At 67.6% G+C, this 54,100-nt stretch carries 56 protein-coding genes (2 of these 56 running past the window's edge); 24 read left to right on the forward strand and 32 right to left on the reverse strand.

The genetic code is table 11. From position 1 onward, the window contains the following. The 3 genes in view from slmA to argB are tightly spaced (at most 42 nt apart) and all read right to left on the reverse strand, a layout consistent with a single transcriptional unit that may run on beyond the window. On the reverse strand, positions 1 to 3 hold the beginning of the coding sequence (slmA, locus tag AOZ53_RS11160; RefSeq protein ID WP_054429279.1) for a nucleoid occlusion factor SlmA. The gene continues 573 nt to the left of window position 1, outside the view; 3 of the gene's 576 nt are visible here — the first part of the coding sequence; it begins with the start codon at positions 1 to 3; its stop codon lies off the left edge, out of view. A 42-nt stretch (positions 4 to 45) separates the two neighbouring features. After that, positions 46 to 792 (reverse strand): pyrimidine 5'-nucleotidase, encoded by a 747-nt coding sequence (locus tag AOZ53_RS11165; protein WP_054429280.1) that lies wholly within the window; start codon positions 790 to 792, stop codon positions 46 to 48. After that, on the reverse strand, positions 792 to 1,694 hold the full coding sequence (argB, locus tag AOZ53_RS11170) for an acetylglutamate kinase (protein WP_006391819.1): 903 nt from the start codon (positions 1,692 to 1,694) through the stop codon (positions 792 to 794). The genes AOZ53_RS11165 and argB overlap by 1 nt, the downstream gene beginning before the upstream one ends. A 334-nt stretch (positions 1,695 to 2,028) precedes the next feature. Between argB and AOZ53_RS11175 the strand changes: the two genes are divergently transcribed. Next, entirely contained in the window at positions 2,029 to 2,817 is a 789-nt protein-coding gene (locus tag AOZ53_RS11175; protein ID WP_006391818.1) for a MetQ/NlpA family ABC transporter substrate-binding protein, read from the forward strand. A 192-nt stretch (positions 2,818 to 3,009) separates the two neighbouring features. On the opposite strand, the gene AOZ53_RS11180 is transcribed toward AOZ53_RS11175, so the two are convergent. Genes AOZ53_RS11180 through AOZ53_RS11195 form a run of 4 tightly spaced genes read right to left on the reverse strand, consistent with a single transcriptional unit; the run spans position 3,010 to position 5,347 of the window. After that, positions 3,010 to 3,504 carry a peroxiredoxin family protein gene (locus AOZ53_RS11180; protein WP_006391817.1) on the reverse strand — a complete coding sequence of 165 codons (495 nt, stop codon included), beginning with the start codon at positions 3,502 to 3,504 and terminating at the stop codon, positions 3,010 to 3,012. Then, entirely contained in the window at positions 3,501 to 4,247 is a 747-nt protein-coding gene (locus AOZ53_RS11185) for a BON domain-containing protein (protein WP_054487827.1), read from the reverse strand. The genes AOZ53_RS11180 and AOZ53_RS11185 overlap by 4 nt, the downstream gene beginning before the upstream one ends. After that, complete coding sequence (locus AOZ53_RS11190) at positions 4,244 to 4,837, reverse strand: phosphoheptose isomerase (protein ID WP_006389868.1); 594 nt, start codon at positions 4,835 to 4,837, stop codon at positions 4,244 to 4,246. Before AOZ53_RS11190 ends, AOZ53_RS11185 begins: the two co-directional genes overlap by 4 nt. 30 nt (positions 4,838 to 4,867) lie before the next feature. After that, a complete protein-coding gene (locus AOZ53_RS11195) occupies positions 4,868 to 5,347 on the reverse strand; it encodes a YraN family protein (RefSeq protein ID WP_054429282.1) in 480 nt (159 codons plus the stop codon). A gap of 65 nt (positions 5,348 to 5,412) precedes the next feature. On the opposite strand from AOZ53_RS11195, the gene rsmI reads away from it, so the two are divergent. Beyond that, positions 5,413 to 6,342, forward strand: a complete 930-nt coding sequence (gene rsmI, locus AOZ53_RS11200) for a 16S rRNA (cytidine(1402)-2'-O)-methyltransferase (protein WP_054429283.1) — start codon at positions 5,413 to 5,415, stop codon at positions 6,340 to 6,342. Between the two features lie 4 nt (positions 6,343 to 6,346). Continuing rightward, complete coding sequence (locus tag AOZ53_RS11205) at positions 6,347 to 6,964, forward strand: methylated-DNA--[protein]-cysteine S-methyltransferase (protein WP_054429284.1); 618 nt, start codon at positions 6,347 to 6,349, stop codon at positions 6,962 to 6,964. Positions 6,965 to 6,977: 13 nt separating this feature from the next. Here the strand turns inward: AOZ53_RS11205 and AOZ53_RS11210 are convergent, their stop codons facing one another. Further along, the gene (locus AOZ53_RS11210; RefSeq protein WP_054429285.1) at positions 6,978 to 7,937 is read right to left on the reverse strand and encodes a septal ring lytic transglycosylase RlpA family protein; all 960 of its coding nucleotides are present in this window, start codon (positions 7,935 to 7,937) and stop codon (positions 6,978 to 6,980) included. Beyond that, complete coding sequence (gene rapZ / locus AOZ53_RS11215; protein ID WP_035361057.1) at positions 7,934 to 8,806, reverse strand: RNase adapter RapZ; 873 nt, start codon at positions 8,804 to 8,806, stop codon at positions 7,934 to 7,936. The genes AOZ53_RS11210 and rapZ overlap by 4 nt, the downstream gene beginning before the upstream one ends. Before the next feature lie 201 nt (positions 8,807 to 9,007). Between rapZ and AOZ53_RS11220 the strand changes: the two genes are divergently transcribed. Both AOZ53_RS11220 and AOZ53_RS11225 read left to right on the forward strand, forming a co-directional pair. Next, positions 9,008 to 9,763 carry a c-type cytochrome gene (locus AOZ53_RS11220; protein ID WP_156333355.1) on the forward strand — a complete coding sequence of 252 codons (756 nt, stop codon included), beginning with the start codon at positions 9,008 to 9,010 and terminating at the stop codon, positions 9,761 to 9,763. Positions 9,764 to 9,774: 11 nt separating this feature from the next. Beyond that, entirely contained in the window at positions 9,775 to 11,055 is a 1,281-nt protein-coding gene (locus AOZ53_RS11225) for a c-type cytochrome (RefSeq protein WP_054487828.1), read from the forward strand. On the opposite strand, the gene AOZ53_RS11230 is transcribed toward AOZ53_RS11225, so the two are convergent. From AOZ53_RS11230 to AOZ53_RS11270, 9 genes are all read right to left on the reverse strand, one after another. Beyond that, positions 11,056 to 12,477, reverse strand: coding sequence for an aminotransferase-like domain-containing protein (locus AOZ53_RS11230; protein ID WP_054429287.1), 1,422 nt, complete (start codon positions 12,475 to 12,477; stop codon positions 11,056 to 11,058). A gap of 22 nt (positions 12,478 to 12,499) precedes the next feature. After that, entirely contained in the window at positions 12,500 to 13,426 is a 927-nt protein-coding gene (hprK, locus tag AOZ53_RS11235) for an HPr(Ser) kinase/phosphatase (RefSeq protein ID WP_006216298.1), read from the reverse strand. Between the two features lie 20 nt (positions 13,427 to 13,446). Beyond that, entirely contained in the window at positions 13,447 to 13,902 is a 456-nt protein-coding gene (locus tag AOZ53_RS11240; RefSeq protein ID WP_006391807.1) for a PTS sugar transporter subunit IIA, read from the reverse strand. Between the two features lie 386 nt (positions 13,903 to 14,288). Continuing rightward, positions 14,289 to 14,624 (reverse strand): ribosome hibernation-promoting factor, HPF/YfiA family, encoded by a 336-nt coding sequence (gene hpf, locus AOZ53_RS11245; RefSeq protein ID WP_006391806.1) that lies wholly within the window; start codon positions 14,622 to 14,624, stop codon positions 14,289 to 14,291. 222 nt (positions 14,625 to 14,846) lie between these two features. After that, positions 14,847 to 15,641 (reverse strand): LPS export ABC transporter ATP-binding protein, encoded by a 795-nt coding sequence (gene lptB, locus AOZ53_RS11250; RefSeq protein ID WP_049076872.1) that lies wholly within the window; start codon positions 15,639 to 15,641, stop codon positions 14,847 to 14,849. A 33-nt stretch (positions 15,642 to 15,674) separates the two neighbouring features. Beyond that, positions 15,675 to 16,319, reverse strand: coding sequence for a lipopolysaccharide transport periplasmic protein LptA (gene lptA, locus AOZ53_RS11255; RefSeq protein ID WP_054429288.1), 645 nt, complete (start codon positions 16,317 to 16,319; stop codon positions 15,675 to 15,677). Next, a complete protein-coding gene (gene lptC / locus AOZ53_RS11260) occupies positions 16,316 to 16,948 on the reverse strand; it encodes an LPS export ABC transporter periplasmic protein LptC (RefSeq protein WP_054429289.1) in 633 nt (210 codons plus the stop codon). The genes lptA and lptC overlap by 4 nt, the downstream gene beginning before the upstream one ends. 30 nt (positions 16,949 to 16,978) lie before the next feature. Beyond that, positions 16,979 to 17,581, reverse strand: coding sequence for a KdsC family phosphatase (locus tag AOZ53_RS11265; RefSeq protein WP_054429290.1), 603 nt, complete (start codon positions 17,579 to 17,581; stop codon positions 16,979 to 16,981). Positions 17,582 to 17,583: 2 nt separating this feature from the next. Beyond that, positions 17,584 to 18,573: a KpsF/GutQ family sugar-phosphate isomerase gene (locus tag AOZ53_RS11270; RefSeq protein ID WP_054429291.1), complete on the reverse strand. Its 990-nt coding sequence runs from the start codon at positions 18,571 to 18,573 to the stop codon at positions 17,584 to 17,586. 104 nt (positions 18,574 to 18,677) lie between these two features. On the opposite strand from AOZ53_RS11270, the gene purT reads away from it, so the two are divergent. The 8 genes from purT (at position 18,678) to AOZ53_RS11305 (ending at position 27,775) form a co-directional block, all read left to right on the forward strand. Beyond that, on the forward strand, positions 18,678 to 19,895 hold the full coding sequence (gene purT, locus AOZ53_RS11275; protein WP_054429292.1) for a formate-dependent phosphoribosylglycinamide formyltransferase: 1,218 nt from the start codon (positions 18,678 to 18,680) through the stop codon (positions 19,893 to 19,895). 281 nt (positions 19,896 to 20,176) lie between these two features. Beyond that, positions 20,177 to 20,722: a GbsR/MarR family transcriptional regulator gene (locus AOZ53_RS11280; protein ID WP_049076860.1), complete on the forward strand. Its 546-nt coding sequence runs from the start codon at positions 20,177 to 20,179 to the stop codon at positions 20,720 to 20,722. Between the two features lie 129 nt (positions 20,723 to 20,851). Then, the gene (locus AOZ53_RS11285; RefSeq protein ID WP_054429293.1) at positions 20,852 to 22,426 is read left to right on the forward strand and encodes a cytochrome ubiquinol oxidase subunit I; all 1,575 of its coding nucleotides are present in this window, start codon (positions 20,852 to 20,854) and stop codon (positions 22,424 to 22,426) included. 12 nt (positions 22,427 to 22,438) lie between these two features. Beyond that, the gene (gene cydB, locus AOZ53_RS11290) at positions 22,439 to 23,590 is read left to right on the forward strand and encodes a cytochrome d ubiquinol oxidase subunit II (RefSeq protein ID WP_054429294.1); all 1,152 of its coding nucleotides are present in this window, start codon (positions 22,439 to 22,441) and stop codon (positions 23,588 to 23,590) included. 17 nt (positions 23,591 to 23,607) lie between these two features. Next, positions 23,608 to 23,733 carry a cytochrome bd-I oxidase subunit CydX gene (gene cydX / locus AOZ53_RS33390; protein WP_054474887.1) on the forward strand — a complete coding sequence of 42 codons (126 nt, stop codon included), beginning with the start codon at positions 23,608 to 23,610 and terminating at the stop codon, positions 23,731 to 23,733. Further along, positions 23,730 to 25,475, forward strand: coding sequence for a thiol reductant ABC exporter subunit CydD (cydD, locus tag AOZ53_RS11295; protein ID WP_054487830.1), 1,746 nt, complete (start codon positions 23,730 to 23,732; stop codon positions 25,473 to 25,475). Before cydX ends, cydD begins: the two co-directional genes overlap by 4 nt. After that, positions 25,472 to 27,169 carry a thiol reductant ABC exporter subunit CydC gene (gene cydC, locus AOZ53_RS11300; RefSeq protein WP_054474885.1) on the forward strand — a complete coding sequence of 566 codons (1,698 nt, stop codon included), beginning with the start codon at positions 25,472 to 25,474 and terminating at the stop codon, positions 27,167 to 27,169. The genes cydD and cydC overlap by 4 nt, the downstream gene beginning before the upstream one ends. A gap of 54 nt (positions 27,170 to 27,223) precedes the next feature. Then, on the forward strand, positions 27,224 to 27,775 hold the full coding sequence (locus AOZ53_RS11305) for an adenine phosphoribosyltransferase (RefSeq protein WP_054429297.1): 552 nt from the start codon (positions 27,224 to 27,226) through the stop codon (positions 27,773 to 27,775). Between the two features lie 48 nt (positions 27,776 to 27,823). On the opposite strand, the gene AOZ53_RS11310 is transcribed toward AOZ53_RS11305, so the two are convergent. Then, complete coding sequence (locus tag AOZ53_RS11310; RefSeq protein ID WP_006391793.1) at positions 27,824 to 28,714, reverse strand: LysR family transcriptional regulator; 891 nt, start codon at positions 28,712 to 28,714, stop codon at positions 27,824 to 27,826. Between the two features lie 382 nt (positions 28,715 to 29,096). Between AOZ53_RS11310 and AOZ53_RS11315 the strand changes: the two genes are divergently transcribed. Next, the gene (locus AOZ53_RS11315; protein WP_054429298.1) at positions 29,097 to 29,480 is read left to right on the forward strand and encodes a DUF4148 domain-containing protein; all 384 of its coding nucleotides are present in this window, start codon (positions 29,097 to 29,099) and stop codon (positions 29,478 to 29,480) included. A 441-nt stretch (positions 29,481 to 29,921) separates the two neighbouring features. After that, the gene (locus tag AOZ53_RS11320) at positions 29,922 to 31,046 is read left to right on the forward strand and encodes a porin (protein ID WP_054487832.1); all 1,125 of its coding nucleotides are present in this window, start codon (positions 29,922 to 29,924) and stop codon (positions 31,044 to 31,046) included. Positions 31,047 to 31,216: 170 nt separating this feature from the next. Here the strand turns inward: AOZ53_RS11320 and ilvA are convergent, their stop codons facing one another. Then, positions 31,217 to 32,725 (reverse strand): threonine ammonia-lyase, biosynthetic, encoded by a 1,509-nt coding sequence (ilvA, locus tag AOZ53_RS11325; RefSeq protein ID WP_054487834.1) that lies wholly within the window; start codon positions 32,723 to 32,725, stop codon positions 31,217 to 31,219. A gap of 175 nt (positions 32,726 to 32,900) precedes the next feature. Between ilvA and AOZ53_RS11330 the strand changes: the two genes are divergently transcribed. From AOZ53_RS11330 to AOZ53_RS11340, 3 genes are all read left to right on the forward strand, one after another. Continuing rightward, a complete protein-coding gene (locus tag AOZ53_RS11330; RefSeq protein WP_054429301.1) occupies positions 32,901 to 33,425 on the forward strand; it encodes a YqaA family protein in 525 nt (174 codons plus the stop codon). A 132-nt stretch (positions 33,426 to 33,557) separates the two neighbouring features. Beyond that, positions 33,558 to 37,520, forward strand: a complete 3,963-nt coding sequence (locus AOZ53_RS11335; RefSeq protein ID WP_054429302.1) for a DUF3683 domain-containing protein — start codon at positions 33,558 to 33,560, stop codon at positions 37,518 to 37,520. A 173-nt stretch (positions 37,521 to 37,693) separates the two neighbouring features. Continuing rightward, complete coding sequence (locus AOZ53_RS11340) at positions 37,694 to 39,565, forward strand: DUF3857 domain-containing transglutaminase family protein (RefSeq protein ID WP_054474882.1); 1,872 nt, start codon at positions 37,694 to 37,696, stop codon at positions 39,563 to 39,565. Between the two features lie 74 nt (positions 39,566 to 39,639). Here AOZ53_RS11340 and AOZ53_RS11345 read toward each other — a convergent pair whose 3' ends face one another. Both AOZ53_RS11345 and AOZ53_RS11350 read right to left on the reverse strand, forming a co-directional pair. Continuing rightward, positions 39,640 to 40,608 carry a Bug family tripartite tricarboxylate transporter substrate binding protein gene (locus AOZ53_RS11345; protein WP_054429304.1) on the reverse strand — a complete coding sequence of 323 codons (969 nt, stop codon included), beginning with the start codon at positions 40,606 to 40,608 and terminating at the stop codon, positions 39,640 to 39,642. A gap of 85 nt (positions 40,609 to 40,693) precedes the next feature. Continuing rightward, positions 40,694 to 41,413 carry a YggS family pyridoxal phosphate-dependent enzyme gene (locus tag AOZ53_RS11350; RefSeq protein WP_054429305.1) on the reverse strand — a complete coding sequence of 240 codons (720 nt, stop codon included), beginning with the start codon at positions 41,411 to 41,413 and terminating at the stop codon, positions 40,694 to 40,696. Positions 41,414 to 41,626: 213 nt separating this feature from the next. On the opposite strand from AOZ53_RS11350, the gene AOZ53_RS11355 reads away from it, so the two are divergent. Together AOZ53_RS11355 and AOZ53_RS11360 are read left to right on the forward strand one after the other, a co-directional pair. Then, positions 41,627 to 42,868, forward strand: coding sequence for an aminotransferase-like domain-containing protein (locus AOZ53_RS11355; RefSeq protein WP_054429306.1), 1,242 nt, complete (start codon positions 41,627 to 41,629; stop codon positions 42,866 to 42,868). Between the two features lie 127 nt (positions 42,869 to 42,995). Next, entirely contained in the window at positions 42,996 to 44,012 is a 1,017-nt protein-coding gene (locus AOZ53_RS11360; protein WP_006391783.1) for an amino acid ABC transporter substrate-binding protein, read from the forward strand. A 95-nt stretch (positions 44,013 to 44,107) separates the two neighbouring features. Here the strand turns inward: AOZ53_RS11360 and AOZ53_RS11365 are convergent, their stop codons facing one another. From AOZ53_RS11365 to dprA, 3 genes are all read right to left on the reverse strand, one after another. Further along, a complete protein-coding gene (locus AOZ53_RS11365) occupies positions 44,108 to 44,581 on the reverse strand; it encodes a hypothetical protein (protein ID WP_054487836.1) in 474 nt (157 codons plus the stop codon). Between the two features lie 96 nt (positions 44,582 to 44,677). After that, on the reverse strand, positions 44,678 to 45,586 hold the full coding sequence (locus AOZ53_RS11370) for a hydroxymethylglutaryl-CoA lyase (RefSeq protein WP_054487838.1): 909 nt from the start codon (positions 45,584 to 45,586) through the stop codon (positions 44,678 to 44,680). A 151-nt stretch (positions 45,587 to 45,737) separates the two neighbouring features. Next, positions 45,738 to 46,847 (reverse strand): DNA-processing protein DprA, encoded by a 1,110-nt coding sequence (gene dprA, locus AOZ53_RS11375; RefSeq protein ID WP_054487840.1) that lies wholly within the window; start codon positions 46,845 to 46,847, stop codon positions 45,738 to 45,740. Positions 46,848 to 47,035: 188 nt separating this feature from the next. Between dprA and def the strand changes: the two genes are divergently transcribed. Together def and fmt are read left to right on the forward strand one after the other, a co-directional pair. Further along, positions 47,036 to 47,548, forward strand: coding sequence for a peptide deformylase (gene def, locus AOZ53_RS11380; RefSeq protein WP_006391779.1), 513 nt, complete (start codon positions 47,036 to 47,038; stop codon positions 47,546 to 47,548). A gap of 31 nt (positions 47,549 to 47,579) precedes the next feature. Beyond that, complete coding sequence (gene fmt, locus AOZ53_RS11385) at positions 47,580 to 48,521, forward strand: methionyl-tRNA formyltransferase (protein ID WP_054487842.1); 942 nt, start codon at positions 47,580 to 47,582, stop codon at positions 48,519 to 48,521. A gap of 51 nt (positions 48,522 to 48,572) precedes the next feature. Here the strand turns inward: fmt and AOZ53_RS11390 are convergent, their stop codons facing one another. The 4 genes from AOZ53_RS11390 to AOZ53_RS11405 are packed head-to-tail and all read right to left on the reverse strand — an operon-like array spanning position 48,573 to position 50,947. Continuing rightward, positions 48,573 to 49,088 (reverse strand): class IV adenylate cyclase, encoded by a 516-nt coding sequence (locus AOZ53_RS11390; protein ID WP_054487844.1) that lies wholly within the window; start codon positions 49,086 to 49,088, stop codon positions 48,573 to 48,575. A 26-nt stretch (positions 49,089 to 49,114) separates the two neighbouring features. Then, on the reverse strand, positions 49,115 to 49,741 hold the full coding sequence (locus AOZ53_RS11395) for an HAD hydrolase-like protein (protein WP_054429311.1): 627 nt from the start codon (positions 49,739 to 49,741) through the stop codon (positions 49,115 to 49,117). A gap of 19 nt (positions 49,742 to 49,760) precedes the next feature. After that, positions 49,761 to 50,321: a hypothetical protein gene (locus AOZ53_RS11400; protein ID WP_054429312.1), complete on the reverse strand. Its 561-nt coding sequence runs from the start codon at positions 50,319 to 50,321 to the stop codon at positions 49,761 to 49,763. Positions 50,322 to 50,344: 23 nt separating this feature from the next. Further along, positions 50,345 to 50,947, reverse strand: a complete 603-nt coding sequence (locus AOZ53_RS11405) for an LOG family protein (protein ID WP_054429313.1) — start codon at positions 50,945 to 50,947, stop codon at positions 50,345 to 50,347. A gap of 228 nt (positions 50,948 to 51,175) precedes the next feature. Here AOZ53_RS11405 and AOZ53_RS11410 point away from each other — a divergent pair, with 228 nt between their 5' ends. Continuing rightward, entirely contained in the window at positions 51,176 to 51,736 is a 561-nt protein-coding gene (locus AOZ53_RS11410; RefSeq protein WP_054429314.1) for a ferritin-like domain-containing protein, read from the forward strand. A gap of 24 nt (positions 51,737 to 51,760) precedes the next feature. Here the strand turns inward: AOZ53_RS11410 and AOZ53_RS11415 are convergent, their stop codons facing one another. Further along, positions 51,761 to 52,144: a winged helix-turn-helix transcriptional regulator gene (locus AOZ53_RS11415; protein ID WP_054487846.1), complete on the reverse strand. Its 384-nt coding sequence runs from the start codon at positions 52,142 to 52,144 to the stop codon at positions 51,761 to 51,763. Positions 52,145 to 52,239: 95 nt separating this feature from the next. Between AOZ53_RS11415 and AOZ53_RS11420 the strand changes: the two genes are divergently transcribed. Further along, positions 52,240 to 52,557 carry a DMT family transporter gene (locus AOZ53_RS11420; RefSeq protein WP_054429316.1) on the forward strand — a complete coding sequence of 106 codons (318 nt, stop codon included), beginning with the start codon at positions 52,240 to 52,242 and terminating at the stop codon, positions 52,555 to 52,557. 38 nt (positions 52,558 to 52,595) lie between these two features. Here the strand turns inward: AOZ53_RS11420 and rimO are convergent, their stop codons facing one another. Both rimO and AOZ53_RS11430 read right to left on the reverse strand, forming a co-directional pair. Beyond that, positions 52,596 to 53,912, reverse strand: coding sequence for a 30S ribosomal protein S12 methylthiotransferase RimO (rimO, locus tag AOZ53_RS11425; protein WP_054429317.1), 1,317 nt, complete (start codon positions 53,910 to 53,912; stop codon positions 52,596 to 52,598). Between the two features lie 149 nt (positions 53,913 to 54,061). Beyond that, a protein-coding gene (locus tag AOZ53_RS11430; protein ID WP_054487848.1) for a LysE family translocator crosses the window boundary here: on the reverse strand, positions 54,062 to 54,100 show its end. Its footprint extends 594 nt past the window's final position; only the last 39 of its 633 coding nucleotides appear in the window; its start codon lies off the right edge, out of view; its stop codon occupies positions 54,062 to 54,064.

Consider the following 54,100-nt stretch of genomic DNA (forward strand, 5'->3'; position numbering starts at 1 on the left):
CATGGACGGGTCTGGTGGTACGCAGGCAGGGGTGGGGGAGGGGCGCTAGCCCCGCAAGGGACGCCGGCGCAGTAGCAGATCACTGACGCAGTTTACCCGCAAGTCGACATACGACGGCCGCTGTGCGCGGCCGCGTGAAAACGGCGTTCCCGGATGGAACACGTGCACCGTGCGCAGCCCCGCGCGGCGGGCGCCGCGCAGGTTGGCGAGGGTGTCTTCGACCAGCACCGCCTGGCGCGCCGGCACGCCTTCGCGCGCCAGTACGTAGCGCAGCAGCGCGGGCGAGGGCTTGGGACGGAATTCACCGTGCAGGCGCATGTGCTCGATGGCCCACAGGCTGTCGAACTGGCGCAGGATGCCCAGCCGCCGCAGCACGGCGCGCGCGTAATGCAGCGGCGCATTGGTCAGCAGCACCTTGCGGCCGGGCAGTTGGCGCAGTTTGTAGGCCAGTGCCTTCTCGGCGCGCACCAGCGGGTTGACGTCGAAGTCGTGGCTGCGGTGCAGGAAGGCGTGCGGGTCGACGCCATGGTGGCGCACCATGCCGATCATCGTCGCGCCGTAGCGATGCCAGTACTGCTTGCGCACGGCGTTGGCGGTGTCGATGTCGACATCCAGCGCCTCGGCCACGGCCATGGTCATGCCGTGGTCGATCCGCGGAAAGATGGCGTGGGAGGTGTCGTGGAGCGTGTTGTCCAGATCAAACAACCACAGGCGCCCGGGGGCGCCTGTGGCAGTGCGGCGCGAGCGGCGCTGGCGCACCGCCGGCCGCAGCAGGGTGCGCAGCGCTCGCATCAGTGCGAGCTGATCATCGTGCCAACGCCTTGGTCGGTCAGGATTTCCAGCAGCAGGCAGTGCGGCACGCGGCCGTCGACGATGTGCACCGAGTTGACGCCGTTCTTGGCGGCATCGAGCGCGGACGAGATCTTGGGCAGCATGCCGCCCGAGATGGTGCCGTCGGCGAACAGCTCGTCGATGGTCTGGGCCGACAGGCTGCGCAGCAGCTTGCCCGCCTTGTCCAGCACGCCCGGGGTGTTGGTCAGCATCAGCAGCTTTTCGGCGCCCAGCACTTCGGCCATCTTGCCGGCGACAACGTCGGCGTTGATGTTGTAGGCAGTGCCGTCCTCGCCGTAGCCGATGGGCGAGATGACCGGAATGAACTGGTCGTCCTGCAGGGCCTTGACCACCGCCGGCTCGACCAGGGTGATGTCGCCGACGAAGCCGATGTCGATCGGTTCGGCGGGATTTTCCTTGTTGGCCATCAGCTTTTTCTGGGCCTGGATCAGTCCGCCGTCCTTGCCGGTCAGGCCCACGGCCTTGCCGCCGACCTCGTTGATCATCATGACGATGTCCTGCTGGACCTGGCCGCCCAGCACCCATTCGACCACTTCCATGGTCTCGGCGTCGGTGACGCGCATGCCCTGGATGAAGGTGCCCTGCTTGCCGATGCGGCGCAGCGCGTCGTCGATCTGCGGACCGCCGCCGTGCACCACCACCGGATTCAGCCCCACCAGCTTGAGCAACACCACGTCATGCGCGAAGCTGCGTTGCAATCGCTCTTCCGTCATGGCGTTGCCGCCGTACTTGACCACGATGGTTTTGCCGTGGAATCGTCGGATATAAGGCAGCGCTTCGGAGAGCACCGCGGCTTTGACAGCAGGAGACGAGACGGCAGCAGGGTCGGGGGTGTCGGTCATGGCAGCTAAGTCGGCAATAAGTAGGGTATGAAAGTTAGAGGTTGAAAGCCTGCGCCGATGATGGCGCGATGGCATTGCCCCCCCGTGGGGGCGTGGGGTCCGGCAGTAAAAAATGCCTGCACAGGAACGCGTTGGCAACGCGGTAGCGCAAGCATACGACGGATTGTAGTCCGCGCAGGTTCCTTATGCTTTAAACCCATGTTCATATGCCCGACAAATAACCGGCATTGGGGTAAATTGGGGGCGTTTTCGCAACGGAGCGCCCCTCATGAGGGGGATTCTCCACACCGGCTGGGCATTTGCCCCCAATTTCTACCTATAAAAGAGGCAACTCATGCGTTTGAATTTCGTCCGTTCCGCCCTGGTGGCGTCGGCTCTCCTGGTGGCGGCCACCGCCGCTCACGCCGAAAAGATCGTGGTGGGCGCCACCCAGGTCCCGCACGCCGAGATCCTGGAAGTGGTCAAGCCGCAGCTGGCCAAGGAAGGCGTGGAACTCGACATCAAGGTCTTCAACGACTACGTCCAGCCCAATCTGCAACTGGCCGACAAGCAGCTCGACGCCAACTTCTTCCAGCACAAGCCGTACCTGGACACCTTCAACAAGGACCGCAAGGCCACGCTGGTGCCGGTCGCCCTGGTGCACGTCGAACCCTTCGGCGGCTACTCCAAGAAGATCAAGACCCTGGCCGAGCTGAAGGACGGCGCCATCGTCGCCATCCCGAACGACCCGTCCAACGGCGGCCGCGCGCTGGTGCTGCTGCAGAAGCAGGGCATCATCAAGCTGAAGGATCCGTCCAACATCCTGGCGACCGCCGCCGACGTGGTCGAGAACCCCAAGAAACTGAAGTTCCGCGAACTCGAGGCCGCCATGCTGCCGCGCTCGCTGGATGACGTCGACCTGGCCCTGATCAACACCAACTACGCGCTCGAAGCCGGCCTGGTGCCGACCAAGGACGCGCTGTTCATCGAAGGCGCCGACTCGCCCTACGCCAACATCCTGGTGACCCGCGCCGACAACAAGGACGCGCCGGGGATCAAGAAGCTGGTCAACGCGCTGCACTCGCCCGAGGTGAAGAAGTTCATCCTCGACAAGTACAAGGGCGCCGTGGTGCCGGCGTTCTGATCGCGACGCGGGCCTGACTCCGCCGCCGAAACCGCCCGCGCATGCGGGCGGTTTCTTTTTGGGCCGGGACACGGCGTCGGGTACGGGCAGGGGCCGCGTGGCCTGGCCCCGGGGGCGGCGCCGGCGCGTTGGGGCGAGACTCAATGAAAACCGCCCGGCAAGCGGGCGGTTCTGAACAATGGCGGGGCGGGATCAGCCGGCGGCCAGGGCCTTTTCGACGGTGGCGTGGAATTCGGCCACGTCGTATTCACCCAGGTAGCGCTTGATAATGTGTCCCTGCTTGTCGATCAGGAACGCGGTGGGCGTCAGGCGGATGTCGCCGAAGGCGCGGGCGATGTCGCCCTTGGTGTCCAGCGCCACCGGGAACGGCAGCTTGCGGCTTTCGGTGAAGTTCAGCACGAAGTTGGGCGGATCGTAGTCCATGGCGACCGCGATGGCCTCGTAGCCCTTGCCCGCGTACTCGTTGTAGGCGGAGATGGTCTCGGGCATCTGCTTGACGCAGGTGACACAGCTGGTGGCCCAGAACTTCACCAGCACCACCTTGCCGCGCAGGTCCTGCATCGAGAAGGTCTTGCCTTCCAGCGTGGTGAAGGTGACGTTGGGCGCGGTCTGCGCCGGGCGCATGACGAACCAGGCGCCGATGCCGACCGCCACCAGGACGGCCAGGGCTACGATGGCTTTTTTCATTTGATGGGCATGGCCTCTACGGCGCTGCCACCGCTGGGCGCGCCGCCGCCGCTGCTGCTGGCGGCATTCGGGTCGCTCTCGATGGGGGCCTTGGTTTCAGTGGTGGTCGACTTGCTGCCGCTGTTCGACAGGCGAATCGCTTCCTCGCGGCTGATGGTCTCGAACAGTTTAACCACCTTTGCGACGCCGCCGAGATCCGCCACGGCGTTGGCGGCGTAGTCGCCCTCGGCCTGCGTCACCTTGCCCATCAGGTAGACCACGCTGTGGTCGGTGGTGACGGCGATGGTGCCGGAGGGCACGTACTTGGTGTTGAGCAAGGCGGTCTTGGCCTTGGAGGTGAGCCAGGTGTCGTTCGAACGCACGCCGAAGGACGCGATCGGGCCGACGGTGAGCTGGTTGATCACCTGCTTGACGTTCTCGACGCTCTGGGCGATGGCGGTGGCCTGGGACTTGGCTTCCTCGGTGGGCACGTCGCCGGTCAGCAGCAGGTGGCCGCCATAGGCCATGGCATTGACGCGCGCCGTTTCGCCCAGCTTCTGGGAGATCTGGCTCTGGGCCTTGAAGGCCATGTTCTGGTCTTCGAGCTGGATGCCCGAGGTGCGGCGGTCGGTCACCACCAGCGCGGTGGTGGCGGCGGCGCCGCCCACGATCAGGGGGGCGCAGGCGGACAGCGACAGGGCCGCGCTGGACAGGGCCGCGGCGAGCAGCAGGGGGCGGGCGGCGGTTCTGACGTCTGAAATCATTCGGTGTCTCCAAGCAGAAGAGCGTCAATGCCGTCGCAAAGCGCATGCAACAGCAGTATATGGACTTCCTGGATCCGCATGGTGCGATCGCTGGGAACACATAGATGGACGTCCATCGGCGTAATGAGTTCCCCCATGACGCCGCCGCCCTTGCCGGTCAGGGCCAGCACGTGCATTTCACGGCTGGCTGCGGCCTCCATGGCGCGCACCACATTGGGCGAATTGCCGCTGGTGGAGATGGCCACCAGCACGTCGCCGGCCTGGCCGAAGGCGTTCACCTGGCGTTCGAACACTTCGTCGAAGCCATAGTCGTTGCCGACGGCGGTCAGGATCGAGGTGTCGGTGTTCAGGGCGATGCCGGCCAGGGGCAGGCGTTCGCGTTCGAAGCGGCCCACCAGTTCGGCGATGAAATGTTGCGCGTCGGCGGCCGAGCCGCCGTTGCCGCAAGCCAGAATCTTGCCGTTGTTGGCCAGGGCGCCAAACAGCACGTCCACCGCGATCGCCAGCGGCTCGGCCAGCACGTTCATGCTTTGTTCGTACGTGGCCATGGCGTCGCGAAAGTGCGACGTCATTCGAGAGGTCATATCCATGGCCGCGATTATCTCACGGGCGGGCCGGAATCAAGCCAGCGCGAACGCCGCGCGCAGCCACCGGACCTGGCCGCCGTCGAACACCACGGCGTCGAAGCGTGCGGCGGGCGTGGCGCCATGCCAGTGGCGCAGGGCCAGGGTCGGCAGCCAGTGCGCCGCCGCGCGCGCCAGGCGCGCCTGCTTGTCGCGGCCGATGCTGGCGGCCGCGCCGCCATAGGCGCCGCCCTGGCGCGAGCGCACTTCGACGAACACGAGGACGTCGCCGTCGCGCATGACCAGGTCGATCTCGCCGGCGCGGCAGCCCAGGTTGCGGGCCAGCAGCACCAGGCCGGCGGCCCGCAGCAGGCGCAGGGCGGCGTCTTCGTGGCCATCGCCGATACGCTGGCGCGGCGAGCGCCGCGGCGCCGGGCGATCGTCGGCGTTGGCGCGCGTCGAGGCGCGCCGGCGCCGCTTTTGCGCGCGGCGGCGCGCCGCCAGGGCCAGCTCGAAAGCGAATGTGTCATCCGGCATGCCAGTTCCGAAACGGGGGACGATGGCGGCTACACTGGCATGGTTTTCCGCGTAAGTAGGCAGCAATGAATCAAAATGTCTCATCCCCGGTGGCCGGCGACGCCTGGACCCGCGTCGCTGAACGCGTGGCCGGGCAGCATTGGCCCGCCTCGACGCTGTATGTGGTGGCCACACCGATCGGCAATCTGGGCGACCTGGGGCTGCGCGCCTGGCATGCGCTGCAACGCGCCGACGTGATCGCGGCCGAAGACACCCGCGCCAGCCGCACGCTGCTGGACGCCTGGGGCGTCAGCACGCCGCTGATGGCGGCGCACCGGCACAACGAGGCCGCGGCGGCGCAGGCGATCTGCGAGCGTCTGGCCCAGGGCCAGCGCGTGGCGCTGGTGTCGGACGCCGGCGCGCCCGCGGTCAGCGATCCCGGCGCGCGCGTGGTGCGCGCGGTGCGCGAGGCCGGTTTCGCGGTGGTGCCGGTGCCCGGTCCCAGCGCCGTGATCGCCGCGCTGATGGGCAGCGGCGTCACCACCGACGAGAATCCCGCCTACGCTTTCGCCGGCTTTCCGCCGTCCAAGGCCACCGCGCGCCAGCGCTGGCTGCGCACCTGGTGCGCGCTGCCGGCGCCGGTGGTGATGTTCGAATCGCCGCACCGGCTGGCCGCGACGCTGGCCGATCTGCTGGAGGTCTGCGGCCCCGCCCGCCTGCTGACCGTGGCGCGCGAGCTGACCAAGCGCTTCGAGGAGATCGCCACGTTTCCGCTGGGCGAGGCCGCCGCCTGGCTGGCGGCCGACGCGCACCGCGAGCAGGGCGAGTTCGTGCTGATCGCGCATGCCCAGGCCGGCCAGGAGGCCGATGAAGACGCCGATCCGCGCGCCGACGCCTTGCTGGACGCGCTGCTCGAAACCCTGTCGGTGCGCGACGCCTCGAAGATCGCCGCCAAGGTCACCGGCCTGTCGCGCGACGTCCTGTACAACCGGGCCCTGGCCCGCAAGAATTCGTAAGCCCATGATCTACACCGCAGAGACCCGCAAGCGTCCCGGCGAGGCCGCGGAGCCGATCGTCTACCGTGACATCCCCACGCCGCTGGGCGAAATGCGTCTGGTCGCCAGCGCCAAGGGCCTGCGCGGCGCCTGGTTCACCGACCAGACCCTGCTGCCTTCGACCGAGGGCTGGACCCGCAGCGAATCCGATCCCATCCTGGAGCAGGCACGGCGCGAGCTGGATGAATGGTTCGCCGGCCAACGCCGCGAGTTCGAGGTGGCGCTGGATCCGGTCGGCACGCCGTTCCAGCATGAAGTCTGGCGCGCCTTGTGCAAGCTGGATTTCGGCCAGCTCGCCAGCTACGGCGAACTGGCGCGCACCGTGGGGCGGCCCAAGGGCGCGCAGGCCATCGGCGGCGCCGTCGGCCGCAATCCCGTCATCATCATCATTCCGTGCCATCGCATCATCGGCGCCGATACCTCGCTGACCGGCTTCGGCGGCGGCCTGCCGCGCAAGCAGGCGCTGCTCAAACATGAAGGCAGCGAGTACCTGAGCCGCAATCCGCGCGCGCGGCGCGTCTGTGACGGCCAGGCGCAACTGCCGTTCGAGCAGCCGTCGTTCGACTGGCCGCCGGGGCCGTAGACGGCGGGCCGCGTTATTGCGCGGCGATGCTGGGCGTGATGCCGATGCGGTCGGAAACCAGCTGCACCGCGTTCAGGGCGCTCTGGCGATCCGGATAGGGGCCGATCTTGACCCGGTACAGGTTGTTCGATTGCTCCACGGCCGCGGGCGGCGCGCCTGCCGCGCCCAGCTGCGTGTTGATGCGGCTGACCAGCGACTGCGCGTTGGCCGGCTGGCTGAACGCGCCCACCTGCAGATAGACATTGCCGATGCCGCCGGCCGCCGGTTGGCGCACCGGCGCGCTGCCCGGCGCGGGCGCCGGTTGCTGCGCCAGCGGTTGCGGCTCGAGCGCCACGGGGGCGGCCGCCACGGGCGTGGCCACCGGCGTCGAACCGGTCGCCGAGGCGGGCTCCGGGGCGGGCCCTTGCGAGGCCCATCGGCGGATCTCGTCCTGCTGGATGCTTTCCACCACCACCTGGCCGCTGCCCGGCCCGATGATGCCCAGCTTGTAGGCGGCCACGTACGACAGGTCCATGATGCGGTCGCTGTGGAACGGCCCGCGGTCGTTGACCCGCACGATGATGGTCTTGCCGTTGACCAGGCTGGTGACCCGCGCATAGCTGGGAATCGGCAGCGTGGTGTGGGCCGCCGTCATGGCGTACATGTCGTACGGTTCGCCGATCGAGGTCGAGTTGCCGTGGAATTTCTTGCCGTACCACGAGGCGATGCCCTGGCGCTTGTAGGGCTGGCCGGTGGTGTCCGGCACGTAACGCTGGCCGAACACCACGTAGGGGCGGTTGGCGCCGCTGGCGTAGGGCTCGATGCGCGGCACCGCGTCCGGCACCTGGTCCAGGTTGGACGGCGGATTGGCGTCCGGGCCGTCGTCCTTGTAGTACCCGCCGCCCTTTTTACGTCCCCCGGTGGAAGAGCAGCCGGCCACGGCAATGGCCAGCAACAGCATCATCAGGATATGGAGCGGACGGGACAGGATCATGCGGATTCGTCGGGCAGTTGGGTGCGATGGCGCACCAGCAGCGGGTCGTGGTCGGCAAAGCGCTTGGCCAGTTGTTCGACCACATAGACCGAACGGTGCTGGCCGCCGGTGCAGCCGATGGCGACGGTGAGGTAGTTGCGGGTGTCTTGCGTGTACTGCGGCAGCCAGCGGTTCAGGAAGCCGGTGATGTCGTCGATCATCAGCCCCACCTGTTCATAACCCGCCAGCCAGGCGGCGACGGGTTCGTCGCGGCCGGTCAGCGGACGCAGGTTGCGGTCGTAGTAGGGATTGGGCAGGCAGCGCACGTCGAACACCAGGTCGGCGTCGCGCGGCACGCCGCGCTTGTACGCGAACGATTCGAAGGTCAGCACCAGCGGCGCGCGGTCGGCCTGGATCAGGTCGCGGATCCAGGCGCGCAATTGGCCCGGCGTCAGCTCCGAGGTGTCGATGACGTGTTCCTGCTCGCGCAGCGGCGCCAGCAGTTCGCGTTCGAGCGCGATGCAGTCGGTCAGCGACGGCGCGGTGCCGCCGCGTTGCAGGCGGTCGGTCAGCGGATGGCGGCGGCGGGATTCGGAATAGCGCTGCACCAGGGTGTCGGTGCTGGCGTCCAGGAACACCACGCGCAGGCTGGTGCCCATGGCGCGCAGCGCGGTGACCACATCGGGAAGTTCGGCCAGTTCGCCGGGCGAACGCACGTCGATGGCGACGGCCACGCGTTCCAGGCCGTCGTCGCGGGCGTTGGCCACGAACTCGGTCAGGAACCGCACGGGCAGGTTGTCGACGCAGGTGTAGCTGGCGTCCTCGAGCATGCGCAGGGCAACGGACTTGCCTGAGCCTGAGATGCCGGTAACGAGGACGACTTTCAACATGGACATGATTGTGGCACGCTTTTCCAGGAGGATGCCGGCGGGTTGGCATCTGATATGGCCGTAAACTGCGAATCTGCGCCTGTACTGCCTGGCGGGACCCGGCGTAAGCTTGGGTACCCGCACACACGACCGATTCATCTACGCGCCCCGCCGCCATGCGCTTTCGGGGTTGGAATTCGACTTAGTGTCAACTGATCCTAGATGTTAGCCTTCATTTCCTTTCGTAGTGTTTCACTGCCACGGTTCCGGGCAAAATCCCGCCTCCTGGCCGCCGCCGTTGTTGCCTTTTCGACAGCGCCCGCGTTGGCCCAGGACACGCCCCAGGCGCTGCAGCCCGGCACCATGGCGGCGCGGGTGGCGGCCTGTACGGCCTGTCATGGCGAGCAGGGCCGCGCCGGCGCCGACGGGTACTACCCGCGCCTGGCGGGCAAGCCGCAGGAATACCTCTACCACCAGCTGCTGAACTTCCGCGACGACCGGCGCCAGTACCGGCCCATGGCGCACCTGTTGACGGGCCTGCCCGACGCCTACCTGCACGAGATGGCCGCCTATTTCTCGGCGCAGCACGTGCCGTATCCGCCGCCGGTGCGCGCCGAGGTCTCGGCCGCCACGCTCGAGGCCGGCCGCAAGCTGGCGCTGTCGGGCGATGCCGCCCGTGGCCTGCCGGCCTGTGCCGCCTGTCATGGCGCCTCGCTCGGCGGGGTGCTGCCGGCCATTCCCGGCTTGCTGGGCCTGCCGCGCGACTACGTCGGCTCGCAGATCGGCAGCTGGAAGAACGGCCTGCGCCGCGCCGCCGCGCCGGACTGCATGGCGGACATCGCCCACAAGCTCACGCCCGAAGACATCGGCGCCCTGGCGGCCTGGCTGTCGTCGCAGCCGGTGGCCGACACCTATGCGCCCGAGCCCGCCGGCGCTTTGCGCCTGCCCGCCGAGTGCGGCAGCCAGGCGCAACGTTGAGGGGCCGCCGGATGAAACTGATGAAGCGAATCCTGGGCGCCTTGCTGGCGCTGGCCGTGATCGCGCTGGGCGCGCTGTATTGGCTCGGCACGCGCGACGACGCCAGCACCGGCGCGGCCGTGGCGCCGGCCGATCCGCAGCAGCGCATCGAGCGCGGCCGCTACCTGGCGCTGGCCGGCAATTGCATGGCCTGCCACACCGCGCGCGGCGGCCAGGCCTATGCCGGCGGCACGCCCATCCCGACGCCGTTCGGCACGATCTACGGACCCAACATCACGCCCGACGAGAAGACCGGCATCGGCGCCTGGAGCGCGGACGATTTCTGGCAGGCGCTGCACAACGGCAAGTCGCGCGACGGCACGCTGCTGTACCCGGCCTTCCCGTACACCGAATACACCCGCGTGACGCGGGCGGACGCCGATGCGCTGTTCGCCTACCTGCGCACGATCACGCCGGTGAACCAGCCCAGCCGCGCGCCCGATCTCGATTTCCCGTACGACCAGCGCCTCCTGCTGGCCGCCTGGCGCGCCCTGTATTTCCGGCCGGGGGTGCAGGAAGCCGATTCGGGCCAGTCGACGCAGTGGAACCGCGGCCGCTATCTGGTCGAGGGCCTGGGCCATTGCGCCGCCTGCCACGCGCCGCGCAACAGCCTGGGCGCGACGCGCGCGGCCGACGGCCTGGCCGGCGGCATCATCCCGATGCTGGACTGGTATGCGCCGCCGCTGACCAATGATCCGCGGACGGGCCTGGGACGCTGGTCGGCCGAGGATATCGCCGCCTTGCTGCGCACCGGCATGGCGGCGCATTCCAGCGCCAGCGGTCCGATGGCCGAGGTGGTGCTGGGCAGCACCCAGCACCTGACCGAGGACGATGCGCTGGCGATGGGCGTGTACCTGAAGTCGTTGCCGGCGACCCCCGTGGCGGCACGGCCGGCCACGCCGGTCTCGCCGGCGGCCATGGAGCTGGGCGGCAAGATCTACCGCCAGCAATGCGTGCAATGCCACCAGCCGCAAGGCGAGGGCAGTCCCGGCGCCTGGCCCGCGCTGGCGGGCAATCCGACGGTGACCGCGCCGTCGCCGGTCAACGCCATCCGCATGGTGCTGGACGGCGGCTTCGCGCCCGCCACCGCGGCCAACCCGCGGCCGCACGGCATGCCGCCGTTCGGCCAATTGCTCAATGACAACGATATCGCGATGCTGGTGTCCTACATCCGCAACAGCTGGGGCAACGAGGCGGGCGGCGTGATGCCGCTGGAGGTCAAGCGCGCCCGCGCCGCCTCGACCCGCAACTGATCAGGACGATCGCGCGGCCGCGCGCGCCATCTCGCCCAGGACGCGGATGGCGTCGGCCTGGGCCTCGTCCCAGGGGTGGCCGTAGTTCAGCCGCAGCGCGTTGCCGAACCGGCCGCTGGCCGAGAAGATCGGGCCGGGCGCCACGCTGATGCCGCGCGCCAGCGCCTGCCGATGCAGGGCCAGCGCATCGACCGCCGCCGGCATCTCCAGCCACAGGAAAAAGCCGCCCTGCGGCCGCGTCACGCGGGTGCCCGCGGGAAACTCGCGCGCGATCGCATTGGCCATCAGATCCTGTTGTGCCTGCAGCGTTTCGCGCAGGCGGCGCAGGTGGCGGTCGTAGCCGCCTTGTTCCAGGTATTCGGCGATGGCGCCCTGCGCCGGGCTCGACGCCGACAGCGTGGACGACAGCTTCAGCCGCTGCACGCGCTGCGTATAGCGGCCCGCACTGGCCCAGCCGATGCGGTAGCCCGGCGCCAGGCATTTGGAGAATGAGGAGCAGTGCAGCACCAGGCCCTGCTTGTCGAAGGCCTTGGCGGGCACCGGCCGCGTCGCGCCGAAATACAGTTCTCCGTAGACATCGTCCTCGATCAACGGGATCTGGTGGCGCGCCAGCAGTTCGACCAGTTGCCGTTTCTTGTCCTCGGGCATCAGGCTGCCCAGCGGATTCTGGAACTGCGTCATCAGCCAGCAGGCCCTGGGCGCGTGACGCTGGATCGCGGCTTCCATCGCGCCCAGGTCGATGCCGGTGCGTGGATGCGTCGGCACTTCCAGCGCCTTCAGCCCCAGGCGCTCCAGCGCCTGCAGCGCGCCGTAGAAGGTCGGCGCTTCGACGATGACCGTATCGCCGGGCTGCGTCACCGCCTGCAGGCACAGGTTGAGCGCTTCCAGCGCGCCGTTGGTGACCACGATGTCGTTGGCCGGCACGTTGATGCCGGCGATCAGGTAGCGCAACGCGATCTGCCGGCGCAGGCCTGGGTTGCCGGGCGACAGGTCCTCCATCGTGTCCAGCGGATCCTGGCGCTTGAGATGCGCCGACATGGCCTGGGCCAGCCGTGGCAGCGGGAACAGCAGGGGGGACGGAAAGGCGGAGCCCAGCGGCGTGACGTCGCGGTTGCGCACCGAATCGAGGATGTCGAAGATGCGTTCGCTGATCGCCAGTTCGGTCGATTCGCCGTCGGGACAGGAGGTGTCGGGTTCCGGCGGCAGGCTGTCGCCGCGCGCGTTGACGTAGTAGCCGGAGCGGGGGCGGGCGCGGATCAGGCCGCGCGCTTCCAGCAGGTAGTAGGCCTGGAACACCGTCGACGGGCTGACGCCGCGGCTGGCGCAGGCGTCGCGCACCGACGGCAGCTTGTCGCCCACGCGCAGCACGCCGTCGCGGATGGACCTGGCGATCTCGTTGGCGAGTTTCTCGTAAAGGCTCACGGTGCCGCGCGGCGACGCGCGTTCACTTGCTGCTTTGCAGGATCGCCATCGCCTGGCGTTCCATGAATTCGCCCAGGGTGTCGATGCCGCGCAGCTTGAGGATGGTGTTGCGCACCGCGGCTTCGACCAGCACCGCCAGGTTGCGGCCGGCGGCCACCTGCAGCATGACCTTGCGCACCGGCAGGCCCAGCATGTCCTGGGTGATGTCCTGCAGCGGCAGGCGTTCGAACTTGTCCTGCGCGGTGGCGCGCACCAGGTGCACGATCAGCTTCAGGCGCATCTTGCGGCGCACCGAGGTCTCGCCGAAGATGGTGCGGATGTCGAGCAGGCCCAGGCCGCGCACTTCCAGCAGGTTCTGCAGCAGCTGCGGGCAGTGGCCTTCTATCATGTTGGGTGCGGTGCGCGAGAACTCGACCGCGTCGTCGGCCACCAGGCCGTGGCCGCGCGAGATCAGTTCCAGCGCCAGTTCGCTCTTGCCCAGGCCGGATTCGCCGGTGATCAGCACGCCCAGGCCCAGCACGTCGAGGAACACGCCGTGCACGGTGGTGGTGGGGGCGAGCTTCTTGCCCAGGTAGATGCGCAGCAGGTCGATCAGCTGCGCGGCCGCCACCGGGGTGGACAGCAGCGGCACCTGGTGCTGGTCGCACTGGTCCACCAGGTCCTGCGGCGGCGTGAGGCCGTCGGCCAGCAGGATGGCGGGCACGCCGCCGATCAGCAGCTCGTCCATGTGGTGCATGCGGCGGCGCAGGTCGAAGCGGGTGTAGTACGCCAGCTCTTCCTGGCCGAACACCTGGATGCGCGACGGGTGGATCAGGTTGAGGTGGCCCACCAGGTCGGCGGCCGCCATGCCGTCATCGGGAATCGCGCGGTCCGCGGCCCCTTGGCCGGAAATCCAGTTGAAAGGGATTTTGTCGGCGTTGTCGTCGACGAGTTCCTGCACCGTGAGCATGGCAGCGTTTCCGCGAGGGGTCAGAGTTGGCCGGTGGTGAGCATCTTGTGGACGACGGCCGGGTCGGTCTCGGTGGCCAGCGCTTCTCGCAACGCCTTGTTCGACATGAGCTGCGCCAGTTCCGCCAGGATATCCAGGTGCTGCTGCGTGGCGGTTTCGGGCACCAGCAGACAGAGCAGCATCGATACGGGCTGGCCGTCAGGCGCGTCGAACGTGATGGGCTGCGCCAGGCGGATGAAGGCGGCAAGCGCCTGCTCCAGGCCCTTCACGCGGCCGTGCGGCACGGCCACGCCCTGGCCGAGCGCGGTTGAGCCCAGGCGCTCCCGCGCAAACAGGCTGTCGAACACGAGTGCGCGTGCCAAGCCGTGGTTGTTTTCAAAGAGGAGGCCAGCCTGTTCGAACGCGCGCTTCTTGCTCGTGGCGAGCATATCGAGGACGACGTTGCCGGCGGGAAGGATGCGCGACAAATGATTCATCAGGTCATTATAGGGTTATATGACGCACTGCAAAAAAACGCCGGCCGGGGACATCCGCGTCGTGGTCTGAACCCTCCTGGATCAGGCCGCCGGTCCCGGGACGAGAGCGACAGCATAGACCGATAGCGCGGGGTTGTGGGCATTCTTCTCGCGCAGGCGGGTATACCAGTACGGTATGGCGTTGGTGCGCGGCGCGGGTTTGCAGGCGGGAAAAGGCGATCCGCGGGCGTGTGCCGGCGAATGGGGGACGGGAGGTGCGGGGAGGGGAGGGAGTTTGCCGATGCCCCGGCTGGACGATACGTCTAGCGGGACACCGGGACTTAGGCAGGATTCAAGAATCGCTGTTTAGCTTGGCTCGCACGGCGAGCGGGTCATGAAGCGCGGTGTTACTGGGTTGGCGAAAGATTCGCCGCTTGCCGCTTCACGGACTCTGCCGTGTGACTTCGTACCTTGTCCTTGTGCTTGATGACCTGACGGTCGACTTTGTCAGCAAGAAGGTCGATCGCGGCGTAGAGATTTTCATCGGTTGCTTCACAATGAATGTCCTTGCCACTAAGACGCATGGTGATTTCGGCTCTGTGCCGCAGGGGCTCTACTGAGAGCATGACCTGGGTATCGATGACGTGATCGAAATGCCGCAGCACTCGCGCCAGTTTGTTCATGACATATTCCCGGATGGCCGGGGTGACGTCGAGGTGACGACCGCAGATGCTCAGGTTCATAGTGTGCTCTCCTTCTAAAAGAGGAAAAAATGGTGCGCGGAAGGCGCGGTTGGGGTCGTTAGGCGTTCTCCTTGTTTGAGGGGTTCGTTTGATACTAGTGTATAGACTCGGGCCGATAAAACAAGCTGACCTAACGCAAGTTCATGGCATTTTCATGGCGGCCGCCCAGGGGCGCGCCCGGGCCCGCGCGGGGGCCCTGGGACTTTCCCCTATCCGGGGGTGTTACATGCGGAAGTGTTCGCCCAGGTAGACGCGGCGCACGGCCGGATCGCCGACGATTTCGTCGGGATGACCGTCGGTCAGCACCTTGCCTTCGCTGATGATGTAGGCGCGGTCGCAGATGCCCAGCGTTTCGCGCACGTTGTGGTCGGTGATCAGCACGCCGATGCCGCGGCCCTTCAGGAAGCGCACGATGCGCTGGATCTCGATCACGGCGATGGGGTCCACGCCGGCGAACGGTTCGTCCAGCAGGATGAAGCGCGGGCTGGTGGCCAGCGCGCGCGCGATTTCGACGCGACGGCGCTCGCCGCCCGACAGCGAGATGGCGGCGTTGCTGCGGATATGGCCGATCTGCAGTTCTTCGAGCAGCAGTTCCATCTGCTCGTTGATCTTGGGCGTGGACAGCGTGCGGCCGTCCGGCCCGATCTGCAGTTCCAGCACCGCGCGGATGTTCTGCTCGACCGTCAGGCGGCGGAACACCGAGGCGTCCTGCGGCAGGTACGACAGCCCCATGCGGGCGCGCTTGTGGATCGGCATCGCGGTGATGACCGAGCCGTCGATCTCGATGCGGCCGGCGTCGGCCGGCACCAGGCCCACGATCATGTAGAAGCTGGTGGTCTTGCCGGCGCCGTTGGGGCCGAGCAGGCCGACCACTTCGCCGCTGGAGACGGACAGGGACACGTCCTGCACCACGGTGCGGCCGTTGTAGGTCTTGCGCAAGCCGGTTGCGCGCAGGCTGCCCTGCTTGACGCCCGAAGGGGCGGAGGTCACGGGAGTCTGCACTGAAGGTTGGTTCATCGTGGCTGCGTGTGGGTGACGTGGGAGGCGCTTTCAGCGCCCCTTCTTCGATTCCTGCTGCTTGCGGCACTCGGCCACCGCGGCATCCGACTTGGCGCGCGGTTCGGCCACGGAACGGACCCGGCCGCCGGCCGCCGAGGAGTTCGGGCCACCCTGGGCTTCGTAGGTGCCGCTCTTCTCGTTGTAGCGCACCCGGTCGCCGCGGATCGTGTCAAACGGTTTGCCACAGACGTAGCGCACCACCACGGCCTGGCCGATCAGGTCGAAGGTGCTGTTGGTGCCGTCGTATTCGGCGCGCAGGCCCTTGCCCTCGATCAGTTCGAAGGTCTCGGGGCGTTCCTGGCGGATGGTGACGACCTTGCCCTTGTTGGCGGTGGCGGTGCCGTACTGGTTGCCGGCGGCGTCCTCGCGCATTTCCAGGTTGTCGGAGGTGAGCGTCATCAGGCCGCGCGTCATGTTGACGTTGCCGGTGAATACGCTCTGCTTCTTCACGTCGTCATAGTGCAACGTGTCCGACAGGATCGTGGTGGTGGGCTCTTCGGCGGGGGCGGTCTTGCTCGAGCCGGCGGCGGCCGGCTTGGGGTCGGCCGCGAGCGCCGGCGCTACCGCCGATGCCATCAGCAGCACCGCGCCAAGCAGGCGCGTGGTGGGGGCAATGCGAATCCGGAAGTCGGTCATGGTTTCTTCTGGTCAGTGGTGTTGGCAGGCGTTTCGGCCGGGCGGCGCGATTTGTTTTCCGTGCCGGCGATTTCCACGTCGGTGGAGGCGGATACCTGCAGTTGGCGTGTCTTGTTGTTGTAGTGCATGCCCTTGCCGTTCATGCGCGAGCGTCCCTTGATGACCTCGGCCGGCAGGTCGGTGTAGACCACGTCGTCGTCGGGCAGCAGGATCAGTTGCTGGCTGCGCACGTCCAGGACGTCGTTGTTGGCGTCCGGCTGGCGGTGCACGTGCGCGTCGCCGTTCATGACGATGCGCTTGCCGCCCTGTTCCATGACGGCCGTCTTGGACACGCCCACGGTGATGGGGCTGGCTTCGCGCTGGCCGACGGCCCGCGGCTGGGTGATGTGATACGAATCGTCGTCCGGGAAATGCTCGGCGTATTCGCCCTCCAGCCGGTTGATGGGGCGGCCGGTGGGGTCGGTGCGCAGCATCACGAAATTGCGCGACCAGGCGTCCATTTCGTGCGTGACGCGGCGCGGCGGGTCCGTCTGGATGGCCCGCTGCGCGTAGTCGGCGGCCCAATACGTGCTGGCGACGAGCACCAGCAGCAGGAACAGCGCGATCAGGGAAGGGAAACGATCTTTCATCAGGTCTGAAGGGCGTGATTGGGGGCGCGTTTACTGGATGGCGCCAGGACCGAGCAGCCCCGGCGCCGCCAGGAAACCGCCCAGCCGGCCCTGGGAGGCCAGCAGCAGGTCGCAGCATTCGCGCACCGCGCCGTTGCCGCCAGGTTGCGTGGCGATCCAGTGGGCCGCCTGGCTGACGTAGCCCGGCGCATTCGGCACGCTGGCGGCGAAGCCGGCGCGTTGCATGGCCGGCAGGTCGATGATGTCATCGCCCATGTAGCCGGTCTGGTTCAGTTGGACCGCGCTGCGCTGCGCAAGTTCGGCCAGCGCGGTGCCCTTGTCGCGCACGCCCTGCATGATCTCGGAAATGCCCAGCTCGGCGGCGCGGCGCGCGACGATCGGGCCGGAGCGGCCGGTCATCAGCGCCACTTTCAGGCCGCCTTCCATCAGCAGGCGCAGGCCGTGGCCATCGAGCGCATGGAAGCGCTTCTGGACTTCGCCGGTCTCGCCGTAATACAGGCCGCCGTCGGTCAGCACGCCGTCCACGTCGAAGACCATCAGGCGCACGGCGGCGGCGCGTTCGCGCACGGCCGGCGCGATACGGGCCAGGACCAGGGCTTCGGCGGGGTGGGTGATCGAGGAGGGAAGGGTCATAGTCATACCACTTTGGCGGCCATCAGGTCGTGCATGTGCAAGGCGCCGAGCAGGGCGCCATCGGCGTCCAGCACCAGCATGTGATTGAGCCGCAGTTCGTCCATCTGGCGCGCGGCCTCGACGGCGAGCGCGTCCGGGTTGATGCTGCGCGGCGAGCGCGTCATGCCGGCCTCGACCGTGAGGCTGCGGATGTCGCCGTGGCGCGCGATCAGGCGGCGCAGGTCGCCGTCGGTGAAGATGCCCACCGGGCGGTGCTGGGCATCGCTCACCACGGTCATGCCCATGCCCTTGGCGGACATGACCTCGAGCGCCTGCGAGACCGGCGTGCCCTGCGCCACGACGGGCAGGGCGTCGCCCTGGCGCATGACGTTGCGCACGTGGGTCAGCAGGCGGCGGCCAAGCGCGCCGCCCGGGTGCGAGCGGGCGAAATCCTGCGGCCCGAACCCGCGCGCCTCGAGACAGGCCACGGCCAGCGCATCGCCCAGGGCCAGGGCCGTGGTGGTGCTGGCGGTGGGCGCCAGGTTCAGCGGGCAGGCTTCCTGGGACACGCTGGCGTCCAGGTGGACGTCGGCCAGCAGGGCCAGTTCGGATTGCGGATTGCCGGTGATGGCGACCAGGCCGGCGCCCATGCGGCGGGCCACCGGCAGGATGGTCAGCAGTTCCTGGCCGGTGCCGGAGTACGAAATGGCGATCAGGACGTCGTCGCGGGTGATCATGCCCAGGTCGCCGTGCACGGCCTCGGCGGCATGCACGAAGAAGGCGGGCGTGCCGGTCGAGGCCAGCGTGGCGGCGATCTTGCGGGCGATGTGGCCGGTCTTGCCGATGCCGCTGACGACCACGCGCCCACGGCAGGCCAGCAGCATCTCGACGACCCGCGCGAAGCTGTCGTCCAGCCGCGCGGACAGGTCCAGGATGCCCTGGCTTTCGATTTGCAGCGTCCGGCGCGCAGATGCCAGCGCGGTCTCGGACGTTGTGGTGGGATGGTCGGTCATCAGGGGATTTTAATATCAGGTTGCGGGTTTGCCCCTGGGAGGGGGGTATGGCATCCTGGCGACTCTTTTATCCGGCTATCAATCTTTCCTTTCCAGGCCCGCTCATGTCCAGCATTCCCAGTCCCGTCCTTGGCACGCCCCTGTCCCCCCTGGCCACCCGAGTCATGCTGCTCGGATCGGGCGAATTGGGCAAAGAGGTCATCATCGCCCTGCAGCGGCTGGGCGTGGAAGTCATTGCGGTGGACCGGTATGCCGACGCGCCTGGCCACCAGGTGGCGCATCGCGCCCACGTGGTGTCGATGACAGACCCGGAAGCCCTGGAAAAAATCATCCGGCAGGAGCAGCCGCACGTTATTGTCCCCGAAATCGAGGCCATTGCCACCAATTTGCTGGTGGACCTGGAAGCCGCCGGCGTGGCGCGGGTCACCCCGACCGCCCGGGCGGCCCAGCTGACCATGAACCGCGAGGGCATCCGCCGCCTGGCCGCCGAGACCCTGGGCCTGCCCACCTCGCCCTACGCCTTCGTCGATACCGAAGACGAATTGCGCCAGGCCATCGACGGCGGCATCGGCTATCCCTGCGTCATCAAGCCGGTCATGTCCTCGTCGGGCAAGGGCCAGTCCGTCATCAAGGGCGCGGACGACCTGGCCTCGGCCTGGCGCTACGCCCAGGAGGGCGGCCGGGTGGGCGGCGGCCGCGCCATCGTCGAGGGTTTCATCCGCTTCGACTACGAAATCACGCTGCTGACCGTGCGCGCCCGCGGCGCCGACGGCCAGGTCGAGACCCGCTACTGTGAGCCGATCGGCCATAAGCAGGTCGACGGCGACTACGTCGAGAGCTGGCAGCCCCATCCCATGTCGCCCGCCGCCCTGGAGCGCGCCCGCGAGATCGCCCTGGCCGTGACGGCCGAGCTGGGCGGCCTGGGCATTTTCGGCGTCGAGCTGTTCGTGGCCGGCGACCAGGTCTGGTTCTCCGAGGTCAGCCCGCGCCCGCACGATACCGGCATGGTCACCATGATCACCCAGGCCCAGAACGAATTCGAGCTGCACGCTCGCGCCCTGCTGGGCCTGCCGGTGGACACCTCGCTGCGCCAGCCCGGCGCCAGCAGCGTCATCTATGGCGGGGTCGAGGCCAAGGCCGTGTCGTTCCACAACGTCGCCCAGGCGCTGGTCGAGCCCGGCACCGACATCCGCCTGTTCGGCAAGCCCGAATCCTTCGTCAAGCGCCGCATGGGCGTGGGCCTGGCGGTCGCCGAGGACGTGGCCGCCGCGCGCGCCAAGGCCAAGCGCGTCTCCGCCGCCGTCACCGTCAAGGCCGGCTGACCCGTCGGTCAGCCCCGGGCGCGCCAGCCGCGGCGCCCCGGATTTCCCGTTGCTTCCCAGCCACCCGCCGACAGGCGGGTGGCTTTTTTTCGTCGTGCGCCCACAACAGATTGCGACTGATTTCGGGGGCGGAGCGACAGAATTGTCATCCCTTGCGGCTATACCCCTGCCATCGGTGTGGTTTGTGTTTTCGCACAGTTTGTTCGATAATTTCAGGAATTTCTGAAAACGGCGTAACTATTTATGTTTGCCGCCGTTGCATTTGCTGGCCTGGATGGATCATGGTGCTTACCCCTCAAAACGAACGTTTCGTCCTGCACTTCGGCGAAATGGGCAGCCGTTGGGGCGTGAATCGCACCGTCGGCCAGATCTACGCCTTGCTGTTCCTGGCGCCCCAGCCCCTGCATGCCGATGACATCGCCGAAACGCTGGGCTTTTCCCGTTCGAACGTCAGCCTGGGCCTGAAGGAGCTGCAGTCCTGGCGCCTGGTGAAGCTGGTGCACCAGGTCGGCGACCGCCGCGACTACTTCGAGACGCCCAAGGATGTCTGGGAGATCTTCCGCATCCTGATGGAAGAGAAGCGCAAGCGCGAAATCGATCCCACCCTGACCTTGCTGCGAGACACCCTGCTCGAGCCTCCCACGGGGCCCGATGGCGCCTACGCGCAGCAACGCATGACCGAAATGCTGGAGCTCATCGAACTGTCCACCGGATGGTTCGATGAGGTTCAACGTCTGCCGCCGGAGACGCTGCAGAACCTGATGAAGCTGGGTTCGAAAGTGCAGAAAGTGCTGGGCTTCGCCGGCAAGTTGCGGGGCAAAGGCTGATCGCTGATCCGCCCCGATTTTTTCAGGAAACCTCTATGAAGCTGTATACAACGCCCTTATCATGGCGCGAGAGACGGCCTGGGAACCATGCCGGTTGCTGTGGCTACTCACCTGCATGGGAGCGCCCCAATGATTGATCTCGACGTCGTCAACCTGTCGCGATTCCAGTTTGCCGCGACCGCGCTGTACCACTTCCTCTTCGTCCCTCTCACGCTCGGCCTGTCGTTCATCCTGGCCATCATGGAAAGCGTGTACGTCATGACTGGCCGCCCCATCTGGAAGCGGATGACGATGTTCTGGGGCACCCTGTTCGGCATCAACTTCGCGCTGGGCGTGGCCACGGGCGTGGTCATGGAGTTCCAGTTCGGCATGAACTGGTCGTACTACAGCCACTACGTGGGCGACATCTTCGGCGCGCCGCTGGCGCTCGAAGGGCTGATGGCCTTCTTCCTGGAAGCCACCTTCGTCGGCCTGTTCTTCTTCGGCTGGAACCGCATGTCCAAGGTCAGCCACCTGGTGGTGACCTGGCTGGTGGCGTTCGGCACCAACTTCTCGGCGCTGTGGATCCTGATCGCCAACGGCTGGATGCAGAACCCGGTGGGCGCGGTGTTCAACCCCGACACCATGCGCATGGAAATGACCGACTTCGCCGCGGTGATCTTCAACCCGGTGGCGCAGGCCAAGTTCGTGCACACGGTCAGCGCGGGCTATGTGGCCGGCGCCATGTTCGTCATGTCGATCAGCGCCTGGTACCTGCTCAAGGGCCGCCACACCGACCTGGCCAAGCGCTCGATGGCGGTCGCCGCCAGCTTCGGCCTGGCGTCGGCGCTGTCGGTCGTCGTGCTGGGTGACGAAAGCGGTTATCTCACCACCGAACACCAGAAGATGAAGATCGCGGCCATGGAATCCATGTGGCACACCGAGCCGGCGCCCGCGTCCTTCAACCTGATCGCGCTGCCCAACCAGGCCGAACGCAAGAACGACTTCGCCATCGAGATTCCCTACGTCATGGGCCTCATCGGCACGCGTTCGCTGACGACGCCGCTGCTGGGCATCAACGACCTGATCCTGCGCGCCGAAAACCGCATCCGCGACGGCATGGTGGCGTACGACGCCCTGCAGAAGATCCGCGCCAATCCCAAGGATGTCGATGCGCGCATGGTGTTCGACCGCACCTGGCCCGATCTCGGCTACGCGCTGCTGGTCAAGCGCTACCAGACCGACATGAGCAAGGTCACCGAGGAAGACATCAAGAAGGCCGCGGTGGATACCGTGCCGAACGTGGCGCCGCTGTTCTGGGCGTTCCGCGTCATGGTGGCCGTGGGCATGTACCTGATCCTGTTCTTCGGCGTGGCGTTCTGGCTGGCCTCGCGCGGCCGCCTCGACAGCCGTCGCGGCCTGCTGAAGGTGGCGCTGTGGAGCCTGCCGATGCCCTGGATCGCCATCGAGAGCGGCTGGTTCGTGGCCGAGTATGGCCGCCAGCCGTGGGTGATCGAAGGCGTGCTGCCGACGTACTACGCGGCGTCCGGCCTGACCATCGCCGACCTGGCCATCAGCCTGACGATCTTCCTGGTGCTGTACACCGCGCTGTTGATCATTGGCGTCAAGGTCATGCTGCACGCCGTGCGCAAGGGCCCGAAGTCCGACGCGCCGGCCCCGGCCAGCGCCGCCGCCGATCCCGTCCACGCCGCCGTGCGCGCTTAAGGGAGAGAAGCCATGGATACCCTTATTCCTTTTGACTACGCCACCTTGCGGGTGGTCTGGTGGGTGCTGCTGGGTGCGCTGCTGATCGGCTTTGCCGTCATGGACGGCTTCGATCTGGGCGTGGCCGCGCTGCTGCCGGTGGTCGCCAAGACCGACGCCGAACGCCGCGTGGTGATCAATGTGGTCGGCCCCGTGTGGGAAGGCAACCAGGTGTGGCTGATCACCGCGGGTGGCGCCATTTTCGCCGCCTGGCCGCTGTTGTATGCCGCGTCGTTCTCGGGCTTCTACCTGGCGATGATGCTGGCGCTGATCGCGCTGATCCTGCGTCCGGTCGGTTTCAAGTACCGCAGCAAGATGGAAGGCACGCGCTGGCGCAACAGCTGGGACGGCGTGCTGTGCTTCTCGGGCGTGGTGGCCTCGCTGGTGTTCGGCGTGGCCGTGGGCAACATCATCCTCGGCGTGCCGTTCACGTTCGACGAGAACGCGCTGCGCATGGTGTACCAGGGCCACTTCTACCAGCTGTTCACGCCGTTCGCGCTGCTGTGCGGCGTGCTGAGCGTGGTGATGCTGGCGATGCATGGCGCGGTGCTGCTGGCCTGGCGCACCGAGGATCCGATCTCGTCGCGGGCCCGCAACTGGGGGCGTCTGTTGGCGCTGCTGACGCTGGTGCTGTTCGTCGCGGGCGGGTTCTGGGTGAAGGCGCTTGGCGGTCACGCCATCACCAGCGCCGTCGACATGCAGGGACCGTCGGATCCCATGCTCAAGACGGTCGCGGTGCAGGCCGGCGCCTGGATGGCCAACTACGCCAAGTGGCCGCTGATGTGGATCGCGCCCGCGCTGGGCGTGGCGGGCGCCGTGCTGGTGCTGCTGCTGTTGACGCTGCGCGCCAACGTGCTGTCGTTCCTGGCCTCGGCGGTGTCGATCGCCGGTGTCATCCTGACGGTCGGCTTCTCGCTGTTCCCGTTCCTGATGCCGTCGTCGACCAATCCCAAGGCCGGCCTGACGGTCTGGGACGCCTCGTCCAGCCACATGACGCTGTGGATCATGGTGATCGCCGTGGTCATCTTCCTGCCGATCGTCACGCTCTACACCGCCTGGGTGTACCGCGTCATGCGCGGCAAGGTGACGCACGAATCCGTGGGCGACACGCCCAACTCGTACTGATCTAAGGAGCCTTCACCATGTGGTATTTCTCATGGGTACTCGGTCTGGGATTGGCGTGTGCGTTCGCCATCCTCAACGCAATGTGGTTCGAGCTGCGCGAAGGTCACTCGCATGACCCGCGCGCCAGCCGTAACGACGAGTGAGCGGCCGCGCCAGCAGCCTCGAGCATGACCCCTCGGCCACCCTGCGCAAGCCGCCGCGCGAGCAATCGCGCTGGCTGATGGCGCTGGCCGGGGCGGCCCGGCTGCCGCTCATCCTGGCGGGCGCGGCGCCGCTGGCGTCGGGCGCGTTGTTGGTGGTCCAGGCCTGGCTGCTGGCCAGCGTGCTGGACGCCGCCATCGTGCGGCAGGCGCCGCGCCTGGAACTGCTTGGCCAGATCCTGGCCATCGCCGTGCTGATGCTGGCGCGCGCCTGCATCACCTGGGCGGGCGAGCGCGCCGGGGCCGACGCCGCCGAGCGCATCAAGCGCCACGTGCGCCAGGCGCTGTTCGCGCGCCTGCTGCGCAAGGGGCCTGACTGGAGCCGCCGGCAGGCCTCGGGCGAGATCGCCAGCGCGCTGGTGGACCAGGTCGAGGCGCTCGACGGTTTCTTCTCCAAGTATCTGCCGGCCATGGCCGCGGCGGCGCTGCTGCCGGTGGCGTTTGCGGTCCTGTTGCTGCCGGTGGATGTGATCGCGGGGCTGGTGCTGTTGATCACCGCGCCGCTGATTCCGCTGTTCATGGCGCTGGTCGGCTGGGGCGCGCAAGGCGCCAGCCGGCGTCACCTGCAGGCCTTCGCGCGGTTGTCGGGATTCTTCGCCGACCGCCTGCGCGGCCTCTCCACCCTGAAGCTGTATGGCCGCGCCGAAGCCGAGGCGGCTTCCGTCGCCGCCGCCAGCGATGCGCTGCGCCAGCGCACCATGTCCGTGCTGCGGATCGCCTTCCTGTCGTCGGCGGTGCTGGAATTCTTCGCCGCGCTGGGCGTGGCGGGCGTGGCCGTCTACATCGGCCTGAGCTACCTGGGGTTCCTGGACCTGCGCTGGTCGCCGTTCACGTTGCAGGCCGGCCTGTTCTGTCTGCTGATGGCGCCGGAGGTCTATGCGCCGTTGCGCCAGTTCGCCGCGCACTACCACGACCGCGCCACGGCGCTGGCGGCGGTGTCGCAGATCGCCACGTTGTTCGATGGCCTGCCGCAAGAGGACGCCGTCGAACCGCGCCAGGATGCGTCGATGGCGCTGGTATCGGGCGCCGCCGGGTTGACGGTGACGGGCTTGACCATGACGGCGCCTGGCCGGCCCGTGCCCGTGTTGTCCGCGGCGGCATTGACGCTGGCCCCGGGCGAGCACGCGGCCTTGATGGGCCCGAGCGGCATCGGCAAGTCCACCCTGATCGAGGCCATCGCGCGTCTGCGCCCGGGCGACGGCGACATCCGTCTCGATGGCGTGCCGCTGGGCCAGTGGGGCGAGGCCGACCTGCGCGCGCGCGTGGCGCTGATCGGGCAGAAGCCGCAGCTGCTGGCGGGGTCGATCGCGGACAACATCCGCCTGGGACGTCCCGATGCGTCCGATGCCATGGTGCATGACGCGGCGCGCCGCGCCTGTGTGCTCGAATTCGCCGCCGCGTTGCCGCAAGGGCTGGACACGCCGCTGGGCAGCCGCGGCCATGGCCTGTCGGGCGGCCAGGCGCAACGCGTCGCGCTGGCGCGCCTGTTCCTGCGCGATCCCGGGCTGATCCTGCTGGACGAGCCCACGGCGCATCTGGACGAGGCCACGCAGGCGCGGGTGCTGGACGAGATCCTGGCATTCGCCGCGGGCCGCACGCTGCTGCTCGCCACCCACTCGCCCGCGGTGGCGGCGCGTTTCGCGCGCGTGCTGCGCGTGGCCGATGCCGAAGTGAAAGACGCATGAAGAACCTGTTGCTGCTTCTGCCCCTGTACGTACGCCGCAAGGCCGGCCTGTTGCTTGCGCTGTTCTGTGCGCTGGCGACGGTGGCTGCGGGCGTCGGCCTGCTGGGCGTGTCGGGCTGGTTCCTGACCGGCGCCGCATTGGCCGGCGCCGGCGGCGCCTTCAACCTGTTCGCGCCGTCCGCGCTGGTGCGGGGCCTGTCGTTCCTGCGCATCGTGTCGCGTTATGCCGACCGGGTGGTCGGGCATGCCGCCACGCTGCGCCTGCTGGCCGACCTGCGCGCGGCGGTCTTCACGGCGCTGATCCGCCTGACGCCGCGCCAGCTGGCGCGTTACCGCAGCGGCGACCTGGTGGCGCGCATGACGGGCGACGTCGACGCGCTCGATACCGTGTTCCTGTTCGTGCTGGCGCCGCTGGCGACGGCCATCCTGGCCGGCGCGGCGTTGACCGCGGTGCTGGGGTATTGGGTGCCGGCCGCGGCCTTGGTGTTCGCCCTGGCGCTGCTGGTGGTTTGTGCCGTGGTGCCACTGTGGCTGCTGCGCGCCGCGCGCAAGCCCGGCGAGGCCGCGCAGGAGAGCGCCGCCGGACTGCGCGCCGCCGTGCTCGACGCGGTCGATGGCCATGCCGATATGGTCGCGCTGCACGCGCAGTCGCAGACCCAGGCGCATTTCGAACAATTGTGCGAAGCCAGCGCGCGGGCGCGCGGCAGCCAGGCCCGGGTCGCGGCGCGCGGGCAATGGTTCCTGCAGGCGGCGGCCGGGCTGTCGGTGCTGGCGCTGTTGTGGTTCGGCCTCGCGCGTTACGAAGCGGGCGCGCTGCAGGGGCCGTTGCTGGTGGGGCTGCTGCTGGCCGTGATCGGCATCTTCGAGGTGGCCGGCCCGATCATGCGCGGCGCTTCGCGCATGGGGTCGGCGCTGTCGGCCGCCGCGCGCATCCGCGACGTGGCGCAGCGCGAGCCCGACATGCGCGACCCCGCCGCGCCTAGCCCGCTGCCGACGCGCGGCGCGCTGGAACTGGTCGATGTGTCGTTCGCCTATCCGGCGCGGGCCGGCGAGACGCCGGCGCCGCTGCTGCGCAACGTGCAACTGCGGGTCGAGCCGGGTGAACGGGTCGCCATCCTGGGAGAGAGTGGCGCGGGCAAGTCCACGCTGCTGCATCTGCTGCTGCGCCTGGAGGATCCGCTGGCCGGCCAGGTGCGCTATGCCGGTGTCGATGCCCGCGCCTGTGCGCAGGCGGACTGGCATCGGCGCATCGCGTTGCTGTCGCAGGACGCGCCGGTGTTTCTCGGCACCCTGCGCACCAATCTGCTGATTGGCGATCCGCAGGCCGGCGACGCCGAGCTGTGGCGCGCGCTGGACGCCGCCCGCCTGGGGGAGTTCGTGCGCGGCTTGCCCGACGGGCTGGATACCTGGGCCGGTGAAACCGGCTCGTTGCTGTCCGCCGGGCAGGCGCGGCGCCTGTGCCTGGCGCGGGCGTTGTTGTCGCCGGCCGACGTCATCGTGCTGGATGAACCGACGGCCGGACTGGACGCGGCGGCCGAGGCGGCGTTCTTTGCCGACCTGGAACACGCGGTGCGGGGACGCACCGTCGTGCTGGCCACGCATGCCGTTCTGCCGCCCGGCGCCGTCGACCGCTGTTGTACCTTGCGCGGCGGACAGTTGCATGACATGTCAACACCGGTGGCGGTCCTGGCTTAAGCGCGGTTGCGCGGTTATAGTTCGCCTTGCTTCAATTCTCCTGGGCCAGCTTCCATGCAGACCGACAACGCCGAGTACATCCGGCGCACCATCCGCAGCGTGCCTGACTGGCCCCAACCTGGTGTCATTTTTCGCGACATCACGCCAGTGCTGCAGGACCCGCGTGCGTTCCGGGTGCTGATCGACCTTTTCGTCTACCGCTACATGCGCCAGCGCCTGGATCTGGTGGCGGGCGTGGACGCGCGCGGCTTCATCATCGGCAGCGTGCTGGCCTATGAACTCAACCTGGGTTTCGTGCCGGTGCGCAAGAAGGGCAAGCTGCCGTACCGCACCGTGGCCGAGGAATACTCGCTCGAATACGGCAACGCGGCCGTCGAGATGCACACTGATTCCGTGCGCACCGGCCAGCGCGTCCTGCTGGTGGATGACCTGATCGCCACGGGCGGCACGATGCTGGCGGCCATCAAGCTGCTGCAGCGCCTGGGCGCGAACGTGGTCGAGGCCGCCGCCATCATCGACCTGCCCGAACTCGGCGGGTCGACCAAGATCGCGGCCACCGGCACGCCGCTCTATACCGTCTGTCAATACGATAGCGCGTCGGTCTGAGGCCGGCGCGGGCGCGGACGCTTCAGGCCTTCGCCTCAGGCGTCTGCGTTACGCATCCGAGAGTCGCGGCTGGATGAAGTCCAGGAAGGCCTTGGTCTTGGCCGGCAGCATGCGCGACGGCAGCAGGGCGAACAGGGGCAGGGGCGTCAGGCTCCAGTCGGGCAGCACGCGCACCAGGCCGGCCTGCTTGATGGCCCGCTCCATCGCATCGAACACCAGCAGCGGCGTGATGCCCAGGCCCTGTCCGGCCAGGCGTCCCAGCATGCCGACATTGTTGGCCGACAGCCGGCCCGACACCTGCACGCGCTCCACCTTGTCACCCGAATGCAGCATCCAGAAGGATGACTCGTCGCGCATCGTCGGGCGCAGGCACTCGTGGTGGCTCAGGTCCGCCGGCACCCGCGGCTCGCCATGGCGCGCCAGATAGTCGGGCGAGGCATACAGCTGGTGCGCCATCAGCACGATCTTGCGCGAGATGAGGCTGGAATCGGGCTGTTGCCCGAAGCGCAGGATCAGGTCGAACGGATTGCTGATCGGGTCGATCGGCCGCATGCTCAGGTCGAAATCACATTCGATATCGGGGTGCTGTTCGCGGAACTCGCGGATCACGGCGGGAAGGAACAGTTGCGCCAGGCTGGTGGGCAGCGAGATGCGCAGGCGGCCCTTGGGCTGCACCGCCATGTCCAGCAGCTGGTCGTGGGCGATGCGGGCTTCTTCGACGATATGCCGGCAGCGCTCGAAATAGATGGCGCCGGCTTCGGTCAGGTCGATCTTGCGCGTGCTGCGGTTCAGCAGGCGCATGCCGACGCTGCGCTCAAGTTCACTGACGCGCCGCGAGAGCGTGGACGTTGGAATATTCAAGGCTTCGGCGGCGTGGCTGAAGTTCTTGCGCTTGGCGACCTCGACGAAAAGCGCGATGTCGTTAAGCTGAATATCCATGGTGCCCTCAAACTCCAAATTCCATTTCTGGCAGGTTCATATGATAAGTGGAAATATTGTCCCGCCAGTGGAAATGTCTATTTAGCCAACATGAATGACTATTCCGTCAGATGGGAAACATACGTTCCGTTACCAGGCTGGCGCGCGGCTGAATGCGCGTGTGGCCTTGCGCCATAGGACGCGACCCGTTGTTGCGCGGCGCGAAGCCCGTTCCGGCGGGATACGCTTTGCAATTGTCCCGTGCATGCAAATATGTTCACCAAAATAAGGGTTTTTACTAGGGCCTGATCGCCAGATACTGCATCCCAGCAATCGAATTGTCACATTGCCGCCGCCGCCCTGGTGGCGGACGGTGTGCCAGGTTTAGGATGGAGTCATCACAATGAAAGCCCTAGCTACCGCACTCATGGTTACCGCAACGCTGGCGGGCATGTCCGCCGCCCACGCCGATGGCAAGACGCGTGAACAGGTCCAGCAGGAACTGCAGGCCGCCAAGGCCGCCGGCCAGGTCACGTTCGGCGAACTGGACTATCCGCCCGCCATCGCCCAGCAGACGGGCATGACGCGCGAACAGGTCCAACAGGAACTGCAAAGCGCCAAGGCCGCCGGCCAGGTCACCAGCGGCGAGCTGGACTACCCGCCGCGCGCCGCCGCCACGCAGACGGTCGGCAAGACCCGCGAACAGGTGCGCGAAGAACTGGCCCAGGCCAAGGCCCGCGGCGAATACACCTTCGGTGAACTGGACTACCCGCCCAAGGGTCGTTGATCCGAGGCTGTCCGCCACGACGCCGAATCGGAAAGCCCCTTGCCCGCCAAGGGGTTTTTTATCTCTAGGTCCGGGGCTCGCCATCGCCGCCGTTGTCGTGTTTATGCCGCATCGACTGTGCCACCCATGCAACATGTGATGTCGATTTCCCTCGGGCACGGCGACTCGCGGCAGTCCTGAAAACACGAATTGTGAGCAAGAATTCACATTTGATATCAAGGCCTTAATACGCATCTTCCGGAACCGTGCGCGGCATGCGGCGGGCATTATCCCGCCCATGGAAAGTAGTTCTTCGAAATCCGGGTTACTTCAAATTGTTCCAGGGCAGACACTAGATTCAGTGCAGACGCCGCTCGCTTTTTTCGTAGCGGCACGCAGGCCGCGGCGATGCCGCCGCGTGGTTGCGGAATGCCTTTATCTCTCGCCATCTTGGGGACTTTTATGAAGAAGACGCTATTGGCAGTCGCGTTGCTGGCCGGTTTCGCCGGCGCCGCGCATGCCGCTGATTCCGTGACGCTGTACGGTTTGATCGACGCCGGTGTCGGCTACGAGCAAGTGAAGTTCAAGGGCCAGTCGCAAAGCCGCATCGGCGCCGTGCAAGGCGTGAGCAGCGGCTCGCGCTTCGGCCTGCGCGGCACGGAAGACCTGGGTGACGGCCTGCGCGCCGTGTTCAACCTGGAAGGCGGTTTCGGCCCGATGAACGGCCAGTCGCTGCAGAACGGTCGCCTGTGGGGCCGCCAGGCCACCGTGGGCCTGGACAGTGATTCGTGGGGCCGCCTGGAATTCGGCCGCCAGACCAACCTGGCCTCGAAGTACTTCGGTTCGATCGATCCGTTCGCCATCAGCTACAACACCGCCAACCTGGGTACGACGTTCAGCAGCGCCAACACCATGCGCCTGGACAACATGGTCCTGTACCAGACCCCCAGCATGGACGGCTTCAAGCTGGGCGTGGGCTATTCGTTCAGCGCCGATGACACCGTCGAAGACGGCGTCAAGGAAAAGCACCAGACCGGCTTCGCCACGGGCAACAACAACCGTGTCCTGACCGTGGGCGCCCAATACCTGAACGGTCCGCTGAACCTGGCCGCGGCCTACGACCGCTTCAATCCGTCCAATGACAGCATCGGCGGCAAGTCCAGCTCGCGCGTCCAGGAATACATCATCGGCGGCACCTACGACTTCGAAGTGGTGAAGCTGGCGGCGGCGTTCAGCCAGACCCGCGACGGCTGGTTCATCGGCCAGAACATGGGCACGACGCCGGACGGCATGCAGAAGCTGGGCTCGTTCAAGCTGGCTGACGGTTTCCGCGCCAACTCCTACATGATCGGCGCCACCGTGCCCCTGGGCCGCCACGCCATCTTCGGTTCCTGGCAGCGCGCCACGCCGAACAACAACAAGCTGACCGGCGACGACGCGACGTTCAACGTCTACAGCCTGGGCTACACGTACGACTTCACCAAGCGCACCAACCTGTACGCGTACGCCTCCTACGGCGACAACTACGCGTTCCAGCACGATGCGCGCGACACCGCGTTCGCGGTGGGTCTGCGTCACCGTTTCTAAGCGAGGGTATCGGCCCGACCGCACCTTGCTGAATGCGCGGCACATCTCCGTGAGCCGCCGAGTGACAGCGAACCCCCCCTTCAGGTTGCGGCCGGGCGAGTCCTGAGCAGAGAAGGGAAGGGCCTCCATGTGGAGGCCCTCTCGTTTTTGGGCGCCTGCTTTTTCGAGGCTTACAGGAACAGCTTGTAGGCCGGGTTGTCGGTCTCGTTCCAGTGGGGGTAGCCGAGCTCCGCCACGAAGCCGCGGAATTGCTTCTTGTCCGCCGCCGGCACCTGGATGCCGATCAGGATGCGGCCGTAGTCGGCGCCCTGGTTGCGGTAATGGAACAGGCTGATGTTCCAGTCGGGGTTCATGGCGTTCAGGAAACGCATCAGCGCGCCCGGGCGTTCCGGGAATTCGAAGCGGTACAGCAGTTCGTCGCGCGCCTGCGCGGACCGGCCGCCGACCATGTGGCGCAAGTGGGTCTTGGCCATTTCGTCGTGCGTCAGGTCGAGCGTATCGAAGCCATGGCGGCGGAAGTGGCTGGCGATCTTGTCGGGTTCGGCCGGCGACGAGACCTGCAGGCCGACGAACACGTGGGCGCGGTCGGAATCGGAAATGCGGTAGTTGAACTCGGTGACGCTGCGTTCGCCGACCAGTTCGCAGAAGCGGCGGAAGCTGCCGCGCTGTTCCGGCATGGTGACGGCGAAGACGGCCTCGCGCATTTCGCCGACCTCGGCGCGTTCGGCCACGAAGCGCAGGCGGTCGAAGTTCATGTTGGCGCCACAGGCGATGGCGACCAGCGTCTTGTCCTTGAGCTTGTGCTCGGCGGCGTACTGCTTGGCGCCGGCCACGGCCATGGCGCCGGCCGGTTCCAGCACGCTGCGCGTGTCCTGGAACACATCCTTGATGGCGGCGCAGATCGAGTCGGTGTCCACCACCACGAAATCATCGACGTACTTGCGCGTCAGCTTGAAGGTCTCGGCGCCCACCAGCTTGACGGCGGTGCCGTCCGAGAACAGCCCGACATCGTTCAATTGCACCCGGCGGCCGGCGCGCACGCTGCGCAGCATGGCGTCGGAGTCTTCGGTCTGCACGCCGATGATCTTGATCTCGGGGCGCAACTGCTTGATGTAGGCGGCCACGCCGGCGATCAGGCCGCCGCCGCCGATGGCCACGAAGATGGCGTCGATCGGGCCGGGGTGCTGGCGCAGGATCTCCATGCCCACCGTGCCCTGGCCGGCGATCACGTCGGGATCGTCGAACGGATGCACGAAGGTCAGTTTCTCTTTCTTTTCCAGCGTCTGCGCGTGGGCGTAGGCGTCGGAGAAGCTCTCGCCGGCCAGCACCACTTCGCCGCCCAGCCGGCGCACCGCGTCGATCTTGACCTGCGGGCTGGTGGTGGGCATGACGATGACCGCGCGGCAGCCGAGCCGCGACGCGGCCAGCGCCACGCCCTGGGCGTGGTTGCCGGCCGAGGCCGCGATCACGCCGCGGTTGCGCGCCGCCGGCGCGAGGTTGGCCATCTTGTTGTACGCCCCGCGCAGCTTGAAGCTGAATACCGCCTGGGTGTCCTCGCGCTTGAGCAGGATCGTATTCGCCATGCGCTGCGACAGCAGGGGCGCGGCTTCGAGCGGCGATTCGACCGCGACGTCGTAGACCTTGGAGGTCAGGATGCGTTTCAGATAATCGGTGGACATGGACTGCGCTTGGGGTAGGGGCGGAAAAATGGAGCGCCAGGCTCGCGGGCCCGATGGCGTGAGCGGGATTATTGCAGGGAAAGCCGGGTCGCCCGACGGTTTTCCGCCAGTTTCATCATGGATCGGACGGGCCCGGCCGGCCGCCGGCCCGCGCGCGGCTACACTCGCTGGCATCATGGAAGAAAGCCTGCTATCGGCCATTCATTGGCTACTGAACCTGTTGGCCCTGCCCTCGGTAGGCCTGCCCGCCATCTTCATCGTTTCGCTGATCTCGGCGACGTTGCTGCCGCTCGGCTCGGAGCCGGCGGTGTTCGGCTACATCAAGCTGTCGCCCGACATGTTCTGGCCCGCCATCCTGGTGGCGACCGCCGGCAACACCATCGGCGGCGCCATCAGCTACGCCATGGGCCTGGGCGCGGAAAAGGCCTTCCAGCGCTGGAAGGAACGCCATCCCCATGCGGCGGACGAACATCGCATGCGGGGCCGCTGGAACGAACGGGCGCATGCCTGGATCCATCGCCTGGGGCCGCCGGCCCTGCTGCTGTCCTGGCTGCCGGGGGTGGGCGATCCGCTGTGCGCCGTGGCCGGCTGGCTGCGGCTGCCGTTCTGGCCCTGCGTGGCCTATATGGCCATCGGCAAGTTCCTGCGCTACCTGGCGATGACGGCCAGTCTGCTGTGGCTGTTCCCGGGTCAGGTATAGCGCTGACGTCGCGCTTAATAAGGGACATATTGCGGCGATATTTTGCGGGTTTTGAGCATTTCCCTGGGGGTATTCGGGGGCAGTTCCGGCCAATGGCATAAAATAATTTTTTAAGGGCCCCCTCTTGCCGCCATGAACGCCCCACTCGCCAGCCACATCTTGAACGGGGCGACGCCGCCCGCAGCACCCGCGCGACTGCGCGAAATCCCCTACAACTACACGTCGTTCTCCGATCGCGAGATCGTCGGCCGGCTGCTGGGCGATGACGCCTGGAGCCTGTTGACCGATCTGCGCGGCGAGCGCCGCACCGGGCGGTCCGCCCGCATGCTGTACGAGGTGCTCGGCGACATCTGGGTGGTGCGCCGCAATCCCTACCTGCAGGACGACCTGCTGGACAACCCCAAGCGCCGCAAGCAGCTGATCGATGCGCTGCACCATCGGCTGGGCGAGATCGACCGCCGCCGCGAACCCGGCGCGCCGGCCGAGGTCGGCCACGATCCGCACCGCGACGAGAAAGTGCTGGGCCTGCTGGGCCGGGCGCGTTCGGCCATCGCCGCCTTCGAGGGCGAGTTCGACCAGACCGCCATGCTGCGCAAGCAGGCGCAGAAGGTGCTGGGCCGCATCACTGCGCGCGACAACATCAAGTTCGACGGCCTGTCGCGCGTCTCGCACGTGACCGACGCCACCGACTGGCGCGTGGAGTACCCGTTCGTGGTGCTGACGCCGGATACGGAAGACGAGATCGCCGCGCTGGTCACCGCCTGTATCGAGCTGGGCCTGACCATCGTGCCGCGCGGCGGCGGCACCGGCTACACCGGCGGCGCGATTCCGCTGACCTGGAAGTCGGCCGTCATCAACACCGAGAAATTCGACAAGCTGGGCAAGGTCGAGTCCTGTATCCTGCCCGGGCTCACCGAGCCCGTGGCCGTCATCCATGCCGGCGCCGGCGTGGTGACCAAGCGGGTGTCGGAAGCGGCCGAGGCGGCCGGTTTCGTTTTCGCCGTGGACCCGACCTCGGCCGAGGCCTCGTGCGTGGGCGGCAACATCGCCATGAACGCCGGCGGCAAGAAGGCCGTGCTGTGGGGCACCGCGCTCGACAACCTGGCCTGGTGGCGCATGGTCGATCCGGACGGCAACTGGCTCGAAGTGACGCGCCTGGCGCACAACATGGGCAAGATCCATGACGTGGACGTGGCCCGCTTCGAACTCAAGTGGTTCGATGGCCGCGGCAAGCCGGGCGAGCGCCTGCTCAAGACCGAGACCCTGGAGATCGCGGGCCGCGTGTTCCGCAAGGAAGGCCTGGGCAAGGACGTCACCGACAAGTTCCTGGCCGGCCTGCCGGGCATCCAGAAGGAAGGCTGCGACGGCCTGATCACGTCGGCGCGCTGGGTGCTGCACCGCATGCCCAAGCACACCCGCACCGTCTGCATGGAATTCTTCGGCCAGGCGCGCGACGCGATTCCGTCGATCGTCGAGGTCAAGGGCTACCTGGACGGCGAGGGCCGCGCCCGTGGCGCCATCCTGGCCGGCCTGGAGCATCTGGACGAGCGCTACCTGCGCGCGGTCGGCTACGCCACCAAGAGCAAGCGCGGTTCGCTGCCCAAGATGGTGCTGATCGGCGACATCGTCGGCGACGACGAGGACGCGGTGGCCGCGGCCGCCAGCGAAGTGGTGCGCCTGGCCAACACGCGCCACGGCGAAGGCTTCGTGGCGGTCAGCGCCGAGGCCCGCAAGAAGTTCTGGCTCGACCGCTCGCGCACCGCCGCGATCGCGCGCCACACCAACGCCTTCAAGATCAACGAAGACGTGGTGATCCCGCTGCCGCGCATGGGCGAGTACACCGACCATATCGAACGCATCAACATCGAGCTGTCGACCCGCAACAAGCTGCGCCTGCTGGGCGCGCTGGACGACTACCTCTGTACGCCCTTGCCGGTCGGCAAGGCCGAAGACGCCGCCGACGACGATGAAACCCGCGCCGAGGTGCTGGCCGAGCGCACGCGCCAGGCCATCGAGCTGCTGGCCGCGGCGCGCCAGCGCTGGCAGTGGCTGCTGGACAACCTGGACCTGCCGCTGGCCGAGGCCATGCCGCAGCTGGACGGCCTGGGCATGTCGCACCTGAGCGCCGCGCTGGCCGAGCGCCTGGCGGCGCAGCCGCAGGCGCGCGTGTTCGACGTGGTGCAGGACCGCACCATCCGCGTGTCGTGGAAGACCGAAGTGCTGGCCGGCCTGCAGGCCGCGTTCTCGGGCGCGGCGCGCAAGCCGATCCTGGACGAACTGGTGGCGATCCACGGCCGCGTGCTCAAGAGCCGCGTGTTCGTGGCGCTGCACATGCACGCGGGCGACGGCAACGTGCACACCAACATCCCGGTCAACTCGGACGACTACGGCATGCTGCAGGAGGCCCACCAGGCCGTCGAGCGCATCATGCAGATCGCGCGCGACCTGGACGGCGTGATCTCGGGCGAGCACGGCATCGGCCTGACCAAGTACGAGTTCCTGACGGAAGCCGAGCTGGCGCCGTTCCAGGACTACAAGCGCCGCGTCGACCCCAATGGCCACTTCAACGCCGGCAAGCTCATGCCCGGCGCCGACCTGCGCCACGCCTGGACGCCCAGCTTCAACCTGATGGGCCACGAGTCGCTGATCATGCAGCAGAGCGACATCGGCGCCATCTCGGATTCGATCAAGGACTGCCTGCGCTGCGGCAAGTGCAAGCCGGTGTGCGCCACCCACGTGCCGCGCGCCAACCTGCTGTATTCGCCGCGCAACAAGATCCTGGCGACCTCGCTGCTGGTCGAGGCCTTCCTGTACGAAGAGCAGACCCGCCGCGGCGTCAGCCTGAAACACTGGGAAGAATTCGAGGACGTGGCCGACCACTGCACCGTCTGCCACAAGTGCTACAACCCCTGTCCGGTCGACATCGACTTCGGCGACGTGTCGATGAACATGCGCGCCGTGCTGCGGCGCATGGGCCGCAAGTCGTTCAATCCGGGCACGGCCAGCGCCATGTTCTTCCTGAACGCCAAGGATCCGGCCACCATCAACGCCACCCGCAAGGCGATGGTGGGCGTGGGCTACAAGGTTCAGCGCGCCGCGCACGACCTGCTGTCGGGCCTGGTGAAGAAGCAGACCTCGGCGCCGCCGGCGACCGTCGGCAAGCCGCCGCTGCGCGAGCAGGTGGTGCACTTCGTCAACAAGAAGATGCCGGGCGGGCTGCCCAAGCAGGCCGCGCGCAAGCTGCTGGACATCGAGGACGCGAACTACGTGCCGATCATCCGCGATCCGAAGGCCACCACGGCCGACACGGAAGCGGTGTTCTACTTCCCGGGCTGCGGTTCGGAACGCCTGTTCTCGCAGGTCGGCCTGGCCACGCAGGCGATGCTGTGGCATGCCGGCGTGCAGACCGTGCTGCCGCCGGGCTACCTGTGCTGCGGCTATCCGCAGCGCGGCAACGGCATGACCGACAAGGCCGAGCAGATCATCACCGACAACCGGGTGCTGTTCCACCGCGTCGCCAACACGCTCAACTACCTGGACATCAAGACCGTGGTGGTCAGCTGCGGCACTTGCTACGACCAGCTGGCCGGCTACGAGTTCGAGAAGATCTTCCCGGGCTGCCGCCTGATCGACATCCACGAATACCTGCTGGAAAAGGGCATCAAGCTGGAAGGCGCCAAGGGCGTGCGCTACATGTACCACGACCCCTGCCACACGCCGATGAAGCTGCAGGATCCGATGAAGACCGTGCGTTCGCTGGTGGGCGACGGCGCCGTCAAGAGCGACCGCTGCTGCGGCGAGTCGGGCACGCTGGCGGTCAGCCGGCCGGACATCTCGACCCAGGTGCGCTTCCGCAAGCAGGAAGAGCTGCTCAAGGGCGACGCCGCGCTGCGCACCGACGGCTTCACGGGTGACGTCAAGGTGCTGACCTCGTGCCCGTCGTGCCTGCAGGGCCTGTCGCGCTACCAGGGCGACACCGGCATGGACGCCGACTACATCGTGGTCGAGATGGCGCGCCACATCCTCGGCGAAGGCTGGATGGAAGAGTACGTGCGCCGCGCCAACGCGGGCGGCATCGAGCGCGTGCTGGTGTAGCGCGTCGCCGGCCAGTGGCCGGCGCGCCGCGTCTCGCAACGCCCGGCGGATTCGCCGGGCGTTTTGTTTTTCGCGCGATAGCGCAGGCGGGCCATGGCCGCGGCGACTTGTGCTGCTATTTCATTGCAAATAACATTGCGTCTCAATTGTAAAGTGAGGTGTCAGCAGTTTCCATGCCCGTTTTCCCCCGAACCCCGCTCCTTGCCGCCGTCCTCGCGACCGTGGCCAGCCTGCCCGCCCAGGGCGCCCTGCAACCCGTCGCCGAAGCGCCGCTGTCCGGCGACACCGAATTCCACTGCCGCTTCGGCCAGGACAACAGCACCGAGTGCGTGAGCACCTACCGCTACACCATCCTGACGCTGGCCGGGCGCGAGCTGGTCTCGCGCATCGACCGCAGTTATGCCGAGAACGACAGCGTCGAGGTCGAGCGCGCCGAGCTGATCCAGCCCGGCGAAAAGCCCGTGCCCCTGACGGCCGACCAGATCGATACCCGCATGGCGCCGAATCCGGACCAGGGTTTCCTGCGCAACAAGCAGACCTCGCTGGCCTTTCCCAATCTGCGGGTGGGCAGCACCATCGTCTACACGCTGCGCGAGCGTTACGCCGGCATCCCGTCGGCCACGCAATTCCACTACGTGCTGGGCTTGCAGCCGCGGGCGGTGCGCCAGGAGCGCTTTCGCGCCGAGTTCAGCGCCGAGCGCCCGATGGTCTGGCGGACCGAGGCGATGGACGCCTATCGCGTCGAGGCCTCGCCCGATGCGCGCCGCATCACGGTGGAGCTAAAGGCCACGCCTTACTACTACGCCTACGTCAACGAGTCGGACAAGGGCTATCTGCGCCAGTCGCCGCGCCTGGAGATCGGCAGTTCGGCCGCCTTGCAGGACCATTTCGGCCCATTCGCGGCGCGCTACAACGCCATCCTGGCGGCGGCCTTGCCCGAAGGCGCGGCCGCGGCCGTCGCGGCCCAGCGGGGCAAGGCCCCGGCGCAGATCGTGGCCGCGCTGATGCGCCACATCCATGAGCGCTATCGCTACCTGGGCGACTGGCGCAACAGCGAACGCGGCCAGATTCCCTTCGCGCTCGATGAGATCGAGCGGCGCGGCTATGGCGACTGCAAGGACCTGTCGGTGCTGCTGACGGCCATGCTGCGCGCGGCCGGCATCGCCGCCGAACCCGCGCTGGTGACGCGCGGCACGGTGGCGCCGGCGGTGCTGCTGCCAGGGCTGTCGGCGCCCAACCACGCCATCGTGCGCGCCCAGGTGCAGGGCCAGACCTGGTGGCTGGACCCCACCAATCCGGTGTTCGTGCCGGGCTTCACCATGCCCGACATCCAGCAGCGCTGGGCCTTCGTCATGGACGATCAGGGCAATGTGCGGCGCGAGGACATTCCGCTCGAACGCCCCGCGCCCAGCGTCGTGGTGACGCGCCATGAACAGTTCGACAAGGACGGGCAGGCCAGCGTGCGCGCCTCTGTCGAGGTCAGCCGCATGGTGGCGGCGGAAGTCAGCGTGGGCGATCAGCAGAACGGCGCGACGGCCATGGACCAGGCGCTGTGCCGCAGCTTCGCCGCCGAGAACCGCGACTGCCGGCTGCGGCGCGCCGCCAGCGATTTCGTGGTGCCGGCGGCCTACCGCATCGACGCCACGCTGGTGGACCTGCGGGCGCTGGAACGGGTCGGCCGCCAGCAGGTCTACACGCACACCGAATTGAGCGATGACTGGGAGTTCTTCGCGCGCTACCGCCAGGCGGGCCAGCTGGCCGACATCTACCTCGGCACGCCGGAAACCACCTCCTATGACGTGACGCTGGCCGGCGGCAAGGTCGACGCGCCGCCGCTGCATTGTCAGGTCCGGTCGCCGTGGATCGACGTGGACCTGGACGGCAAGCCGGCCAAGGCGGGCTACCAGTACCGCTACCGCAGCGCCAGGAAGGTCAGCTGGTTCAGCCATGACGAGATCGGCTCGGAGGCGTTCGGGCAGGCGATCGAGCAGGGCCGGCAATGCGTCGAGGCATTGCGCATGGTGGTGACGCTGCCGCGCAAGTGAGCGCTGGACGCGGCAGCGCCACCCAGGAAAAACGCGGCCGGAGGGCCGCGTTTTTCATATCAGGCAGGTCGCGCTCATTCGAGCTTAATGTTGGCCTTCTTGATCACTTCCGCCCAGGCGGTGCGTTCCTGGTCGGCATAGGCCTTGAATTCCTGCGCCGACAGCGGCATCGGGATGACGCCCATGTCCAGCATCTTCTGCGACACGGCGGGCGACTTCAGCGCGGCGTCGAGTTCGGCGGACAGCTTTTTGACCACGGGCTCGGGCAGGCCGCCGGGCGCGACCAGGCCTTGCCAGGCGTAGGCGGTGAAGTCCGACACGCCTTGCTCGGCCATGGTGGGCGTGTCCGGCAGCACGGCGACGCGCTCGGGCGTGGCCGCGGCCAGCACGCGCAGCTTGCCGGCCTTGACGTTGGGCAGGCCCGCGGCCAGGTCGATGAACATCACATCCACCTGTCCGCCCAGCAGATCCTGGATGGCGGGCGCCGCGCCCTTGTAGGGCACGTGCAGCAGGTTGGCGCCGGTGCGCTGCTTGAACAGTTCCAGCGCCAGGTGGTGCGGCGAGCCGGCGCCGGCCGAGGCGGCGGTCAGCTTGCCGGGTTCCTTCTTGGCGGCCTGGATCACGTCGTCGACCGTCTTGTAGGGCGAGTTGACGTTCACCGCCAGCAGCAGCGGGAACTTGGCGATGCCGCCGATGTAGGTGAACTTGGACGGGTCGTAGGCCAGCTTGGCGTAGAGCGTGGGGTTGTACGCCAGCGTGCCGGAATCGGCGGTGCCGATGACGTAGCCGCTGGGTTCGGCCTGCGAGATCGCGGTGGCGCCGATGATGGTGGCGGCGCCGGGGCGGTTCTCGACCACGATGGTCTGGCCGAGCGGCTTCTCGATGCCGCTGGCGACGGTGCGCGCGACCACGTCGGCGCCGCCGCCGGCCGGGTAGGGCACGATCCAGCGGACGGGTTGGGCGGGCCAGGATTGGGCCGAGGCCGCGGTGGCGGCCAGCGACAGGGCGGCAAGCGCCAACAGGCGCCGGGCGTGTTTGTGCATGGGGTGTCTCCTCGTTTTTTTGCGAGGGTATTATGCCCCGGCCGCCCGGCAATATGCGCTCGTTTGCGGCCCCGGAATCAGCGGCTTATTGCGGATCGGGGTAGCTGCGGGCGCCGAAGATGGCGGTGCCGATGCGCACTTCGGTCGAGCCTTCCTCGATCGCCAGCTCGAAATCGCCGCTCATGCCCATGGACAGGCGCTCCAGCGACACCCCGGCGATGCTTTCCTGGCGCAACTGGTCGCGCAGCTCGCGCAGGGCGCGGAAGCAGGCGCGCACTTCCAGCGGGTCGGGCGAATTGGCCGCCATGGTCATCAGGCCCTGCACCCGCAGGGTGGGGAAGTCCGCCGTGATGCGGCGCAGGAACGCCGCCACGTCGGCGGGGGCCATGCCGTACTTGCTGGGTTCGCTGGAGGTTTTGACCTGCACCAGCACGTCCAGGGTCCGGCCCTCATTGACCAGGCGGCGGTGCAGGGCCTCGGCCAGATCGAGCCGGTCGAGCGACTGCAGCTCGGTGGCGTCGCGCGCCGCGTCCTTGGCCTTGTTGGTCTGCAAGTGACCGATCAGGACCCATTGCAGGCCCTGGCCGGCCAGCGCGGCCGCCTTCTGGCGCAGTTCCTGGGTCTTGTTCTCGCCAAAACGGGTCAGGCCCAGGGCCATGGCCTCGCGCACGGCATCCACCTCGAACGTCTTGCTGACGGGCAGCAGCGTCACGCTGTCCGGCGCCCGGCCGGCGCGTTCGCAGGCCTGGGCGATGCGTTGCCGGATCCGGGCCAGGCGGGTGGCCATGGTGTCTACATCGGTCATGCGGGGTCTCTTGGGAACGGAATGTCCCATAGTGTAGGACGCGCGTGCACCGTTTCGCCACACCGCGCCGCGCAGGGGCGCGTGTTCGTTGACCCTGTCTGAGCGGCAGGCTTAGAATTTGTCGATATTTGTTTAGATTTCAATGTTCTAAACCCGCCAGCGCCGTCGTTGAACGGCGCGGGTCCTTCCTTTCTCCTCGTCGTCCCTTCCGCCATGTCCAGCGCCGCGCCCGAGTACGCTTTTGCCACGCCTTTCCTGAATCCCCCCGCTTCCCCGATCCGTTCGCTCATGCCTTACGCGATGCGCCCCGGCACCATTTCGCTGGCGGGCGGCTATCCCGCGCAGGAACTGTTCGACGTGGACGGCCTGACGATCGCGTCGACCCAGGTGCTGGCGCGCCTGGGCGCCTGCCTGCAGTACTCCAACATCGACGGCCAGGCCAGCCTGCGCAACGAACTGGCGCGCCTGTCGGCGGCGCGCGGCCTGCACTGCAATCCGGACACCGAACTGGCCGTCACCGGCGGTTCGCAGCAGGCCATGGCCTTGCTGTCGCGCGTGATGCTGCAGCCGGGCGACCACGCCATCATCGAATCGCCCGCGTTCCCCAATTCCGTGCAGGCGCTGCGCTACACCGGCGCCACCGTGCACACCGTGCCGTCCGGCCCGGATGGCGTCGACATCGATGCGCTCGATGAACTGGCCGCGCGCATCAAGCCCAAGATCGTCTGCGTGGTGGCCTCGTTCTCCAATCCCTGTGGCGCCACCATCTCGCGCCAGCGCCGCCTGCGGCTGCTGGAGCTGGCGGTCAAGCACCGCTTCCTGATCGTCGAGGACGATCCCTACAGTGAACTGCGCTTCGCCGGCGAAGCCGTGCCGCCCATCATGGCGCTGGCCGAGGGCGAAGCCCGCAACTGGGCCGTGTACCTGGCCAGCATGTCCAAGACCATGGCGCCCGCGCTGCGCATCGGCTGGCTGGTGGCCCCGCCCGAGATCCGCCGCCGCTGCGTCGGCGCCAAGGCCGCCGACGACATGGCCTCGTCCGCGTGGATCCAGGAAGTGGTGGCGCAGTACCTGGCCAACGGCCGCTATGAAGAACACGTGCCGCGCATCCGCGCCGCCTACGGCCTGCGTTGCGACGCCATGGCCGCCGGCCTGGAGCGCGAACTGGCCGGCCGCATCACCTTCAGCAAGCCCGAAGGCGGCATGTTCTTCTGGGCGCGCCTGAACGGCGAGGTCGACGCGACCCGCCTGCTGCCCTATGCCATCGAGCACGAAGTGGTCTACGTGCCGGGCAAGGCGTTTTACGCCGACGCGGCCCAGGCCGACCTGCACGCCATGCGCATGTCGTTCGCCACCATGAACGAAAGCCAGATCGCGCAGGGCATGCAGCGGCTCAGCCGCGCGCTGGACGCCTGCGAGGCCAACCAGCCGGTGTCGATTTCGCTGGCGGCGTGATATACCCAAATAAGCGCTTGTTATTTGGCGCGGGCGCTTCATGTCGATAAGCTTCTCGCCTCGGCGCGCTTGCGCGCCCTGCTACAACAGGGCGCTTGCGCGTCCCGGTACAACAGGAAAACAAGTCATGAACATTGCAAAAGGGTTGGCGGGTGCGGCGTTGTTGTTTGCCGCGGCACAAGGGGCACAAGCGGCGACGCTGGACGTCGTGCGCCAGCGCGGGGCGGTCACCTGCGGCACCACCACGGGCTTCGCGGGCTTCTCCGCCCCTGACGCGCAGGGCAAGTGGCAGGGTCTGGACGTGGACCTGTGCCGCGCCATCGCCGCGGCGGTGTTCGGCGACGCCGACAAGATCAAGGTCGTGCCGCTCAACTCGCAGCAGCGCTTCACCGCGCTGCAGTCGGGCGAAGTCGACGTGCTGACCCGCAACACCACCGTGACGCAGCAGCGCGACACCGCGCTGGGCATCATCCACGCCGGCATCAACTTCTACGACGGCCAGGGCTTCCTGGTGCCCAAGTCGCTGGGCGTCAAGAGCGCCAAGGAAATCAACGGCGCGACCATCTGCCTGCAGACCGGCACCTCGAACGAGAACACGCTGGCCGACTGGGCGCGCGCCAACAAGGTCACTTACAAGCCGGTGGTGATCGAGACCTTCAACGAAGTGGTCAACGCCTTTGCCGCGGGCCGTTGCGACGTGTTCTCGACCGACGCCTCGGGCCTGGCCTCGATCCGCATCTCCAAGCTGCAGAAGCCCGACGACTACGTGGTGCTGCCCGAGATCATCTCGAAGGAACCGCTGGGTCCGTTCGTGCGCCAGGGCGACGACGCGTGGCTGAACATCGTGCGCTGGTCGCTCTCGGCCATGATCGAGGCCGAGGAATACGGCGTGACCTCCAAGAACGTCGACGAGCAGGCCAAGAGCGACAACCCCAATATCAAGCGCATCCTGGGCGTGACGCCCGGCGGCGGCGCCAATCTGGGGCTGGACGAGAAGTGGGCCTACAACATCGTCAAGCAGGTCGGCAACTACGGCGAGAGCTTCGAGCGCAACGTCGGCGAGGGCAGCCCGCTGAAGATCAAGCGCGGCCTGAATGCGCAGTGGACGCAAGGCGGCCTGATGTACGCGCTGCCGATCCGCTGAGCGCGGCGTGATCCGGCGCGCCGGCCGGATTCGCCAACAAAAAACCGATGCTGCGGCATCGGTTTTTTATTGGGCGCGTATTGCGTCGCGGGCCGTCAGCCGCGCCGGTAGACCTGCGCGATCCGGGTGAAGGCGTTGCGCAGTTCGCGCGTGCCGCCCTGGAAGATCACGGGCCGGCCGCGGTGCGTGAACACCACCAGGCGCTTGGAAAAGATCATCGGCACGAAGCGCGCTTCGCGCACGTCTTCCCAGGCCACCTCGCGGCGCGAGAACCAAGTCTGGCGCAGTCCGCGTTCGTCGATGGTGGTGATGGACGTCTGCATGTGCCAGGATACGAACAGCAGGCCGATGAAGCACAGCCCCACCACCAGCGCCATCGAGCTCTCGAGCGGCTGGCCCGGCGCGCGGATGGCGGTCGTGACCACCTGCACGCCCAGCACCGCCAGGATCACCCAGGTCAGGATGCGCACCCAGTCGGGCCACGCCTGCCCCGACAGCGGCAGCGGACCGATGGCGCGGAGCAGGGCGGCGTGTTCCTCGGGCGAGGGGGGCGAGGCGGGGGACGTCATGCGGCTGCGGAGTTCCGGTAGCGTTGCGGAAAGACTTGCGCCGGTTGACCCGGACGCTCACGCGAAACGCGCGCAGCCATTCTACGGCGATTCGCGTCAGGCGGCCCGCTTGGCGGCAATGGCGTTGCCGGCCCGGCTGGAGCCCTTGCGATTGAGGTTGGCCGACATCCATTGGCCGATGTCCACCACCGCGTCGAAGTCGACGCCGGTATCGATGTCCAGGCCGCGCAGCATGTACAGCACGTCTTCGGTGGCGACGTTGCCGGTCGCGCCCTTGGCGTAGGGGCAACCGCCCAGGCCGGCCACCGAGGCGTGGAAGATCGAGATGCCGGTCTCCAGCGACGCCAGGATGTTGGCCAGCGCCTGGCCGTAGGTGTCGTGGAAGTGGCCCGAGACGCGCGCCGGGTCCACCACGCGGGTGACCGCGGTCATCACGTCGCGCACGCGTTGCGGCGTGCCCACGCCGATGGTGTCGGCCACGTCGATCTCGTCGACCTGCATGGCCAGGTAGCGCTGGGCCACGTCGACCACGGATTCGATCGGCACTTCGCCCTGGTAGGGACAGCCCAGCGCGCAGCTGATGCTGCCGCGCACGCGGATGCCGGCTTCGCGGGCGGCCTGCACCACGGGTTCGAAGCGCGCGATGGATTCGGCGATCGAGCAGTTGATGTTCTTTTGCGAGAAGGCCTCGCTGGCCGCGCCGAAGATGACGATTTCGTCCGCGCCGGCCGCCAGCGCGCCTTCGAAGCCCTTCATGTTGGGCGTGAGCACCGAGTAGATCGTGCCGGGACGGCGCTGGATCCGCGCCATGACGTCGGCGCCGTCGGCCATCTGCGGCACCCACTTGGGCGACACGAACGAGGCCGCCTCGACGTTGGGAAAGCCGGCGGCCGCGAGGCGGTCGATCAGTTCCACCTTGATGTCGGTGGGGACGAATTCCTTTTCATTCTGCAGGCCGTCGCGGGGCGAAACCTCGACGATCTTGACGCGTGTGGGCAATGCCATGTCTCTTCCTGTATCGGTATCGGGGGGCGGCCGCGGCGGCGGCACGGCGCCAACGCCAATATTAGCGCCATCGCATCCGGCCCCGCTCGCGCGCCGCCCAAGGGCTGTCCAGGCGCTGGCCGGCCTCCGCCCTGGGTCTTGGCGCGGCCCCTTATTTCAGGCGTTGGAAGCGTCCGTCGTCCAGGCGCGCCACGCGCGCGGCCAGTTCCAGCTCCAGCAACTGGGCCTGCAGGTCGGCGGTCTCCAGGCCGCAGCGGGCCTGGATCGCGTCCAGGTGCAACGGGTCGAAGCCCAGGGCCTCCAGCACAGGGTGGGGGGCGGCGCTCTCGGCCGGCGCGGCCGGGCGGGCGCCGGGCTGCGGGCCGCCGCCGAGTTCGTCGGTGATGTCGGCCGCGGTCTCCACCAGCTTGGCGCCCTGGCGGATCAGCGCATGGCAACCGCGCGACAGCGGCGAGTGGATCGAGCCGGGAATGGCGAACACTTCGCGCCCGCTTTCGCCCGCCAGCCGCGCAGTGATGAGCGAGCCGCTCTGTTTCGCGGCCTCGACCACCAGCACGCCGCGCGCCAGGCCTGCCACGATGCGGTTGCGCTTGGGAAAGTGCTGCGGCAGGGCGCCGGTCCCCATCGGCAGTTCGGACACCAGCGCGCCGTGCGCGGCGATGCGATGCGCCAGGTCGCGGTGCCGCGCCGGGTAGATTCGGTCGATGCCGGTGCCCATCACGGCGACCGTGCCGGCGCCGCCGGGGCCGGCTTCCAGGGCGCCTTCATGGGCCGCCGCGTCGATGCCCAGCGCCAGCCCGCTGACCACGCGCCAGCCGTTGCCGGCCAGGTGGCGGGCGAAGGCGCGGGCGTTTTCCTGGCCGCCGGGGGTCGCGTTGCGGGCGCCCACGACCGCCAGCGACGGTCCCTGCAGATAGGCCGGGTCGCCGTTCACGTAGAGCAGGATGGGCGGGTCGGCGATGGTCAGCAGGCTTTGCGGATAGGCGGGATCGGCCAGCGTCAGGATATGGCGGCCGGGCGCCTCGACCCATTGCAGCGCGCTGTCGACCTGCGCGGCCATGTCGGCCGGCATGGGGGCGGCCAGCTGGCGGGCCAGCGCATCCGGCAACTGGCGCGCCAGGGCCGAGGCGCGCTGCGCGTAGATCTGCTCCGGCAGGCCCAGCGCGCCCAGCAGCGTGCAGGCGGTGGCCGAGCCGATACCGGGCTCCAGGGACAGGCGCAACCAGGCGGACAGTTCGGCAGGGGTGTGGGTGAGCGGCATGTTCGAGAGTGTCGCATGGCGGCCACGGCGGTCCCGGCAAGGGGGATCGAATGGTCCCGGCCGGACCGGCCCGTAAATCGGGGGCGGGTGGGGCCGGATAATCCTCGGGTTAGCCGAAAACTATTAGAAATCAAGAATCTAATGAATTAAACTGTTGGTCAGGCACTCTTACCGACGATTCCTTTTCAATGGCATTACTCCCTATTCTTCGCTACCCGGATCCGCGCTTGCACAAGAAGGCCAAGCCGGTCGCCGAGGTCGATGACCGCATCCGCCAACTGGTGCGCGACATGGCCGACACCATGTACGACGCGCCGGGCGTGGGCCTGGCCGCGACGCAGGTCGACGTGCACGAGCGCGTCGTCGTCATCGACGTCTCCGAAGAAAGCAATCAGCTGCTGGTGTTGATCAATCCCGAGATCACCTGGCACAGCGACGATTACAAGATCTACGAGGAAGGCTGCCTGTCGGTCCCGGGCATCTATGACGAAGTCGAGCGCGCCTCGCGCATCCGCTGCAAGGCGCTGGACATCGACGGCAAGCCGTTCGAGTTCGAGGCCGACGGCCTGCTGGCCGTGTGCGTGCAGCACGAGCTCGACCACCTGGAAGGCAAGGTGTTCGTCGAATACCTGTCCAACCTGAAGCAGAACCGCATCAAGACCAAGCTGAAAAAGGCCGAGCGCGAAGCGCTGCGCGCCTGATGCCCGTTTCCTCCTTCCCGGTCCGATCCCCATGCGCCTAGTTTTCGCCGGCACGCCGGAATTCGCCCGTATCGCCTTCGACGCCCTGCGGGCCGCCGGCCACGACATCCCGTTGGTCATGACCCAGCCCGACCGTCCCGCGGGTCGCGGACTCAAGCTGACCCCGAGCCCGGTCAAGCAGGCCGCGCTCGACGCCGGCATCGAGGTCGCCCAGCCGCGCAGCCTGCGGCTCGATGGCCGCTACCCCGAGGAAGCCGCCGAGGCCCGCGCCCTGCTCGAGCGCATCGCGCCCGACGTCATGGTGGTCGCGGCCTATGGCCTGATCCTGCCGCAGTGGGTGCTGGACCTGCCGCGCCGGGGTTGCCTGAACATCCACGCCAGCCTGTTGCCGCGCTGGCGCGGCGCGGCGCCGATCCAGCGCGCCATCGAGGCCGGCGATGACCGCACCGGGGTCACCATCATGCAGATGGACGCGGGCCTGGACACCGGCGACATGCTGCTGGAACGCATCGTGCCGATCGGCGCCGACACCAATGCCGCGCAATTGCACGACGCGCTGGCGCTGGCCGGCGGCGAGGCGATCGTGGCGGCCCTGGCCGCGCTGGGCCAGGGCGGTTTGACGCCGACCCCGCAGCCCGAGGAAGGCGTGACCTACGCCGCCAAGCTGGACAAGGCCGAGGCCGCGCTCGATTGCAGCCAGGCGGCGGAACTGCTGGCGCGCCGCGTGCGCGCCTTCAACCCGGTGCCGGGCGCCAGCATCCGCCTGCCAGGCCTGGCCGATCCGGTGAAGGTGTGGCGCGCCCAGGCCTTGCCGCAGCCCGCCACGGCCGCGCCCGGCAGCGTGCTGCGCGCGGACGCCGAGGGCATCGACATCGCGACCGGCGAGGGCGTATTGCGCTTGCTGGAGTTGCAGAAGGCCGGCGGCAAGCGCCAGCCGGTGGACGTGTTCGTGCGGGGCTGGCAGCCGGCCTGAGGCCGGCCGTCGCCGCCAGGGTCCGGCCGCCGTGGGGCGGGCGGACCGTTTTCAGGGACGCCGGGCCAGCAGGTCCAGATAGGCGCCCGACAACAACTGCTCCGGCGCGATCTGCAGGCTGGCCAGCAGTTCATGGGCCTCGGCCATGCCGTCCTCGACGCTTTCGCCGTCGCGCAGCACCACTTCCAGTTCCAGGAATGCCCCCAGTCCCTCGACCCGATCCAGGTGGATGCGGGTGCGGCCGGCCATGAACAGCAGGCGCTGCTTGCGCACGCGCCCGATCACGCCATAGGCCAGCCCCAGCGCATCGCGCAGGGTGTCGGGCGAGGCGGTCGGCGAAATGACGTAGAAGCTTTCCTTGGGGCCGGCGGCGTCGGCGCGGCGGTAGAAGATCAGTTCGCCCTTGCCATCGGCGAACACGCGCAGCTTGAGCCGGCCGTCGGGGCAGGCGAAGAAGGTGTCGTCCTGCGCGATGGCGACCGGCGCCTTGCCGGACAACGCCGCCGCCAGCGGTTCGAGGGCCGCCAGGCTGGCGACCCTGGCCTTGATTTCGACGTTGCGCGCCATCAGCGTGTCCTTGTCGGGGCGCCGCGTCAGGCCAGCGCGGCCGGCAGTTCGGCGACCTGCATGAACAATTCGTCGGGGCCGCGGTCGCGCAGCGCGTCGACGTGGTTGTAGCCCCAGGCCACCGATCCCACGCGCACGCCGGCCTTGCGGGCCGCGTCGATGTCGCGCATTTCGTCGCCCACCAGCAGGAAACGTTCCGGCGCGGTGCCGTGGCGCTGCAGCAGGCGGTCGATCTTGGCGGCCTTGCCGAACAGGTCGGTGCCGCATTCGTAGTCGTCGAACAGCGCCGCGGTGTCGGGGCCGAGCACGCGCTGCACATTTTCGAGCGAGTTCGAGCTGACCACCGCCAGCCGCAGCCCGCCCGCCTTCAGGCGGGCCAGCGCGTCGGGGATGCCGTCGAACAGGTGCACGCTGGGATCGATCTCCTGCATCAGGGTGCGCACGTGCGCCATGATGGCGGGCAGTTTCCACAGCGGGATGCCGAGGAACTTCAGGATCTCGCCGGCATCGCGGTGGCGCAGCTGGTCGCGCTCGGCGGCGTCGATCTTGCGGAAGCCGTACTTGTCGGCCACCGTGTTGAGGATGGAATTGAACCAGGGCATGGTGTCCGCCAGGGTTCCGTCGAAATCAAAAGCTGCGATGTCGTATTTCAAGAAAAAATCCGATGCCGATCTACATGGGGTGAAGCAGATACTGCACCACCGGCGCCAGGTCTTCAAGCGGCGGTGCGCCCGCGACGACGCGCTGGGCGTTGGTCCAGGGGTAGTCCAGCGCCAGCAGCCAGCCGAATACCGCTTCGGCGTCGGCGGGCGGCAGCGTCACCATGGTCTCGATCGTAATGGTCAGGTGGGTGGCGCGGTACGGCTCCGGCTGGAAGGTCCAGGCGTAGCGGCCGCAGCCCACGCGCACGTTGCCGGTGGCCTTCTCGGTCATGCCGACGATCCAGTCACAGGAATAATCGGACAGACGCACGTCCGCCTCGGGCCGCGCCAGGTAGAAGGTGTAGACGTTGTCGTAGGTCTGGCCGAACTTGCGCACCAGCGTGTCGGTGATCGCGGCCAGGCCGTGGGATTCGGGCGGAAAGGCGATGGCCTGCGTGCGCAGCGCCATCTTCAGCACCGCCTGCGGCGCGAAGGCGCGCGCCATGTAGTGCGGGCGGTTTTCGTCCTTGGCGTGGAAGTAATCGCGCAATACGGACTCGGTGCTGGCGGGAGACGACGAACCGGTGGACATTGCGGGTTTTCCTTGGGGGCGGTTTAGGGGGCGCGATGCTCGGGCTTGACCGGCTCGAACCACTTGGAAACGTTGGGCGGCTCGTAGATGGCGTAGCGGTCCAGCAGCGTCGCCGGATCGCTTTCCACCACCAGCATGTCGCGATGCTGCGGGCGCATGAAGGCTTCGTCGACGGCATGGTCGACGAACTGCATCAGCGCGTCGTAGTAGCCGGCGATGTTGAGCAGGCCGCAGGGCTTGCTGTGCATGCTGAGCTGGGCCCAGGTCCAGACCTCGAAGAATTCCTCGAGCGTGCCGGCGCCGCCGGGCAGCGCGATGAAGCCGTCGGCCTTGTCCATCATCATGGCCTTGCGCTCGTGCATGCTCTGCACCAGATGCAGTTCGGTCAGGCCGCGATGGGCCTGTTCCTTCTTCTGCAGCAGTTCCGGGATCACGCCGATCACGCGGCCGCCGCCGGCCAGCACCTCGTTGGCGATCACGCCCATGATGCCGACGACCGAGCCGCCGTAGACCAGGCCGAGGTCGCGCTTGACCAGTTCACGGGCCAGCACGCGGGCCTGTTCCAGGTATTCGGGGCGCGCGCCGGGATTGGAGCCGCAATACACGCAGATGTTCTTCAGGGTCATATGAAGCTACTAATTGCCGGGCCCGTTACAGATTGCGTCACGGGCCGTCCGGGAAGCCGATAGTTTACGAGAAGCGCCGGACGCGTTTTTGCGCGGCGCGCGAAAGCCCGATATGGGGCCATGGGCAATGTTTGGACACAGCATCTTTTCGCATGGCCGGTAGACTGGGTTGTTCGGAACGACTGGAAGTCCAGCGTCGTATTGCCAACCCCACAAGGAGCTAACGATATGGAAAACACGACCCGTAACCACGACAAGGCGAGCCGCCCCTTCGACATGGATGTGAAGGCGATTCGCGCCAAGGCGCGCCAGGACATCGAGTCCGGCGCCGTCACCGACACCTACCGCGCGGACCGCAAGACCGTGCTCAAGCTGCTGAACGAAGCGCTGGCCACCGAGATCGTCTGTGTGCTGCGCTACAAGCGCCACTTCTTCATGGCCCGCGGCCTGAACGCCGAGCCGGTGGCGGCGGAATTCGCCGAGCACGCCACCCAGGAACAGGACCACGCCGACAGGCTGGCCGAACGCATCGTGCAGCTGGGCGGCGAGCCCAACCTGTCGCCCAAGGGCCTGCTCGAGCGCAGCCATTCCGAGTACATCGAGGGCGCCACGCTTGAGGAGATGATCAAGGAAAACCTGATCGCCGAGCGCATCGCCATCGACAGCTACCGGCAGATGATCGACTACATCGGCGAACAGGATTCGACCACGCGCCGCCTGCTCGAAGAGATCCTGGCGGTCGAGGAAGAGCACGCGGACGACATGTCCGATTTCCTGGCCAAGCACTGAGGTGTTGCCGGCCCGTGCCGGCCTTTACGGAGCGCCGGCGGCCGCATCGTGGCGGCGCGCCGCCGCATCCAGTTGCGCATGGTGCCTTTCGGCCCAGCGGTCCAGCGCCACCAGCGCCACGTTCAACGATTTCCCCAGGTCGGTCAGGTGATAGCGCACGTGCGGCGGCACGGTGCGCATGTCCTCGCGCCGCACCAGCCCGTGGCGTTCCAGGTCGCGCAGCGTCTGCGTCATCATCTTCTGTGAAATGCCGTCGAGCTTGCGCAGCAGTTCGTTGTTGCGCAGCGGGCCGCGCGCCAGCGCCGGCAGGACCAGCGGCACCCACTTGCCGGAGATCAGCTCGAGCGCGCGGCGCGACGGGCAGGCGGCGTCGAAGACATCGACGGAGGAAGCGGGAGAGACAGCCATGTCGGGCCCTTCTTGGTTACCAAAAGGTGCGTACTTGTGCCTGGGTAACTATAGGCCCTAAGCTGGCCGCATTCCAATCTCGAAGGGAGGCCGCGATGGCCTGGTGGATCCTGTTGGCCGCGAGCGCGGTGGAAATCGTGATGGCGCTGGCGTTGAAGTACGCCGACGGTTGGACGCGGTTCTGGCCCAGCGCCATCGGCATCGTCGCGGCCCTGGGCAGCATCTTCCTGCTGACGCTGGCGATGCGGCATCTGCCCGCTGGCACCGCCTACGCGGTCTGGACCGGCATCGGTTCCGTGGGCATCACGGTGCTGGGGATCGCGCTGTTCGGGGATTCGCCGTCGGTCGCGCGCCTGGCGTGCATCGCGCTGATCGTGGGCGGCGTGGCGGGATTGAAACTGCTGGAAGCCTGAAGGCAGCCGGCGGCGGACGCCGCCGGCAGGCAGGACAGTTAGATCGTGTCGGCCCAGAGGTCGTATTCGTCGGAGTCGGTGACGCGCACGCGCACCATGTCACCGGCCTTGAGGGCGCGGTCCGAACTGACGTAGACGCAACCGTCGATTTCCGGCGCGTCGCCGGCGCTGCGGCCCACGGCGCCATCTTCATCCACTTCGTCGATCAGCACGTCGATCTCGCGGCCGACCTTGCGCGCCAGGCGCGCGGTGGAAATCGACTGCTGCAGTTCCATGAAGCGTTCCCAGCGTTCCTGCTTGACCTCGTCCGGCACCGGATTGTCGAGCAGGTTGGCGGGCGCGCCTTCCACCGGCGAATACTGGAAACAGCCGACGCGGTCGAGCTGGGCTTCCTGCATCCAGTCCAGCAGGTACTGGAAGTCTTCCTCGGTCTCGCCGGGGAAGCCGACGATGAAGGTCGAGCGGATGGTCAGGTCGGGGCAGATCTCGCGCCACTTCTTGATGCGCGCCAGCGTCTTGTCCTCGAATGCCGGACGCTTCATGGCCTTGAGGATGCGCGGGCTGGCGTGCTGGAACGGGATGTCCAGGTAGGGCAGGATCTTGCCCTCGGCCATCAGCGGAATCACTTCGTCCACGTGCGGATACGGATACACGTAATGCAGGCGCGTCCAGACGCCCATTTCGGACAAGGCCGTACAGAGCTCGGTCATGCGGGTGCGCACCGGGCGGCCGTTCCAGAAGCCGCTGCGGAACTTGACGTCGACGCCGTAGGCGCTGGTGTCCTGCGAGATCACCAGCAGTTCCTTGACGCCGGCCTTGACCAGGCGCTCGGCCTCGCTGAGCACATCGCCCACCGGGCGGCTGACCAGGTCGCCGCGCATCGACGGGATGATGCAGAAGCTGCAACGGTGATTACAGCCTTCCGAGATCTTCAGGTAGGCGTAGTGGCGCGGGGTCAGCTTGACGCCCTGCGGCGGCACCAGGTCCAGGTAGGGGTTGTGGTCCTTCTTGGGCGGCGCGGCGTTGTGCACGGCGCGCACCACTTCCTCGTACTGCTGCGGGCCGGTCACGGCCAGCACGCTGGGGTGCACGTTGCGGATCACCGATTCCTCGACGCCCATGCAGCCGGTGACGATGACCTTGCCGTTCTCGGCCAGCGCCTCGCCGATGGCTTCCAGCGACTCGGCCTTGGCGCTGTCGATGAAACCACAGGTGTTGACCACCACGACGTCCGCGTCGTTGTACTCGGGCGTGACTTGGTAGCCTTCGGTGCGCAGTTGGGTCAGGATGCGTTCGGAGTCGACCAGGGCTTTGGGACAGCCCAGGCTGACAAAGCCGACTTTGGGGGAAGACATGGAATACCTCGGTGGGCGCGAGCCGGCGCCAATGATCAAATACTGCGCAATTTTAGCGCGGCAGGGCGGGGGGCCGTTATTTTAGCGGGTTGCCGGGCGCGTCAGCGATTGAAGTGCGTCCCCAATATCCGGAGGGGCGCCGCCGGGCGTCACGCGCCGCTGCGGCGATACAGCGCCAGGGTGCCGGC

The organism is Achromobacter sp. 2789STDY5608621, from assembly GCF_001299375.1.
GTDB classification, from domain to species: Bacteria; Pseudomonadota; Gammaproteobacteria; order Burkholderiales; family Burkholderiaceae_B; genus Achromobacter; species Achromobacter insuavis.

Excerpts from the sequence above, each read along its gene's own strand:
- AOZ53_RS11220 (WP_156333355.1), top strand. The coding sequence starts at position 9,008 with ATGTTAGCCTTCATTTCCTTTCGTAGTGTTTCACTGCCACGGTTCCGG.
- AOZ53_RS11210 (WP_054429285.1), bottom strand. The coding sequence starts at position 7,937 with ATGATCCTGTCCCGTCCGCTCCATATCCTGATGATGCTGTTGCTGGCC.
- AOZ53_RS11330 (WP_054429301.1), top strand. The coding sequence starts at position 32,901 with ATGGAAGAAAGCCTGCTATCGGCCATTCATTGGCTACTGAACCTGTTG.
- AOZ53_RS11180 (WP_006391817.1), bottom strand. The coding sequence starts at position 3,504 with ATGAAAAAAGCCATCGTAGCCCTGGCCGTCCTGGTGGCGGTCGGCATC.
- AOZ53_RS11165 (WP_054429280.1), bottom strand. The coding sequence starts at position 792 with ATGCGAGCGCTGCGCACCCTGCTGCGGCCGGCGGTGCGCCAGCGCCGC.
- AOZ53_RS11310 (WP_006391793.1), bottom strand. The coding sequence starts at position 28,714 with ATGGATATTCAGCTTAACGACATCGCGCTTTTCGTCGAGGTCGCCAAG.
- AOZ53_RS11340 (WP_054474882.1), top strand. The coding sequence starts at position 37,694 with ATGCCCGTTTTCCCCCGAACCCCGCTCCTTGCCGCCGTCCTCGCGACC.
- cydX (WP_054474887.1), top strand. The coding sequence starts at position 23,608 with ATGTGGTATTTCTCATGGGTACTCGGTCTGGGATTGGCGTGTGCGTTC.
- AOZ53_RS11320 (WP_054487832.1), top strand. The coding sequence starts at position 29,922 with ATGAAGAAGACGCTATTGGCAGTCGCGTTGCTGGCCGGTTTCGCCGGC.
- AOZ53_RS11285 (WP_054429293.1), top strand. The coding sequence starts at position 20,852 with ATGATTGATCTCGACGTCGTCAACCTGTCGCGATTCCAGTTTGCCGCG.
- rsmI (WP_054429283.1), top strand. The coding sequence starts at position 5,413 with ATGAATCAAAATGTCTCATCCCCGGTGGCCGGCGACGCCTGGACCCGC.
- cydC (WP_054474885.1), top strand. The coding sequence starts at position 25,472 with ATGAAGAACCTGTTGCTGCTTCTGCCCCTGTACGTACGCCGCAAGGCC.
- def (WP_006391779.1), top strand. The coding sequence starts at position 47,036 with ATGGCATTACTCCCTATTCTTCGCTACCCGGATCCGCGCTTGCACAAG.
- AOZ53_RS11195 (WP_054429282.1), bottom strand. The coding sequence starts at position 5,347 with ATGCCGGATGACACATTCGCTTTCGAGCTGGCCCTGGCGGCGCGCCGC.
- AOZ53_RS11415 (WP_054487846.1), bottom strand. The coding sequence starts at position 52,144 with ATGGCTGTCTCTCCCGCTTCCTCCGTCGATGTCTTCGACGCCGCCTGC.
- AOZ53_RS11190 (WP_006389868.1), bottom strand. The coding sequence starts at position 4,837 with ATGGATATGACCTCTCGAATGACGTCGCACTTTCGCGACGCCATGGCC.
- AOZ53_RS11315 (WP_054429298.1), top strand. The coding sequence starts at position 29,097 with ATGAAAGCCCTAGCTACCGCACTCATGGTTACCGCAACGCTGGCGGGC.
- AOZ53_RS11355 (WP_054429306.1), top strand. The coding sequence starts at position 41,627 with ATGTCCAGCGCCGCGCCCGAGTACGCTTTTGCCACGCCTTTCCTGAAT.
- purT (WP_054429292.1), top strand. The coding sequence starts at position 18,678 with ATGTCCAGCATTCCCAGTCCCGTCCTTGGCACGCCCCTGTCCCCCCTG.
- AOZ53_RS11335 (WP_054429302.1), top strand. The coding sequence starts at position 33,558 with ATGAACGCCCCACTCGCCAGCCACATCTTGAACGGGGCGACGCCGCCC.
- argB (WP_006391819.1), bottom strand. The coding sequence starts at position 1,694 with ATGACCGACACCCCCGACCCTGCTGCCGTCTCGTCTCCTGCTGTCAAA.
- AOZ53_RS11390 (WP_054487844.1), bottom strand. The coding sequence starts at position 49,088 with ATGGCGCGCAACGTCGAAATCAAGGCCAGGGTCGCCAGCCTGGCGGCC.
- AOZ53_RS11225 (WP_054487828.1), top strand. The coding sequence starts at position 9,775 with ATGAAACTGATGAAGCGAATCCTGGGCGCCTTGCTGGCGCTGGCCGTG.
- AOZ53_RS11350 (WP_054429305.1), bottom strand. The coding sequence starts at position 41,413 with ATGACCGATGTAGACACCATGGCCACCCGCCTGGCCCGGATCCGGCAA.
- AOZ53_RS11345 (WP_054429304.1), bottom strand. The coding sequence starts at position 40,608 with ATGCACAAACACGCCCGGCGCCTGTTGGCGCTTGCCGCCCTGTCGCTG.
- AOZ53_RS11265 (WP_054429290.1), bottom strand. The coding sequence starts at position 17,581 with ATGACCCTTCCCTCCTCGATCACCCACCCCGCCGAAGCCCTGGTCCTG.
- ilvA (WP_054487834.1), bottom strand. The coding sequence starts at position 32,725 with ATGTCCACCGATTATCTGAAACGCATCCTGACCTCCAAGGTCTACGAC.
- hprK (WP_006216298.1), bottom strand. The coding sequence starts at position 13,426 with ATGCTCACGGTGCAGGAACTCGTCGACGACAACGCCGACAAAATCCCT.
- AOZ53_RS11270 (WP_054429291.1), bottom strand. The coding sequence starts at position 18,573 with ATGACCGACCATCCCACCACAACGTCCGAGACCGCGCTGGCATCTGCG.
- AOZ53_RS11185 (WP_054487827.1), bottom strand. The coding sequence starts at position 4,247 with ATGATTTCAGACGTCAGAACCGCCGCCCGCCCCCTGCTGCTCGCCGCG.
- AOZ53_RS11420 (WP_054429316.1), top strand. The coding sequence starts at position 52,240 with ATGGCCTGGTGGATCCTGTTGGCCGCGAGCGCGGTGGAAATCGTGATG.
- AOZ53_RS11405 (WP_054429313.1), bottom strand. The coding sequence starts at position 50,947 with ATGACCCTGAAGAACATCTGCGTGTATTGCGGCTCCAATCCCGGCGCG.
- AOZ53_RS11365 (WP_054487836.1), bottom strand. The coding sequence starts at position 44,581 with ATGACGTCCCCCGCCTCGCCCCCCTCGCCCGAGGAACACGCCGCCCTG.
- lptB (WP_049076872.1), bottom strand. The coding sequence starts at position 15,641 with ATGAACCAACCTTCAGTGCAGACTCCCGTGACCTCCGCCCCTTCGGGC.
- cydB (WP_054429294.1), top strand. The coding sequence starts at position 22,439 with ATGGATACCCTTATTCCTTTTGACTACGCCACCTTGCGGGTGGTCTGG.
- hpf (WP_006391806.1), bottom strand. The coding sequence starts at position 14,624 with ATGAACCTGAGCATCTGCGGTCGTCACCTCGACGTCACCCCGGCCATC.
- fmt (WP_054487842.1), top strand. The coding sequence starts at position 47,580 with ATGCGCCTAGTTTTCGCCGGCACGCCGGAATTCGCCCGTATCGCCTTC.
- AOZ53_RS11410 (WP_054429314.1), top strand. The coding sequence starts at position 51,176 with ATGGAAAACACGACCCGTAACCACGACAAGGCGAGCCGCCCCTTCGAC.
- AOZ53_RS11360 (WP_006391783.1), top strand. The coding sequence starts at position 42,996 with ATGAACATTGCAAAAGGGTTGGCGGGTGCGGCGTTGTTGTTTGCCGCG.
- AOZ53_RS11280 (WP_049076860.1), top strand. The coding sequence starts at position 20,177 with ATGGTGCTTACCCCTCAAAACGAACGTTTCGTCCTGCACTTCGGCGAA.
- dprA (WP_054487840.1), bottom strand. The coding sequence starts at position 46,847 with ATGCCGCTCACCCACACCCCTGCCGAACTGTCCGCCTGGTTGCGCCTG.
- AOZ53_RS11240 (WP_006391807.1), bottom strand. The coding sequence starts at position 13,902 with ATGAATCATTTGTCGCGCATCCTTCCCGCCGGCAACGTCGTCCTCGAT.
- lptA (WP_054429288.1), bottom strand. The coding sequence starts at position 16,319 with ATGACCGACTTCCGGATTCGCATTGCCCCCACCACGCGCCTGCTTGGC.
- AOZ53_RS11175 (WP_006391818.1), top strand. The coding sequence starts at position 2,029 with ATGCGTTTGAATTTCGTCCGTTCCGCCCTGGTGGCGTCGGCTCTCCTG.
- lptC (WP_054429289.1), bottom strand. The coding sequence starts at position 16,948 with ATGAAAGATCGTTTCCCTTCCCTGATCGCGCTGTTCCTGCTGCTGGTG.
- rapZ (WP_035361057.1), bottom strand. The coding sequence starts at position 8,806 with ATGTTGAAAGTCGTCCTCGTTACCGGCATCTCAGGCTCAGGCAAGTCC.
- rimO (WP_054429317.1), bottom strand. The coding sequence starts at position 53,912 with ATGTCTTCCCCCAAAGTCGGCTTTGTCAGCCTGGGCTGTCCCAAAGCC.
- AOZ53_RS11400 (WP_054429312.1), bottom strand. The coding sequence starts at position 50,321 with ATGTCCACCGGTTCGTCGTCTCCCGCCAGCACCGAGTCCGTATTGCGC.
- AOZ53_RS11205 (WP_054429284.1), top strand. The coding sequence starts at position 6,347 with ATGATCTACACCGCAGAGACCCGCAAGCGTCCCGGCGAGGCCGCGGAG.
- AOZ53_RS11370 (WP_054487838.1), bottom strand. The coding sequence starts at position 45,586 with ATGGCATTGCCCACACGCGTCAAGATCGTCGAGGTTTCGCCCCGCGAC.
- AOZ53_RS11305 (WP_054429297.1), top strand. The coding sequence starts at position 27,224 with ATGCAGACCGACAACGCCGAGTACATCCGGCGCACCATCCGCAGCGTG.